Origin of the sequence: Pseudomonas sp. R45(2017) (assembly GCF_002112305.1) — a bacterium.
Classification (GTDB): domain Bacteria; phylum Pseudomonadota; class Gammaproteobacteria; order Pseudomonadales; family Pseudomonadaceae; genus Aquipseudomonas; species Aquipseudomonas paraglycinae.
The window spans coordinates 282,992-337,882 of the sequence record NZ_NEHH01000007.1 but is presented as its reverse complement, the minus strand read 5'-3'; the positions used below and the strand labels follow the sequence as shown (position 1 = coordinate 337,882).

General features: G+C 60.1%; 58 protein-coding genes, 1 tRNA gene and 2 pseudogenes (2 of these 61 only partly in view). 39 read left to right on the top strand and 22 right to left on the bottom strand.

Annotated features, from left to right (window positions below):
* Positions 1–409: the 5' portion of a tripartite tricarboxylate transporter TctB family protein gene (locus tag CAF74_RS18390; protein WP_039772692.1), read on the bottom strand. It extends 50 nt beyond the left edge of the window; 409 of the gene's 459 nt are visible here — the first part of the coding sequence; the start codon lies at positions 407–409; its stop codon lies beyond the left edge, outside the window.
* A gap of 56 nt (positions 410–465) precedes the next feature.
* Positions 466–1,443 carry a tripartite tricarboxylate transporter substrate binding protein gene (locus CAF74_RS18385; RefSeq protein WP_039772690.1) on the bottom strand — a complete coding sequence of 326 codons (978 nt, stop codon included), beginning with the start codon at positions 1,441–1,443 and terminating at the stop codon, positions 466–468.
* Between the two features lie 450 nt (positions 1,444–1,893).
* Here CAF74_RS18385 and CAF74_RS18380 point away from each other — a divergent pair, with 450 nt between their 5' ends.
* Together CAF74_RS18380 and CAF74_RS18375 are read left to right on the top strand one after the other, a co-directional pair.
* Entirely contained in the window at positions 1,894–2,565 is a 672-nt protein-coding gene (locus CAF74_RS18380) for a response regulator (RefSeq protein WP_007957980.1), read from the top strand.
* The gene (locus CAF74_RS18375; RefSeq protein WP_011332897.1) at positions 2,558–3,943 is read left to right on the top strand and encodes a sensor histidine kinase; all 1,386 of its coding nucleotides are present in this window, start codon (positions 2,558–2,560) and stop codon (positions 3,941–3,943) included. The genes CAF74_RS18380 and CAF74_RS18375 overlap by 8 nt, the downstream gene beginning before the upstream one ends.
* Here the strand turns inward: CAF74_RS18375 and CAF74_RS18370 are convergent, their stop codons facing one another.
* Positions 3,944–4,765, bottom strand: coding sequence for an HDOD domain-containing protein (locus CAF74_RS18370; protein ID WP_039772686.1), 822 nt, complete (start codon positions 4,763–4,765; stop codon positions 3,944–3,946). It abuts the gene before it with no gap.
* A 35-nt stretch (positions 4,766–4,800) separates the two neighbouring features.
* Positions 4,801–5,742 carry a folate-binding protein YgfZ gene (locus CAF74_RS18365; protein ID WP_085747225.1) on the bottom strand — a complete coding sequence of 314 codons (942 nt, stop codon included), beginning with the start codon at positions 5,740–5,742 and terminating at the stop codon, positions 4,801–4,803.
* A gap of 149 nt (positions 5,743–5,891) precedes the next feature.
* Here CAF74_RS18365 and CAF74_RS18360 point away from each other — a divergent pair, with 149 nt between their 5' ends.
* Positions 5,892–6,146, top strand: coding sequence for a succinate dehydrogenase assembly factor 2 (locus CAF74_RS18360; RefSeq protein WP_007957989.1), 255 nt, complete (start codon positions 5,892–5,894; stop codon positions 6,144–6,146).
* Positions 6,130–6,582, top strand: coding sequence for a protein YgfX (locus CAF74_RS18355; RefSeq protein WP_085747224.1), 453 nt, complete (start codon positions 6,130–6,132; stop codon positions 6,580–6,582). Before CAF74_RS18360 ends, CAF74_RS18355 begins: the two co-directional genes overlap by 17 nt.
* Here CAF74_RS18355 and nadB read toward each other — a convergent pair.
* Entirely contained in the window at positions 6,551–8,167 is a 1,617-nt protein-coding gene (gene nadB, locus CAF74_RS18350) for an L-aspartate oxidase (protein WP_007957994.1), read from the bottom strand. The two genes, CAF74_RS18355 and nadB, sit on opposite strands and share 32 nt — an antisense overlap.
* Positions 8,168–8,725: 558 nt before the next feature.
* Here nadB and rpoE point away from each other — a divergent pair.
* From rpoE to CAF74_RS18330, 4 genes are all read left to right on the top strand, one after another.
* The gene (rpoE, locus tag CAF74_RS18345) at positions 8,726–9,307 is read left to right on the top strand and encodes an RNA polymerase sigma factor RpoE (RefSeq protein WP_003172477.1); all 582 of its coding nucleotides are present in this window, start codon (positions 8,726–8,728) and stop codon (positions 9,305–9,307) included.
* 31 nt (positions 9,308–9,338) lie between these two features.
* On the top strand, positions 9,339–9,926 hold the full coding sequence (locus CAF74_RS18340) for a sigma-E factor negative regulatory protein (RefSeq protein ID WP_085747223.1): 588 nt from the start codon (positions 9,339–9,341) through the stop codon (positions 9,924–9,926).
* 8 nt (positions 9,927–9,934) lie between these two features.
* On the top strand, positions 9,935–10,897 hold the full coding sequence (locus CAF74_RS18335) for a MucB/RseB C-terminal domain-containing protein (RefSeq protein ID WP_085747222.1): 963 nt from the start codon (positions 9,935–9,937) through the stop codon (positions 10,895–10,897).
* A gap of 206 nt (positions 10,898–11,103) precedes the next feature.
* Entirely contained in the window at positions 11,104–12,552 is a 1,449-nt protein-coding gene (locus tag CAF74_RS18330; RefSeq protein ID WP_085747221.1) for a DegQ family serine endoprotease, read from the top strand.
* Positions 12,553–12,630: 78 nt separating this feature from the next.
* On the opposite strand, the gene CAF74_RS18325 is transcribed toward CAF74_RS18330, so the two are convergent.
* Positions 12,631–14,064: a M48 family metalloprotease gene (locus CAF74_RS18325; RefSeq protein ID WP_011332906.1), complete on the bottom strand. Its 1,434-nt coding sequence runs from the start codon at positions 14,062–14,064 to the stop codon at positions 12,631–12,633.
* A gap of 97 nt (positions 14,065–14,161) precedes the next feature.
* On the opposite strand from CAF74_RS18325, the gene CAF74_RS18320 reads away from it, so the two are divergent.
* Both CAF74_RS18320 and CAF74_RS18315 read left to right on the top strand, forming a co-directional pair.
* Complete coding sequence (locus tag CAF74_RS18320; RefSeq protein WP_007958011.1) at positions 14,162–14,401, top strand: sulfurtransferase TusA family protein; 240 nt, start codon at positions 14,162–14,164, stop codon at positions 14,399–14,401.
* 32 nt (positions 14,402–14,433) lie between these two features.
* The gene (locus CAF74_RS18315) at positions 14,434–15,504 is read left to right on the top strand and encodes an AI-2E family transporter (RefSeq protein WP_007958012.1); all 1,071 of its coding nucleotides are present in this window, start codon (positions 14,434–14,436) and stop codon (positions 15,502–15,504) included.
* Between the two features lie 34 nt (positions 15,505–15,538).
* Here CAF74_RS18315 and CAF74_RS18310 read toward each other — a convergent pair whose 3' ends face one another.
* The gene (locus tag CAF74_RS18310; RefSeq protein WP_064594118.1) at positions 15,539–16,012 is read right to left on the bottom strand and encodes a peroxiredoxin; all 474 of its coding nucleotides are present in this window, start codon (positions 16,010–16,012) and stop codon (positions 15,539–15,541) included.
* A 10-nt stretch (positions 16,013–16,022) separates the two neighbouring features.
* Positions 16,023–16,583: a glycine cleavage system protein R gene (locus CAF74_RS18305; protein WP_007958014.1), complete on the bottom strand. Its 561-nt coding sequence runs from the start codon at positions 16,581–16,583 to the stop codon at positions 16,023–16,025.
* 314 nt (positions 16,584–16,897) lie between these two features.
* On the opposite strand from CAF74_RS18305, the gene dapA reads away from it, so the two are divergent.
* From dapA to CAF74_RS29025, 7 genes and pseudogenes are all read left to right on the top strand, one after another.
* Positions 16,898–17,776: a 4-hydroxy-tetrahydrodipicolinate synthase gene (gene dapA, locus CAF74_RS18295; protein WP_085747220.1), complete on the top strand. Its 879-nt coding sequence runs from the start codon at positions 16,898–16,900 to the stop codon at positions 17,774–17,776.
* Positions 17,777–17,793: 17 nt separating this feature from the next.
* A complete protein-coding gene (gene bamC / locus CAF74_RS18290; RefSeq protein WP_064383102.1) occupies positions 17,794–18,909 on the top strand; it encodes an outer membrane protein assembly factor BamC in 1,116 nt (371 codons plus the stop codon).
* A 4-nt stretch (positions 18,910–18,913) separates the two neighbouring features.
* Positions 18,914–19,672, top strand: coding sequence for an MBL fold metallo-hydrolase (locus CAF74_RS18285; RefSeq protein WP_007958017.1), 759 nt, complete (start codon positions 18,914–18,916; stop codon positions 19,670–19,672).
* Positions 19,673–19,700: 28 nt separating this feature from the next.
* Entirely contained in the window at positions 19,701–20,414 is a 714-nt protein-coding gene (purC, locus tag CAF74_RS18280) for a phosphoribosylaminoimidazolesuccinocarboxamide synthase (protein WP_007958019.1), read from the top strand.
* An 83-nt stretch (positions 20,415–20,497) separates the two neighbouring features.
* Positions 20,498–20,587, top strand: a tRNA-Ser gene (locus CAF74_RS18275).
* A gap of 140 nt (positions 20,588–20,727) precedes the next feature.
* A pseudogene (locus CAF74_RS29030) lies at positions 20,728–21,593 on the top strand (AbiJ-NTD4 domain-containing protein).
* Positions 21,594–21,841: 248 nt separating this feature from the next.
* Positions 21,842–22,870: a hypothetical protein gene (locus CAF74_RS29025; RefSeq protein WP_139832913.1), complete on the top strand. Its 1,029-nt coding sequence runs from the start codon at positions 21,842–21,844 to the stop codon at positions 22,868–22,870.
* Between the two features lie 168 nt (positions 22,871–23,038).
* Here the strand turns inward: CAF74_RS29025 and CAF74_RS18265 are convergent, their stop codons facing one another.
* Complete coding sequence (locus tag CAF74_RS18265; RefSeq protein WP_085747218.1) at positions 23,039–23,323, bottom strand: DUF3077 domain-containing protein; 285 nt, start codon at positions 23,321–23,323, stop codon at positions 23,039–23,041.
* 401 nt (positions 23,324–23,724) lie between these two features.
* Between CAF74_RS18265 and CAF74_RS29430 the strand changes: the two are divergent.
* Positions 23,725–23,913: pseudogene (locus tag CAF74_RS29430) on the top strand (type II toxin-antitoxin system HicB family antitoxin); the annotation flags it as partial.
* A 73-nt stretch (positions 23,914–23,986) separates the two neighbouring features.
* On the opposite strand, the gene CAF74_RS18255 reads toward CAF74_RS29430, so the two are convergent.
* Together CAF74_RS18255 and CAF74_RS18250 are read right to left on the bottom strand one after the other, a co-directional pair.
* The gene (locus CAF74_RS18255; RefSeq protein ID WP_085747217.1) at positions 23,987–24,883 is read right to left on the bottom strand and encodes a DUF2950 domain-containing protein; all 897 of its coding nucleotides are present in this window, start codon (positions 24,881–24,883) and stop codon (positions 23,987–23,989) included.
* A complete protein-coding gene (locus CAF74_RS18250; RefSeq protein ID WP_085747216.1) occupies positions 24,880–26,280 on the bottom strand; it encodes a DUF3300 domain-containing protein in 1,401 nt (466 codons plus the stop codon). The genes CAF74_RS18255 and CAF74_RS18250 overlap by 4 nt, the downstream gene beginning before the upstream one ends.
* Positions 26,281–26,537: 257 nt before the next feature.
* On the opposite strand from CAF74_RS18250, the gene ppk2 reads away from it, so the two are divergent.
* The gene (ppk2, locus tag CAF74_RS18245) at positions 26,538–27,362 is read left to right on the top strand and encodes a polyphosphate kinase 2 (RefSeq protein WP_085747215.1); all 825 of its coding nucleotides are present in this window, start codon (positions 26,538–26,540) and stop codon (positions 27,360–27,362) included.
* Positions 27,363–27,422: 60 nt separating this feature from the next.
* On the opposite strand, the gene CAF74_RS18240 is transcribed toward ppk2, so the two are convergent.
* A complete protein-coding gene (locus tag CAF74_RS18240) occupies positions 27,423–27,614 on the bottom strand; it encodes a DUF1508 domain-containing protein (protein ID WP_007958030.1) in 192 nt (63 codons plus the stop codon).
* A gap of 277 nt (positions 27,615–27,891) precedes the next feature.
* Here CAF74_RS18240 and CAF74_RS18235 point away from each other — a divergent pair, with 277 nt between their 5' ends.
* From CAF74_RS18235 to CAF74_RS18210, 6 genes are all read left to right on the top strand, one after another.
* Positions 27,892–28,860 carry a glycosyltransferase family 2 protein gene (locus CAF74_RS18235; protein WP_085747214.1) on the top strand — a complete coding sequence of 323 codons (969 nt, stop codon included), beginning with the start codon at positions 27,892–27,894 and terminating at the stop codon, positions 28,858–28,860.
* A 3-nt stretch (positions 28,861–28,863) separates the two neighbouring features.
* The gene (locus CAF74_RS18230; protein ID WP_085747213.1) at positions 28,864–29,574 is read left to right on the top strand and encodes a bifunctional 2-polyprenyl-6-hydroxyphenol methylase/3-demethylubiquinol 3-O-methyltransferase UbiG; all 711 of its coding nucleotides are present in this window, start codon (positions 28,864–28,866) and stop codon (positions 29,572–29,574) included.
* A complete protein-coding gene (locus CAF74_RS18225; protein ID WP_085747212.1) occupies positions 29,571–29,957 on the top strand; it encodes a GtrA family protein in 387 nt (128 codons plus the stop codon). Before CAF74_RS18230 ends, CAF74_RS18225 begins: the two co-directional genes overlap by 4 nt.
* Positions 29,954–32,050, top strand: a complete 2,097-nt coding sequence (locus tag CAF74_RS18220; protein ID WP_085747211.1) for a DUF6311 domain-containing protein — start codon at positions 29,954–29,956, stop codon at positions 32,048–32,050. The genes CAF74_RS18225 and CAF74_RS18220 overlap by 4 nt, the downstream gene beginning before the upstream one ends.
* Positions 32,051–32,123: 73 nt before the next feature.
* Entirely contained in the window at positions 32,124–33,050 is a 927-nt protein-coding gene (locus tag CAF74_RS18215) for a LysR substrate-binding domain-containing protein (RefSeq protein ID WP_045121852.1), read from the top strand.
* 57 nt (positions 33,051–33,107) lie between these two features.
* Positions 33,108–33,473 (top strand): 5-carboxymethyl-2-hydroxymuconate Delta-isomerase, encoded by a 366-nt coding sequence (locus CAF74_RS18210; RefSeq protein ID WP_085683117.1) that lies wholly within the window; start codon positions 33,108–33,110, stop codon positions 33,471–33,473.
* Positions 33,474–33,476: 3 nt separating this feature from the next.
* Here the strand turns inward: CAF74_RS18210 and CAF74_RS18205 are convergent, their stop codons facing one another.
* Entirely contained in the window at positions 33,477–34,412 is a 936-nt protein-coding gene (locus CAF74_RS18205; RefSeq protein ID WP_085747210.1) for a LysR family transcriptional regulator, read from the bottom strand.
* 209 nt (positions 34,413–34,621) lie between these two features.
* Entirely contained in the window at positions 34,622–35,806 is a 1,185-nt protein-coding gene (locus CAF74_RS18200) for a cyanate transporter (RefSeq protein WP_085747209.1), read from the bottom strand.
* Between the two features lie 297 nt (positions 35,807–36,103).
* On the opposite strand from CAF74_RS18200, the gene CAF74_RS18195 reads away from it, so the two are divergent.
* The 4 genes from CAF74_RS18195 to CAF74_RS18180 all read left to right on the top strand — a co-directional run bounded on the left by CAF74_RS18195 (position 36,104) and on the right by CAF74_RS18180 (position 40,346).
* Positions 36,104–37,753: a phosphoethanolamine transferase gene (locus CAF74_RS18195; protein WP_085747208.1), complete on the top strand. Its 1,650-nt coding sequence runs from the start codon at positions 36,104–36,106 to the stop codon at positions 37,751–37,753.
* Between the two features lie 130 nt (positions 37,754–37,883).
* A complete protein-coding gene (gene rnd, locus CAF74_RS18190) occupies positions 37,884–39,017 on the top strand; it encodes a ribonuclease D (protein ID WP_007958043.1) in 1,134 nt (377 codons plus the stop codon).
* Positions 39,014–39,307 carry a YcgL domain-containing protein gene (locus tag CAF74_RS18185; protein ID WP_039772642.1) on the top strand — a complete coding sequence of 98 codons (294 nt, stop codon included), beginning with the start codon at positions 39,014–39,016 and terminating at the stop codon, positions 39,305–39,307. Before rnd ends, CAF74_RS18185 begins: the two co-directional genes overlap by 4 nt.
* A gap of 106 nt (positions 39,308–39,413) precedes the next feature.
* Positions 39,414–40,346: a D-2-hydroxyacid dehydrogenase gene (locus CAF74_RS18180; protein WP_007958054.1), complete on the top strand. Its 933-nt coding sequence runs from the start codon at positions 39,414–39,416 to the stop codon at positions 40,344–40,346.
* A gap of 128 nt (positions 40,347–40,474) precedes the next feature.
* Here CAF74_RS18180 and CAF74_RS18175 read toward each other — a convergent pair whose 3' ends face one another.
* Entirely contained in the window at positions 40,475–41,068 is a 594-nt protein-coding gene (locus tag CAF74_RS18175) for a nitroreductase family protein (protein WP_085747207.1), read from the bottom strand.
* 280 nt (positions 41,069–41,348) lie between these two features.
* Between CAF74_RS18175 and CAF74_RS18170 the strand changes: the two genes are divergently transcribed.
* On the top strand, positions 41,349–41,798 hold the full coding sequence (locus CAF74_RS18170; RefSeq protein ID WP_064594159.1) for a YcgN family cysteine cluster protein: 450 nt from the start codon (positions 41,349–41,351) through the stop codon (positions 41,796–41,798).
* A 20-nt stretch (positions 41,799–41,818) separates the two neighbouring features.
* Complete coding sequence (locus CAF74_RS18165) at positions 41,819–43,048, top strand: hypothetical protein (RefSeq protein WP_085747206.1); 1,230 nt, start codon at positions 41,819–41,821, stop codon at positions 43,046–43,048.
* A 57-nt stretch (positions 43,049–43,105) separates the two neighbouring features.
* On the opposite strand, the gene CAF74_RS18160 is transcribed toward CAF74_RS18165, so the two are convergent.
* The 4 genes from CAF74_RS18160 to CAF74_RS18145 all read right to left on the bottom strand — a co-directional run bounded on the left by CAF74_RS18160 (position 43,106) and on the right by CAF74_RS18145 (position 45,264).
* Complete coding sequence (locus tag CAF74_RS18160; protein WP_085747205.1) at positions 43,106–43,483, bottom strand: DUF2892 domain-containing protein; 378 nt, start codon at positions 43,481–43,483, stop codon at positions 43,106–43,108.
* A gap of 81 nt (positions 43,484–43,564) precedes the next feature.
* Positions 43,565–44,035, bottom strand: coding sequence for an RNA methyltransferase (locus CAF74_RS18155; RefSeq protein ID WP_007958066.1), 471 nt, complete (start codon positions 44,033–44,035; stop codon positions 43,565–43,567).
* A gap of 121 nt (positions 44,036–44,156) precedes the next feature.
* Positions 44,157–44,528, bottom strand: coding sequence for a YajD family HNH nuclease (locus CAF74_RS18150; RefSeq protein ID WP_007944009.1), 372 nt, complete (start codon positions 44,526–44,528; stop codon positions 44,157–44,159).
* 49 nt (positions 44,529–44,577) lie between these two features.
* Positions 44,578–45,264, bottom strand: a complete 687-nt coding sequence (locus CAF74_RS18145) for a hypothetical protein (protein WP_085747204.1) — start codon at positions 45,262–45,264, stop codon at positions 44,578–44,580.
* Between the two features lie 79 nt (positions 45,265–45,343).
* Between CAF74_RS18145 and CAF74_RS18140 the strand changes: the two genes are divergently transcribed.
* On the top strand, positions 45,344–45,628 hold the full coding sequence (locus tag CAF74_RS18140; protein WP_085747203.1) for a hypothetical protein: 285 nt from the start codon (positions 45,344–45,346) through the stop codon (positions 45,626–45,628).
* Here CAF74_RS18140 and CAF74_RS18135 read toward each other — a convergent pair.
* Together CAF74_RS18135 and CAF74_RS18130 are read right to left on the bottom strand one after the other, a co-directional pair.
* A complete protein-coding gene (locus CAF74_RS18135; RefSeq protein WP_007956482.1) occupies positions 45,625–46,098 on the bottom strand; it encodes a cyclic nucleotide-binding domain-containing protein in 474 nt (157 codons plus the stop codon). The two genes, CAF74_RS18140 and CAF74_RS18135, sit on opposite strands and share 4 nt — an antisense overlap.
* Before the next feature lie 219 nt (positions 46,099–46,317).
* Positions 46,318–48,372, bottom strand: a complete 2,055-nt coding sequence (locus tag CAF74_RS18130; RefSeq protein WP_085747202.1) for a S9 family peptidase — start codon at positions 48,370–48,372, stop codon at positions 46,318–46,320.
* A gap of 99 nt (positions 48,373–48,471) precedes the next feature.
* Here CAF74_RS18130 and CAF74_RS18125 point away from each other — a divergent pair, with 99 nt between their 5' ends.
* The 3 genes from CAF74_RS18125 to CAF74_RS18115 are packed head-to-tail and all read left to right on the top strand — an operon-like array spanning position 48,472 to position 50,321.
* Positions 48,472–48,972, top strand: a complete 501-nt coding sequence (locus CAF74_RS18125) for a hypothetical protein (RefSeq protein ID WP_007956485.1) — start codon at positions 48,472–48,474, stop codon at positions 48,970–48,972.
* 16 nt (positions 48,973–48,988) lie between these two features.
* Entirely contained in the window at positions 48,989–49,765 is a 777-nt protein-coding gene (locus CAF74_RS18120; RefSeq protein WP_007956486.1) for a class II glutamine amidotransferase, read from the top strand.
* A gap of 13 nt (positions 49,766–49,778) precedes the next feature.
* Positions 49,779–50,321 (top strand): DUF2937 family protein, encoded by a 543-nt coding sequence (locus CAF74_RS18115; protein WP_007956487.1) that lies wholly within the window; start codon positions 49,779–49,781, stop codon positions 50,319–50,321.
* Between the two features lie 34 nt (positions 50,322–50,355).
* Here the strand turns inward: CAF74_RS18115 and CAF74_RS18110 are convergent, their stop codons facing one another.
* Positions 50,356–51,267: a LysR family transcriptional regulator gene (locus tag CAF74_RS18110; RefSeq protein ID WP_085747201.1), complete on the bottom strand. Its 912-nt coding sequence runs from the start codon at positions 51,265–51,267 to the stop codon at positions 50,356–50,358.
* 146 nt (positions 51,268–51,413) lie between these two features.
* Between CAF74_RS18110 and CAF74_RS18105 the strand changes: the two genes are divergently transcribed.
* The 4 genes in view from CAF74_RS18105 to CAF74_RS18090 are tightly spaced (at most 60 nt apart) and all read left to right on the top strand, a layout consistent with a single transcriptional unit that may run on beyond the window.
* Positions 51,414–52,700, top strand: coding sequence for an MFS transporter (locus CAF74_RS18105; RefSeq protein ID WP_085747200.1), 1,287 nt, complete (start codon positions 51,414–51,416; stop codon positions 52,698–52,700).
* A 60-nt stretch (positions 52,701–52,760) separates the two neighbouring features.
* Positions 52,761–53,513 carry a 5-oxoprolinase subunit PxpA gene (locus CAF74_RS18100; protein ID WP_085747199.1) on the top strand — a complete coding sequence of 251 codons (753 nt, stop codon included), beginning with the start codon at positions 52,761–52,763 and terminating at the stop codon, positions 53,511–53,513.
* Positions 53,510–54,214 carry a 5-oxoprolinase subunit PxpB gene (gene pxpB / locus CAF74_RS18095; protein ID WP_085747198.1) on the top strand — a complete coding sequence of 235 codons (705 nt, stop codon included), beginning with the start codon at positions 53,510–53,512 and terminating at the stop codon, positions 54,212–54,214. The genes CAF74_RS18100 and pxpB overlap by 4 nt, the downstream gene beginning before the upstream one ends.
* Positions 54,211–54,891 carry the 5' portion of a biotin-dependent carboxyltransferase family protein gene (locus tag CAF74_RS18090; protein WP_085747197.1) on the top strand. 237 nt of this gene lie beyond the right edge of the window, so 681 of the gene's 918 nt are visible here — the first part of the coding sequence; its start codon is at positions 54,211–54,213; its stop codon lies beyond the right edge, outside the window. The genes pxpB and CAF74_RS18090 overlap by 4 nt, the downstream gene beginning before the upstream one ends.

The following is a 54,891-nucleotide window of genomic DNA, read 5'->3' as shown; positions in this document are numbered from 1 at the left end:
CGCGGTCGAACAACACGTACAAACCAATCGCCATCAGCGTCGTGACAATGACGCTGGGCACCCAGCGCCCGCCGTACAGGCGCGCCATCGGAATGCCGATCAGAATGCTGCTGAGGATGAAGCCCAGCGGTTCGAACAAACCGGCGAACACCAGCAGCAGGGCGACGCAGATCGCGATCTTGGTCAGGGTTTCGCGATCCAGCGGCGGTTCGTCCTCGCTGTGTTTGATCGGCGCCGGGCGGAACACCATGTACAGCAGCGCCAGGCCCATCAGGCCGAGCATCAGCAATGGAAACGCCCGAGGGCCCACCGGTTCGTAGGAAAAAGCCGCCTGATACGGCCACGCCATCAGTGCCAGGCCGGCACAGGCCAGCAACAGCACCGAGGCAAAAATGCGTTGAATAAGCATGAGGGAACTCCTGCCATGGCCCCGGCGAGAGGGCCATGGACGCTAGACAGAGACGATCACTGAATCAGGCCGAACTCTTTGGCCAGCACCTTGTAGTCCGCCACCTGTTTCTTGACGTAGGTGTCCAGCTCGGGACCGGTCATGGCGAACGGGAACAGTTCACGCTGATCGCGCAGCTTGGCGAAGTCGTCGGAGGCCAGCAGTTTGTCGAAGGAGTCTTTCCACCAGGCGTAGTCTTCATCGCTGACTTTCGGCCCGAGGTAGAAACCGCGCACCACCGGCCAGACGATGTCGTAGCCTTGTTCGCGCGCGGTAGGAATGTCCTTCATTTCCGGCTCGTCCAGGCGTTTCTCGGCAAACACGGCCAGCAGGCGCATGTCACCGCTCTGGATATGCGGCATGGAGTCGGAAATGTCGGTACTACCGACCTGGATATGACCGCCAAGCAGGGCGGTGGCGATCTCGCCGCCCCCTTCGAGGGCGACGTAGCGCAGGTCGCGCGGGTTGATCCCGGCGGCTTTGGCGATCAGCGCAGTCTGCATCCAGTCCTGGCTGCCGACGGTACCGCCGGAGCCAATGACCACGGAACTCGGATCTTTCTTCAGCGCCTGCACGAGATCATCGAGGGTTTTGTAGGGCGAATCGCTTTTCACCGCGATGGCGCCGTAGCTGGTGCCGACCGCTGCCAGCCAGCGCACGTTGGTTTCATCGAACCGACCGAACTTGCCCTGAGCCAGGTTGAGCAGCGAGCCGCTGGACCACGCCACCAGCGTGCCGGCATCGGCGGGACGCTGCGCCACGACGGCGTTGTACGCCACCGCGCCGACACCGCCGGGCATGTAGGTCACGCGCATCGGTTTGGTCAGCAGTTTTTCGTTGACCAGCGCGCTTTGCGCCAGTTTGCAGGTCAGGTCGAAACCGCCGCCGGGGGAGGCGGGGGCGATGCATTCCGGACGTTTAGGTTCGGCCATCAGTTGGCCGGCGAACAGCACGCAACCGGCGGCGAGAGCGAAACGGCGCAGGGATCGGTTCATGAGTGTCTCCACGGGAGTTGTTGTTTTTGGGGATGTTTCAGGTGCGGCGGTTTCGCGCGCGCAGGCTAACAGGCTCAGACCCGGATGGGTTGAACGCCGCGCAGCCGACGATGGCGCTGACAAGCGAAAACGGGGAAATTCGAGAGGAAGAATGAAACGGGTCAACCTGAAGCTGTGTGGACAGCATGGTGCAGTACCTCGTTATTGTTCTTATTGGCGAAAACGCATCGAGGCGTTTTTCGAGAGCTACGTTTTGAAGCTACGGTGCAAGTACAGGCAAAACGGCGAAGGTCGGCAGTTGGGACCTTCGGTGAAACGACTCTAACGGCCCAACCTTTCGCTAACCTTTCAGTATTCTTTCGCGTGTTTTCGGGCTTCACAGTGGCGGTTGCGGCTGTAAACTCCGCCGCAAAGAATGGCGTCGGCCATCCCTGAATGAGGTAGAGATCCATGCGTGTCCTGCTCGTCGAAGACCATTTGCCGCTGGCCGAAAGCGTCGCCCAGGCGCTCAAGAGCACCGGTCTGACCGTGGACGTCTTGCACGATGGCGTGGCTGCCGATCTGGCCCTGGGCAGCGAGGAATACGCGGTGGCGATCCTCGATGTCGGCCTGCCGCGCATGGACGGTTTTGAAGTGCTGGCGCGCCTGCGGGCCCGGGGCAAGAACCTGCCGGTGCTGATGCTGACGGCTCGCAGCGACGTCAAGGATCGGGTTCATGGGCTCAATCTTGGGGCCGACGATTATCTGGCCAAACCGTTCGAACTCACCGAACTCGAAGCGCGGGTCAAGGCGTTGCTGCGCCGAAGTGTTTTGGGCGGCGAACGCCAGCAGCGTTGCGGTGTGCTGGCCTATGACCTCGACACTCGGCGCTTCACCCTCGGCGATGAATTGCTGACGCTGACCTCTCGCGAACAGGCCGTGCTTGAAGCGCTGATTGCCCGTCCGGGTCGGGTGATGAGCAAGGAGCAACTGGCTGCGCAGGTGTTCGGTCTCGACGAAGAGGCCAGCCCGGATGCCATCGAAATCTACGTGCACCGCCTGCGCAAGAAACTCGACGGCCATTCAGTGGCCATCGTGACTTTCCGCGGTCTGGGTTATCTGCTGGAAAGCCGCGATGCATAAGCCCAGCAGCCTGCGCTGGCGGTTGCTGTGGAACCTCGCGCTGTTGCTGGTGGTGTTGATGCTCGCCAGCGGATTGAGCGCGTACTGGAATGGTCGCGAAGCTGCCGACACCGCCTACGACCGCACGCTGCTGGCGTCGGCTCGGACCATCGCCGCCGGTCTGTCGCAGCGCGATGGCAGTCTCAGTGCCGACGTGCCTTATGTGGCGCTGGATACCTTTGCCTACGACAGTGCGGGGCGCATCTATTACCAGGTCAACGACATCAACCAGAAGTTGATTTCCGGCTACGAAAACCTGCCGGGCCCGCCGCCGGGCACCCCGAGAACCGACAGCTATCCCGCCCTCGCGCGCTTTTACGACGCGAAATATCAGGGGCAGAACGTACGTGTGGTGAGTCTGCTCAAGGCAGTGAGCGAGCCGAACATGAACGGCATGGCGGAAATCCGCGTCGCCGAAACCGACGAGGCGCGTGTCAGCATGGCTCGTAGTCTGGCGGCCGACACCTTGCTGCGGCTCGGGATGCTGGCGATTGGCGCGTTGTTGCTGGTGTGGTTTGCGGTGAGTGCGGCGCTGCGGCCGATCGAGCGTTTGCGCACGGCAGTGGAAGAGCGTCAGCCCGATGACCTGCGGCCGTTGCCGCTGGTCGAGGTGCAACACGAGTTGTGGCCGCTGGTGCGGGCGCTCAATCACTTTACCGAACGCCTGCGCGGGCAATTCGAGCGGCAGGCGCAATTCATCGCCGATGCGGCCCATGAACTGCGCACGCCACTGGCGGCGCTCAAGGCGCGACTTGAACTGGGCTTGCGCTCAAACGAGCCGCAGACCTGGCGCGACACGCTGGAGTCCTCGGCGCAAAGCACGGATCGCCTGACCCATCTGGCCAACCAGTTGTTGTCGCTGGCGCGGGTGGAAAACGGCGCCCGGGCGATCGCCGAGGGCGGGGCGCAGTTGCTCGATCTGAGTCAGTTGGCGCGGGAACTGGGCATGGCCATGGCACCGCTGGCTCATGCTCGCGGCGTTGCCTTGGCGCTGGAAGCGGACGAGCCGGTCTGGCTGCGTGGCGAACCGACATTGCTCAACGAGTTGCTGAGCAATCTGGTGGACAACGCGCTGGCGCACACGCCGCCGGGCGGCAACGTGATTCTGCGGGTCACGGCGCCGGCGGTGCTGGAGGTTGAAGACGATGGGCCGGGCATTCCGCTGGAAGAGCGGGATCGGGTGTTCGAACGTTTTTACCGGCGCAACCAGCAGGTGGCCGGTTCCGGGCTGGGGTTGGCGATTGTCGGGGAAATCTGCCGCGCGCATCTGGCGCAGATCAGTCTGCACGATGGCGAGCAGGCAGGTTTGAAAGTGCGGGTGAGTTTTGTCGCCGGTTGATCAGTAGAACATCGACCGCGATTCTTCCAGATCGGCGCACAGCGCCTTGTTTTCCGGATCGATGCCAAGCTTGCGGAATGCCGGCACGCTGAACGGATCGATGCGGGCCAGCGGATGGTCGGTGTCCTTGTGGCAATACAGGCTGGCCACTTGCACGATGTCGACGTAATCGATCTGCTGCGATTCGCGCTTGAGGTCCTGATACAGCCCCGGCAGCTCCACCAGACGCTCCGGAAACTCCCAGACCCGCAGCAGCTTGTCGCCGAGCAACGGATGAATGTGGTCGATCACATGGTTGAGGCTGACCGGATCGGACAGCAATTCGTAGTGGTCTTCGGCATAGGTCAGGATCGGCAGCACGCCGATCTGATGAACCAGTCCACCGAGCGCGGCCTGATCGGGCTTGAGCTGGGTGTAACGGCGGCACAGGGCGTAGCTGACGCCGGCGATTTCCAGACTCTTGCGCCAGACTTCGCGCATCTTCTGTTCGACCACATCCGAGCGGGCGTGGAAGATCTGCTCCATCACCAGGCCGATCGCCAGGTTGCTGCTGTAATTGACGCCAAGCCGGGTGATGGCGGTGTGCAGGTCGGTAACTTCCTGGGTCGCGCGCAGCAGCGGGCTGTTGACCACTTTGATCAGGCGCGCCGACAGCGCCGTGTCGCGGCCGATCACTTTGCTCAGGTCGCTGACGCTGATGTCCGGATCTTCAGCGGCCTTGCGAATCTGCAAGGCCACTTCCGGTAACGTTGGCAGAACCAGGTCATCGTTATCGATGGCCTCAACCAAATCCTGTTGGACCTTATCCGCCAGCTCACTCATGTCGTTTCTCTAGGATGTTGCAACAAATGCTGCGATCAGCGCTGGATTTCGCGGTCGCGATCCAGTTCGTAAGGCAGGTCGAGCAAGTGCAGCGCCGGACCTTCGGCCGTGCCCAGATGCAAATCGCCTGCGTCGGCAGCTTCGGCCTGCAACACCGCCAGCAGTTCAATATTCTTTTCGGCACGGGCGGCCAGCACCACTTCGCCGATGGAGCTGCCGTGGCTCGGGGCGAACAGCGGGGTGCCCGGCTCCGGCAATTCACTGGCGTCCAGTTGCACGCGGTACAGGCGACGCTTGAGCTTGCCCAGATACTGCATGCGCGCGACGATTTCCTGGCCGGTGTAGCAGCCTTTCTTGAAGCTCACGCCGCCGACGGCTTGCAGGTTGAGCATCTGCGGGATGAACAGCTCGCGGGTGCTCGGCATGACCTGACCGATGCCGGCGCGGATCTGGCCCAGCAGCCACTGATTGAGTTCGCCTTCGATCAATTGTGCGGACAGCTTGCCTTTGATGCCGTCGGCCTGATCGGCAGGCACCCAGAGTTCGGCACGGTTCGGGGAGACGCGAATCGCGATCAGCCCTTCGTGGCGAGCCACGCTGTCGGTATTCGCCGGCAGTTCCAGACCCAGGCTGCTCAGGGCAGCATCGCCATGATCCAGACCGAAGCGCACCCAGGAGGCGCTTTCGTCGGTCAGTTTCGATTTGGAGAACACCGCGTACTTTTTCAGATCCGCCAGTTGCGGCTCCAGCAGCTCGCCGGCCATCGCCAGCAGTACGCCATCGCCTTCAAGCACGATGCGGAAACTCGACTGCATCCGGCCTTTCTGCGTGCAACGGGCACCAAGGCTGGCCTGGGTATCACTCAGGTAATTGATGTTGCAGGTCAGCTGGCCTTGCAGGAATTTGCCGGCATCCGCGCCGCGAACCGCGAGAACGCCTTCATGAGAGAGGGTGCAGAAAAAAGCAGAATCGGCCATGGGTCATCGCAGGGTAAATAGACTGGGGCACATCATAAGGGGGCGGTGTTGAAATGGGTAGTTGATAAAGGATCGGTGGTGCCCGACCAAAGCCGACTGTTCGGCCCGCTTCGGGCCTGTATACTTGCGGCCTATTTGAGGAGGGCTCCATGGTCGAACAAGTTGAACTGAATCGCCTCTTTTGGCACAGCCGTCGCGGCATGCTTGAGCTTGACGTGTTGCTGGTGCCGTTCGTGAAAGAGGTCTACGCCAATCTGAACGAGGTGGATCGCGCGCTGTATGTCCGCCTGCTCGAGTGCGAGGATCAGGACATGTTCGGCTGGTTCATGGAGCGCAGCGAATCGGAAGATCCCGAACTGCAACGCATGGTTCGCATGATTCTGGATCGTGTCCAGCCCAAGTAACACGTTTGAATGCCGCTGGCATGCCTCACGGCAGTTGCTGGCGGCGTATCTTCTGGCCCAGGCATTCGCGCTGGGTTCTCTGTTTCTGTTATCGATTCCATTCTGGGTCGGGTCGCTCGGGGTTTTCGCGTGTCTCGCCCATGCTGCCTGGGTGTTGCCGCGGCACATCCTGCTGAGTCATCCCAAGGCATTCTGCGGATTGCGCCGGGACGCCGATGGCTGGCAACTGTGGAACCGGGCCGATAGCTGGCAAGCGGTGCAATTGCGCCCGGACAGTCTGGCGCTGCCACTGATCGTGGTGCTGCGCTTTCGATTGCGCGGTGAGTGGCGGGTCAGGTCGATCTGCGTGCCCCGGGATTCGCAGGCGGCGGATCTGCACCGACGCCTGCGGGTACGCCTCAAGTTCAGCCGACGTAGGTGGGCGGCACCAGAATAGTGTCGAGTGCTTCGGGCAGCAGGTCCGGGTAGTCGAGGGTGTAATGCAGACCACGGCTTTCCTTGCGCTCCATGGCCGAGCGGATCATCAGTTCCGCTACCTGCGCCAGGTTGCGCAGCTCGATCAGGTCACGGCTGACTTTATAGTTGCTGTAGAACTCGTCGATTTCGTCCAGCAGCAAACGCACGCGATGCTGGGCCCGTTGCAGGCGCTTGTTGGTGCGCACGATGCCCACGTAGTCCCACATGAAGCGCCGCAATTCGTCCCAGTTGTGGGCGATTATCACGTCTTCATCGGAGTCGGTCACCTGGCTGGCATCCCAGGCGGGCAGGGCGCGCGGGATCGCGACGTCGGGCAGTTGCTCGAGAATGTCCGCCGCCGCCGATCGGGCGTAGACGAAGCATTCGAGCAGCGAGTTGCTGGCCATGCGGTTGGCGCCGTGCAGGCCGGTGAAGCTGGTTTCGCCGATGGCGTACAAACCGGGCACGTCGGTGCGGCCCTGTTGATCGACCATCACGCCGCCGCAGGTGTAATGCGCCGCCGGCACGACCGGGATCGGTTGCTTGGTGATGTCGATGCCGAATCCGAGGCAGCGCTCGTAGACGGTCGGGAAGTGCGATTTGATGAAGGCTTCGGGTTTGTGGCTGATATCGAGGTAGACGCAGTCGACACCCAGACGCTTCATTTCGTGGTCGATGGCGCGGGCGACGATGTCCCGTGGCGCCAGTTCTGCACGTGAGTCGAAGCGCTGCATGAAGCGTTCGCCGTTCGGCAGCTTCAAATGGGCGCCTTCACCGCGCAGGGCTTCGGTTACCAGAAAGCTCTTGGCTTGCGGGTGATAGAGGCAGGTGGGGTGGAACTGGTTGAACTCCAGGTTCGCAACCCGGCAGCCCGAACGCCACGCCATGGCGATGCCATCACCGCAGGCACCGTCGGGGTTGCTTGTATAGAGATAGACTTTGGCAGCGCCGCCGGACGCCAGGATCACGAAGCGTGCCCCGAAGGTATCGACTTCCCCGGTTTTGCGGTTGAGCACGTAGGCGCCCAGGCAGCGTTCGCCTTCCAGCCCCAGCCGACGCTCGGTGATCAGATCGACCGCTACCCGCTGTTCGAGCAATTCGATGTTCGGGCGTTCTTTGGCCTGGGCCAGCAGGGTTGTGAAGATCGCAGCGCCAGTGGCATCGGCGGCGTGGATAATCCGTCGATGGCTGTGGCCGCCTTCGCGGGTGAGGTGGAATTCAAAGCCGCCATCTTCTGTGCCGGACTGTTCGTCACGAGTGAAGGGCACGCCCTGGTCGATCAGCCACTGGATCGCTTCCTTGCTGTGCTCGACGGTGAAACGCACGGCGTCTTCATGGCACAGGCCGCCGCCGGCATTCAGGGTGTCATCGACGTGGGATTCGACGGTGTCGGTATCATCCAGCACGGCCGCGACGCCACCCTGGGCCCAATAGGTCGAGCCGTTGGCGAGGTCGCCTTTGCTCAGTACGGCGATGCGCAAGTGACCGGGCAGGGTCAGCGCGAGACTCAAACCGGCAGCGCCGCTGCCAATCACCAGAACATCGTGTTGAAACTGTTGGCTCATTTCAGGATTCCGCTCAAAGCGACCCGGGTCGGGGTTGGCGCAGGACAGGCGGATGGGCGAGTCGAGACAGCCACACAGCCCACTAGTATATAGAGGGGTGGGGCGGCACAATAGCCGGGCCGATATGGCATTGTGAAACTACCGTGACGGAGAAATACCGACGCTTTGTCGGATGTTTTTTTCAGCGGTTTTGGGAAAAAGCGACTGTATCGCAGATGAAACACGCTTTTTCCGCTCACGGTTGCACAATGTCGGCGCGGCACGTCTATAAATATTTGGAACTTTTGCCAATGGCCCAAGATCAATAGACAGTTGCCCGAAACAAGGGACAGTGTCGGCTTCAATGCGGAACCTGCGGTTGGGTTCTTGCCGGCGAGCCGATGACAAGATTATTCGCGCAGCCGGTTCATCCCGCGCTGCGTTTTTCGTGCGTGCCAAATCAGAGCCCGCAGGAAACTTGCTTGGAGGGGGAGAACTTTTGCGAAAAGCCCGAGTCTATGTTTGCAAGTCCGGTCGTTTGGTCATGCAAGCCTCCTCTGAGTTTATCGAGGAGTGTTCATGCTAACCCAGGAAGAGGATCAGCAGCTGGTCGAACGCGTTCAGCGTGGCGACAAGCGAGCTTTCGATCTGTTGGTGCTGAAGTATCAGCACAAAATTCTCGGGTTGATCGTGCGTTTTGTGCACGACACCCATGAAGCCCAGGACGTCGCACAAGAAGCCTTTATCAAGGCGTATCGAGCGCTTGGAAATTTCCGCGGCGACAGTGCGTTTTATACGTGGCTGTACCGCATCGCCATTAACACGGCGAAGAACTATCTGGTTTCACGCGGCCGTCGGCCGCCGGATAGCGATGTAAGTTCCGAGGATGCAGAGTTCTACGATGGCGATCACGGCCTGAAAGATCTCGAGTCTCCTGAACGTGCATTGCTGCGGGATGAGATCGAAGGCACCGTCCATCGAACCATTCAGCAGCTGCCAGAGGATTTGCGCACGGCGTTAACTTTGCGCGAATTCGATGGTCTGAGTTACGAGGACATCGCGAGCGTCATGCAATGTCCGGTTGGTACCGTGCGCTCCCGGATTTTCCGCGCCCGGGAGGCCATCGATAAAGCCCTGCAACCGTTGTTGCAGGAAAACTAAAGACAGCGGCGACAGCCAAGAGAGGAACGCCATGAGTCGTGAAGCCCTGCAGGAATCGCTGTCCGCAGTGATGGATAACGAAGCGGACGAACTGGAATTGCGTCGAGTGCTCAATGCACTGGACGACGTTGAAACCCGTGAAACCTGGGCTCGTTACCAGATCGCTCGGGCAGCCATGCACAAGGATCTGTTGCTTCCACGTCTGGATCTCGCTGCGGCGGTTTCAGCTGCGCTGGAAGACGAAGCGACCCCTGCCAAAGTGACACGCGGCCCATGGCGCAGCCTCGGTCGTCTGGCTGTAGCCGCTTCGGTGACCGTTGCTGTACTGGCAGGTGTTCGTCTGTACAACCAGGACGAAATCGCCGGCGTCGAACTCGCTCAGCAATCCAATCAGCCAGTGCTGGCTACCCCTCAGGTCAAAGGCCCGGCGGTATTGGCAGGCTATAATGAGAGTTCGGAAGCTACTGGCCCAATGGCCAATGGCGTACTGCAAGGTCAGCCAGGCTGGCACGATCAGCGTCTGCCAGGTTACCTGCGTCAACATGCTCAACAGGCTGCCTTGAAAGGCACCGAGAGCGCGCTGCCATATGCACGTGCAGCAAGCCTGGAAAACCGTTAAGGGGGATCATGCGCGCCATACCTCTACTTTCGCTTCTGCTCAGCGGCTGGTTCATTGTTCCAGCCCACGCCGACGAGGCTCAGGATTGGTTGACCCGCCTGGGCCAGGCCGAGCAGCAGCAAAGCTTTCACGGCACATTCGTTTACGAGCGTAACGGTAGCTTTTCTACCCACAACATCTGGCATCGCGTCCAGAATGGCCAGGTCCGAGAGCGTTTGCTTCAGCTCGACGGTTCGGCTCAGGAAGTCGTGCGCATTGATGGACATACTCAATGCGTCAGCGGCACTCTGATTGCGGGGCTTGGGGATTCTCCCAGTTCCGCCGCTCGCCCTCTCGATCCTCAAAAGCTGAAGAACTGGTATGAGCTTGCCGTCATTGGCAAGTCGCGCGTGGCCGGGCGTGAAGCGGTGATCGTATCGCTGACGCCACGAGATCAGCACCGCTACGGTTTCGAACTGCATCTGGACAAGGAAACAGGCCTGCCGCTCAAGTCGCTGCTGTTGAACGACAAGGGGCAGTTGCTTGAGAGATTCCAGTTTACGCGGCTGGATACCTCTGAAGTCCCATCCGATAAAGACCTGCAAGCCAACTCCGATTGCAAGACAGTCACGCTCGACAGCGACAAGGCGTCTGCGGTCAAGACCGCACAGGTCTGGCGTTCCGACTGGCTGCCTCCTGGCTTTGAACTCACCAGCAGTTCCTCGCACAAGGATCCGGAAACCAAGACCCAGGTCAACAGCCTGATGTATGACGATGGTCTTGCCCGCTTCTCCGTCTTTCTCGAGCCGCTGAACGGCGCAACCGTCACCGATACCCGGACTCAACTGGGCCCGACCGTTGCCGTATCCCGCCGTCTGACAACGCCTCAAGGCGAAATGATGGTGACGGTGGTTGGCGAGATTCCAATCGGGACCGCCGAACGGATTGCCCTGTCGATGCGCAATGATGGCGCTGCAACCAGCAAGCAGTGAGCTGATTCCAGCTATCTCCACTTCGTCGTCGAGACGTGAAATGTTTGCTGAGCATTTTCATTTGCAAAACACCCGAAAATTTTTTATAGGTCAGAGCCTCTCGGCTCTGGCCTTGTTTGTTGTTCCCGGAACAAAAATGCCGGCCTGTGGTTTCCGGTGTTCCTTGCTCCATATCGCTTAACCCTGCTCGTCGTAACGGGAGCTGTATGTCGATACCAAGCTTGAAGTCTTATCTCTCCATTTTCGCCACTGTGCTGGTGCTCGGTCAGGCTGTTCCTGCAGTCCAGGCGGCTGAAGCGGCCAGTCCGGCCAACCTGCCTGATTTCACCCAACTGGTCGAACAGGCCTCGCCTGCGGTGGTGAACATCAGTACCACGCAAAAGCTGCCGGATCGCAAAGTGAACCAGCAAATGCCTGACCTGGAAGGCTTGCCACCGATGCTGCGCGAGTTCTTCGAGCGGGGCATGCCGCCGCAACAGCGTTCTCCGCGTGGTGATCGTCAGCGCGAAGCGCAATCGTTGGGTTCGGGCTTCATCATTTCGCCAGATGGCTACATCCTGACCAACAACCACGTGATCGCCGATGCCGATGAAATTCTCGTTCGTCTGGCTGATCGCAGTGAAATGAAGGCCAAGTTGATCGGCACCGACCCACGCTCCGACGTGGCGCTGCTGAAAATCGAAGGCAAGGATCTGCCAGTGCTGAAACTCGGCAAATCCCAAGACCTGAAAGCCGGTCAATGGGTGGTCGCAATCGGTTCGCCATTCGGCTTTGACCACACCGTGACCCAAGGCATCGTCAGTGCCGTCGGCCGCAGTCTGCCGAACGAAAACTACGTGCCATTCATCCAGACCGACGTGCCGATCAACCCGGGTAACTCCGGTGGCCCACTGTTCAACCTGAACGGTGAAGTGGTTGGGATCAACTCGCAGATCTATACCCGTTCCGGTGGCTTCATGGGCGTGTCGTTCGCCATTCCGATCGACGTGGCCATGGACGTTTCAAATCAGCTGAAAAGCGGCGGCAAAGTCAGCCGTGGCTGGTTGGGCGTCGTCATCCAGGAAGTGAACAAGGATCTGGCCGAGTCGTTCGGTCTGGATAAACCGGCCGGTGCGCTGGTTGCACAGATTCAGGATGATGGCCCGGCTGCCAAGGGCGGCCTGCAAGTGGGTGACGTGATCCTGAGCATGAACGGTCAACCGATCGTCATGTCCGCTGACCTGCCACATCTGGTGGGTGCTTTGAAGGCTGGCGCCAAAGCCAATCTCGAAGTGATTCGCGACGGCAAGCGCAAGAATGTCGAGCTGACTGTCGGCGCCATTCCGGATGAAGACAAGGAACTGGATGCCCTGCCGAAATCCGGTGCCGAGACCAACAGCAATCGTCTGGGTGTATCGGTTGCCGAGCTGAGCGCCGAGCAGAAGAAAACCTACGACCTGAAGGGCGGTGTGGTGATCAAGGAAGTGCAGGACGGTCCTGCGGCCCTGATCGGTCTGCAACCGGGCGACATCATCACGCACTTGAACAACCAGGCAATTGGTTCTTCGAAGGAGTTTGCCGAGATCGCCAAGGCGCTGCCGAAGAACCGTTCGGTGTCGATGCGCGTTCTGCGTCAGGGCCGTGCCAGCTTCATCACCTTCAAACTGGCTGAATGATCCAGTTATCAAAGAAGTAAAAAAAACCGCCTCGAAAGAGGCGGTTTTTTTGTGTCCGGAATTTGTCGCGGCGCGGGCTTAACCCATCATGTCCTTGACCATGCGCTCCTGCTCCATCAGTTCGCGCTGGCGGGCATCGATGCGTGAGGACAGCGGGAAGTTGCTGCCTGCCTTGCGCTTGGCGAAGTCCAGTTGCTGGATGGCCTGGCGGTAATCGCCGACCAGCGCGAAATATTCGGCACGGGCCTGATGCAGGCCAATGATGTTGCCGGACAGTCCGCGTGTTTCTGCAACCTGATACCAGACGTCCGGATCGTCCGGACGCGATTTCAACAAACCTTCCAGCGCCTTCTCCGCATCGGCGGTTCGGTTCTGTTTCAGCAGCAGATCGACGCGCACCTGATTCAGCGGGTAATTGCCGGGGTACTGACTGAGCATCCGGTCGACCCGTGACTGGGCATCGGCCAACTTATTGTTGGTGATGTCCAGATCGACCTGCGCCAGGTTGTAGATGATCTCGTTCGGCGATTTCTCCAGCAGTTGCTTGAGATTCTCCCGTGCTTCGTTCAACTGACCGCCCTTGATCTGGGCGATCGCCAGACCATAGCGAGCCACGTCGTTTTTAGGGTTCTCATCCAGTTGCGCGCGGAAGCGCTTGGCACCAAGGCCCGGTGTTTCTTCGTAGGTCAACTGCACCCGCGCGCGGATCAGTTGGTAGCGCTTGCTGTCTTCGATGCCGCCGGGTTTAGCCTGTTCGGCGCGGTTACGGGTGTCGGCGATCCGCGATTCGGTGACCGGGTGAGTCAGCAGGAATTCCGGTGGCTTGGCGTCGAAACGATACTGGCGCATCAAACGCTCGAACATGGTCGGCATCGAGCGCGGATCGTAGCCTGCCTTCTCCAGATTGAGGATGCCGATGCGGTCGGCTTCCTGCTCGTTCTGGCGCGAGAAGCGCCGTTGCTCCTGGATCGCCGCCGCCTGAGTGCCGGCAATCGCTGCAATGCCGGCATCGCCTGCGCCTGCCGCAGCGATCACGATGCCGGCCAGCAGCGCCGCCATCATCGGCACCTGCATCCGCTGCGAAGCCTCGACGCCTCGGGCGAAGTGGCGTTGGGACAAGTGAGCCAGTTCGTGAGCCAGTACCGAGGCATATTCGCCCTCGGTCTGCGCATTGAGGAACAAACCGCCGTTGACCCCGACAATCCCGCCCGGCGCCGCAAAGGCGTTGAGCTGCGGGCTGTTGATCAGGATGAATTCCAGGCGTCGGTCATTGACCTGGCTGGTTTCCACCAGCTTATAGACGCTGGACTCAACGTAGTCCTTGAGCTGTGGATCGTTGAGCTGCGAAACCTGGCTGCGCAGCAAGGCCAGCCAGGCGCGACCCAGTTGATATTCCTGTTGTGGCGAGACGATGGCAGAGCTGGCGTCACCGAGTGACGGCAGGTCGTCGGCGAAGCCCGGTGAGGCGAGCAGGCAAGCGAGCGTCAGCAGGGTAGGGCGCAGAAATGTCATGCACAAAGCCTTAGTCGACAAAGACCTTACTGTAGCCGGACACCGGGCCTGCGACCAGATATTCTAGGCAGCCTGACCACCTGATCCGGAGTGACGCATGACCGACGCTGTAGCCCATGACTGTGAACTGGACGCCAGTGGCCTGAATTGTCCGTTGCCGTTGCTCAAGGCCAAGATGGAGCTGAACAAGCTGCCCAGTGGCGCGGTACTCAAGGTGATTGCCACGGATGCCGGCTCGCAGCGCGACTTTCGCACCTTTGCCAAGTTGGCCGGTCATACGCTGCTGCGTGAAGAAGACGAGGCGGGTGTCTACCGTTACTGGCTGAAAAAAGCCTGAAACCGATCGCGTAAATGACCTAAGGAATATTGATGTTCAAAGTGTTGCGCGACTGGATTCAGCGCTACTTCTCCGATGAGGAAGCGGTGGTGCTGGCGGTTTTGCTGTTTCTCGCCTTCACCGCTGTACTGACGCTGGGCGGAATGCTCGCGCCGGTGCTGGCCGGAATGGTGCTGGCGTACCTGATGCAGGGGCTGGTGGTTACGCTCGAACGCTTACGTGTGCCCGGCGGCGCGGCGGTCGGTCTGGTGTTTGCGCTGTTCATGGGTGTGCTGATGGTGTTCATCGTCGTGGTGCTGCCGTTGCTCTGGCATCAGTTGATCACCCTGTTCAACGAGCTGCCGGGCATGCTCGCCAAGTGGCAATCGCTGCTGCTGTTGCTGCCGGAGCGCTATCCGCATCTGGTCTCCGACGAGCAGGTGTTGCAAGCGATCGAAGCGGCGCGAGGCGAGATCGGAAAGTTCGGCCAGTGGGCGCTGACGTTCTCGTTGTCGAGCCTGCCGCTGCTGGTGAACATCATGATCTACCTGGTGCTGGTGCCAATCCTGGTGTTCTTCTTCCTCAAGGATCGGGCAATGATCGGCGAGTGGGTGCGCGGCTATTTGCCGCGTGAGCGGGCGCTGATCACCCGGGTCGCCGAGGAAATGAACCGGCAGATCGCCAACTACATTCGCGGCAAGGTCATCGAAATCGTGATCTGTGGCGGCGTGACCTATATCGCTTTCGTCGCACTGGGTCTCAACTACGCGGCGCTGCTGGCCCTGTTGGTCGGCGTATCGGTGGTGGTGCCGTATGTCGGGGCGGTGGTGGTGACCGTACCGGTGCTGCTGATTGCGCTGTTCCAGTGGGGCTGGAGTGATCAGTTCATCTATCTGATGGCGGTCTACGGCATCATTCAGACCCTGGACGGCAACGTGCTGGTGCCGTTGCTGTTTTCCGAAGCGGTCAACCTGCACCCGGTGGCAATCATCTGCGCGGTGCTGTTGTTCGGCGGGTTGTGGGGATTCTGGGGAGTGTTCTTCGCGATTCCGCTGGCAACGCTGTTCAAGGCTGTGCTTGATGCCTGGCCGCGCAAGGAGCCGGTGGTGGCGCCGCTGCTTTGAGAATGAATCGGCGCCCGGAAGGGCGCCGACAACATCAGGCCTTGTTCAGCGCCTGAGCAGCAGCCAGCACTGCATCGACATGTCCTGGCACCTTCACGCCGCGCCATTCCTGACGCAGTACACCGTTCTTGTCGATCAGGAAGGTGCTGCGATCAACGCCCAGGTATTCCTTGCCGTAGAGTTTTTTCAGCTTGATCACGTCGAACAGCTGGCAGACGGCTTCGTCCTTGTCGCTGATCAGCTCGAACGGAAACTCCTGCTTGCACTTGAAGTTCTCGTGGGACTTCAGGCTGTCGCGGGAAATCCCGAAGATTTCCGTGTTGGCAGCCTTGAATGCTGCGTATTGATCGCGAAACCCCTGGCCTTCGGTCGTGCAGCCCGGGGTGCTGTCCTTCGGGTAGAAGTAGATCACCACTTGCTTGCCCTTGAGGGCCGACAGGCTGACAGTCTGCCCGCTGGTGGCAGGTGCTTCGAAATCCGTAACCGGTTGGTCGATGACAACGGCCATGAAAGCTTCCTTACATTGGGTTCTGTGGGCGCCACGGTTCGATCAGTGCATCCAGGTTCATGGCGTCGGCGAAATCCAGGAACTGGTCGCGCAGCCAGCTGATCTGGGTGCCGGCGGGCAGGGTCACGGTGAACGTGGCGTTGAGCATGGTGCCGCCGGTCTGCGGTGCCTGATAGGTATCGCACGTCAGGTTTTCCAGCTCGACGTTGTGATCCATGAAGAACTGGCACAGCTCGTTGATGATGTCCGGTCGGTACGCCGAAGACACGTAAGCCACGTACGGCAGGGCTTGCGGACGGTTTTCCAGGGCGGCGCTGCGCACCACGTTGACGGTGAACGCATGACGCTTGGCCAGCACCGGCAGGCTGCCTTCAAGGCGAGCCAGGGCGTCCCAGCTGCCGGAGACTTCGAGCACCAGCGCGCTGCACTCGCCGTGGCGGGTCAGGCGCGAGGTGACCACCGCGCAGCGGTTTTCATGGCTGGCGCGGCACAGGACGTTGGTCAGCTCCATGGGATTGGCGCCGAGGGCACTGATGACAAGGAATTGTTCGCGAACTGTGGGGGTGGACATGCAGCATTCCTAAAGCGATGAGCGGTCGGTAGGGAGAGAGGCGTTGATTGCCGGGGCAATGACTGTCCGGAAGGCCCGATTCGGGTGGCGTTACGGCTCCATGAACAAGGAAGCGTACGGCAACGACACTGGAACGGGGCCCGGGAGGCCGAAACGGGAGACTGGAACCCGGCGTACAAGCTGATCAGTACCGATCAAAGTCTGAAGGGTAGCGAAAAGCGGCGCCAAGGGGAATGGCGGCACAGTACTTCGCTTGTGCAAGCATCTTGGCGCCAGTACCATTACCGCTCTCTTTTTCCGGCAGGAGCGGTTTCATGATTGCGGGCAGTATGGTGGCACTGGTCACACCCATGGATGCACAAGGGCGTCTTGACTGGGACAGCCTCAGCAAACTCGTGGACTTCCATCTCAAGAACGGCACCCATGCCATTGTCGCGGTCGGCACCACCGGCGAGTCGGCAACCCTTGATGTAGAAGAACACATCGCCGTCATCAAAGCCGTGGTCAAACAGGTTGCCGGTCGCATTCCGGTGATCGCCGGTACCGGCGCCAACTCGACCCGCGAAGCTGTCGAGCTGACCCGCAATGCCAAGGAAGCCGGCGCCGATGCCTGCCTGCTGGTAGTCCCGTACTACAACAAGCCGACCCAGGAAGGCCTGTACCAGCACTTCAAGCACATCGCCGAAGCGGTCGACATCCCGCAGATTCTCTACAACGTTCCTGGCCGCACCTCCTGCGACATGCAGGCCGAGACCGTGATCCGCCTGTCCACCGTGCCGAACATCATCGGCATCAAGGAAGCGACCGGCGACCTGAAACGCGCCAAGGCGATCATCGACGGCGTGAGCAAGGACTTCATCGTGCTGTCCGGCGATGATCCGACCGCAGTCGAGCTGATTCTGCTGGGCGGCAAGGGCAACATCTCCGTCACCGCCAACGTCGCCCCGCGCGAAATGGCCGACCTGTGCGAGGCCGCGCTCAAGGGCGACGCCGAGACCGCACGGGCCATCAACGAAAAACTGATGCCGCTGCACAAGGACCTGTTCATCGAAGCCAACCCGATTCCGGTGAAGTGGGCTTTGGTCGAAATGGGCCTGATGCACGAAGGCATCCGCCTGCCGCTGACCTGGCTGAGCACACCTTGTCATGAAACGTTGCGCTCGGCCCTGCGCCAGTGCAGCGTCCTGGTTTAATTGAGGAAGTACAACGCATGAAGCGAATGGCCGGACTTTCCGCACTTGCCTTGATTATCTCCAGCACCAGTGGCTGCGGATGGGTCTGGGGCCCGGAAGGTTATTTCCGTGACCGTGGTAGCGATTACCTGGAAGCGCAACAGACTGCACCGATGCAACTGCCACCGGATGTCAGCACCTCCAAGCGCCTGGATCCGCTGCTGCCGATCCCGCGCAACGTGGCCGACGACACCGCCAAGGGTGAATACATCGTTCCGCGCCCTCAACCGCTGTCGACCGTTGCCGACGCCAGCGACTACTCGCTGCAGAAGAGCGGTGATTCGCGTTGGGTCATGGCCCAGCACCCACCGGCCGAAGTCTGGCCAGTGGCGGTGCAGTACTTCCAGGACAACGGTTTCCGTCTGGATGAACAGCGCCCGCAAACCGGTGAATTCACCACTACCTGGCAGCATTCCGACGAACTGTCCGCCGCCATGGCCAAGCGCCTGAGCGCCGCCGGCGTCAGCACCGACAGCGAAACCCGCGTGCGGGTGCGCATCGAGCCAGGCGTGCAGCGCAACACCAGTGAAGTATATGTGGTCAGCGCCGAGCGTCCTGCCGGCAGCACCGCCAATGTCGATTTCACCAACCGTTCGGTCAACACTGGCCTGGACGCTGCACTGGTCGACGACATGCTCGCAAGCATGAGCCGTACCTCCGAGAAGGGTGGTTCGGTGTCGATGCTGGCTTCGCGTGATTTCGATACCCCGAGCCGTGTCAGCCTGAGTGAAGACGGCAGCGGCAACCCGGTACTGAACGTCGGTACGGACCTGGATCGTGCCTGGTCGAGCGTCGGTCGTGCGCTGGAACAGGGCGAATGGCGCGTTGAAGACATCAACCGCAGCCTGGGTCTCTACTACATCAACTTGTCCGAAAAGGCCGAGAAGAAAGACGAGAAGCCTGGTTTCTTCAGCAGCCTGTTCGGCAGCGCGCCGACCAAGGAAGAAGTTGAAGCTCGCGCCGAGCGTTATCAGGTTCGCCTGAGCAAGGTCGGCGAGAACGTTCAGGTGACCGTCGAGAAAAACATCAACACCGTTGCGCCGGCCGATGTGGCTCGCAAAGTGTTGAGCGTGATTCAGGACAACCTGGGCTGATCCAATGCGTTTTGCCGTTCTCGGCAGCGGTAGCCAAGGGAACGGCACGCTGATCGCCAGTGCTGATACGTATGTGCTGGTGGATTGTGGTTTTTCCCTGCGGGAAACCGAAAAACGCCTGTTGCGCCTGGGTGTGAACCCGGCGCAACTGAGCGCGATACTCGTAACCCACGAACATGCCGACCACGTGCATGGCGTGGGTTTGCTGTCTCGGCGCTACAATCTGCCTGTCTACCTCAGTCGCGGCACACTGCGCGGGATGCGCAAACCGATTGAACCTGCCGGTTTCGTGACCGGTGGCGAGCAACTGCAGATCGGTGCTCTGAACATCGGGGTCATTGCCGTGGCCCATGATGCGCAGGAACCGACCCAGTACGTATTCAGTGACGGTGAGCGGCGCTTCGGCCTGCTGACTGACCTGGGCTCTTACTGCGAGCGGGTGCTGGACGGTTATCGGGACCTCGATGCGTTGATGATCGAGTCCAACCATTGTCGCGACATGCTGGCCCGTGGTCATTACCCGTACTTTCTCAAGCAGCGGGTGGGCGGCGAGCTGGGACATTTGAACAACCATCAGGCGGCATTCCTGGTGGCGGAGTTGGGCTGGCAAGGCCTGCAACACCTGGTCCTGGCCCATCTGAGCAGCAAGAACAACCTGCCGCAGCTGGCCCGGCAATGTTTTGTCGACACCCTCGGGTGCGACCCGGACTGGCTGCAACTGGCCGATCAAGATTCAGGGCTCGACTGGCGCCACATCGCCTAGCCCATCTACTTAGCAAGCGGAGCCCATCATGGAAAAACGTGAAGAACTCTACCGCGGCAAAGCCAAATCGGTTTACAAGACCGACGACGCTGACCGCTTGATCCTGCTGTTTCGCAACGACACTTCGGCGTTCGACGGCAAGCGCATCGAGCAGCTCGACCGCAAAGGCATGGTGAACAACAAGTTCAACGCCTTCATCATGCAGAAACTCGAAGCGGCCGGCATTCCGACCCAGTTCGACAAGCTGCTGGCCGACAACGAAGTGCTGGTGAAAAAACTCGACATGATCCCGGTCGAGTGCGTCGTGCGTAACTACGCCGCCGGCAGCCTGGTCAAGCGTCTGGGCGTCGAGGAGGGCATGAAGCTCAACCCGTACACCTTCGAACTGTTCCTGAAGGACGACGCCAAGGGCGACCCGTTCATCAACGAATCCCACGTCGTGGCATTCGGCTGGGGCACCGCCGAGCAACTGGCGCGCATGAAAGAACTGTCGCTCAAGGTCAACGAAGTCCTGAGCAAACTGTTCGACGACGCCGGCCTGCTGCTGGTGGACTTCAAACTTGAATTCGGCGTGTTCAGCGACGGCTCCATCGTCCTGGGCGACGAGTTCAGCCCGGACGGCTGCCGTCTGTGGGACAAGGACACCAAGAAGAAGATGGACAAGGACCGCTTCCGCCAGGGCCTCGGTGACGTCATCGAAGCCTACGAAGAAGTCGCCAACCGTCTGGGCGTACCGCTTTAATCGACGCAAGCATCTGATAGCACGGAGAAATTTTCGAAAGAGGGTTTGCTTTCGGTAAAAGTGTTGTTATGATGCGCGCCGTTGGAGAGATGCCAGAGTGGCCGAATGGGACGGATTCGAAATCCGTTGTACCTTCACCGGTACCTAGGGTTCGAATCCCTATCTCTCCGCCATACATAGAAAAAGCCCCGTAGCTGAGAAGCTGCGGGGCTTTTTTGTTTGCGCTGAAAAAATGAATGATATGTGCAAGCCAAGGCCTCGTGATCTGTCATGGCTATTTGGTTGCGGTGGTCGTTACTACTGGTGAAAGACGATGGTGGAGGTGCCAATGAGTTTTTCACAGCGCATGGGGTTGGAGCCTACGACACGAGCGATTCAAGTAGATGACATAGACGATAGGTTGCGCGGGGCGCTTTGGAATGTGCTCACGCTCTCGTTCTGGGAGCATTACCAAGACGGCTATAATTCGGGTAAGTTGCGTTATTCGAATTTCGGAGATTTCGCCAAGCTTTACGCATTCCACCATGACATCAGCATCGATAGGCTTCCTGAATACTGGTTTCAGTTAATTGAACGATTCGTGCGCGTTTTGAGAAACTCCCGTGGAATAAAGTCTATGATTTTTTAGAATACATGGCCGAAAATGGACCTGAACCTCAAAGAGGATCCCGAAAATGGCGCGATGCCTTCATCAGGTTCACCAACTCTGTATTAGAGAATCATAGTTCAGGGTATAGATTTCTTGAGGGGAAGATAGCTCCTATTACATCTAGCGACGAACTGGTAGAGATTGAGAATGCTATCTTAAGTTCGCAGCCTTATGCTGGTGTGAAGCAGCATATTCAAACTGCCCTAGGGCTGCTTACCAATAGAGATGCTCCTGATTATCGGAACTCGATCAAGGAAAGCATAAGCGCCGTAGAATCTCTCGCGCGGCATATAACCGGGGATCAGAAGGCGACACTTGGTGAAGCCTTGAAAGTCTTAGAAAGCAAACATCATCTTGAACCTACCGTAAAACAGGCTTTCTTGAAACTTTACGGTTATACAAGTGACGGGAACGGAATTCGCCACTCGCTGATGAGGGATGATGCTACGCCAACGAAAGCCGATGCGCGTTTCATGCTGATTTGCTGCTCGGCGTTCGTAAATTTTGTGATCGATAGCTGCTTAGGATAGTCAGGAGGGGATAGCCATGTTTGAGTGTTTCTTAATGCTGTGATGTTGTACTACTACGGCGGTGTTGGGTGCGACGGCATATGAATAATAGGAAAAGCATATTTGTTTGTGTTTTAGAGGTGAAGTGATTAGGTTGGGGTGTATCGTTTGAAAGGCGTTCCTATTATTAATTAAGGAGTGTTGTTTTGGAATGGTGTCAAGTTTTGCGTGAGTTACATCTGCATGGGGGTGGGCGGATTCTTAATGGGATGGATCCTAAAGCAACACTTAGGCCTAACACAGTTCTTGGGAAACAAGCGGTCATAAAGATAAAGGACTTTAGGACGTTATACTCCGATGCTGAAGGTTTGGGGTTAAGTATCGTCGGTTGTGACTTCTTTCAGAGTGAGCATGAAGCTAAGGGTTACAGTCCACCCGAGTGGCGCTCCAGAAATATTATCTCAGGTTCGCGGTGGTTATGTGCAGAGCAAGGGCATGAGTGGTCCTTTATAGCGAATTCAGCTTTCGTTCAGAAGCGTGGTTTGCTATGCGACATTGCCTCCCGGGTGTCTCATCAAATTCGAGCATGTGAGTGGCGCCTTCGACAATTGTCAGAAGCTTACTGTGATCAACTATTTGGAAGGCTTCAAACCAGTTCTTTTAAGGAAGGCGAAAGGTTTCTTGATGGATATACTTCGCTCTGTTATTTAGCGCTGCAATCGTTTCTTGTGGATGCATGTGTCCTTAGAGACTATCTGTCAGAGTTTTATGTAGAAGCGATTGTTAGGGTTGAAGATCCGGCTTTGAATAAGATTTCTACATTAAGCGGTCTTTTGAAAATGTGGAAAGCGAAGCCACCAAAAGATAGCGCGGGAAAAGAGATGTATGAGTCCGCAAAAGCTGGTCAATGGCTTTTTGAGCTTGGGGCATATAGAGACTTGGTGGTTCATGTAGCACCGTTAGCAAACGCAGGGCGAACACTCATGGCCTCGACACGGATCATTCAGTTGCGTGGTGGACAAGAATTGCCAGCAATTAAACTTCCACTGCCGCCGAAACCGGCAGATCTGAAAAGAGATCGTGTGACAGGTGACTACTTTGATGATCCTGAAATGAATTTTGCTCGTTTGCGGAATGTGATTGAAGATGTTAGTTCGTGCCGCGACGCTCTCGAATATGCGCATTTATCCATGCAGCAGCTTGCTGCTATGTGTAGTTCCGTTGCGAAAGTTTCTCCCATAAAACCGCAGATGCCTATGATTATTCCAACAGATTTGAAAGTAAATCCATCGTGCTGAGAGCGTCAGTGAGGCGGGTAGTCAGAAATGGGGACGTATTTATTTTCGTTCGAGGAGCTTGGATTCGATTCCGTTTTCCTCTGTATGCATCGAAAAAGCTCCGTGTCTAAACAGCAGCGGGGCTTTTTCGTTTTTGCTCGAAAATGGGCCGTGACGTAATCGTTATTTTTATGTGTTCAGTGTTTTGGCGGGCCTCGGCGAAAGCGCCCTCACCACATCATCAACAACCGCCTTACCCATCTCCGTCAAGAAATGCGCAGCCCAGGCATATCGGTCGGTTTCTCTAATGAACGCAGCATCCTCTGCAAGTGCTTTGGCAAGGGCCAGCAAGTCAGAAGCTTGAGCCAACGCCTGGCTGACAGGCACTCCGGCGCTGACATGAAACAACGGAATATCGGAGCAATAGAGGAAGGGCGTAGCCCCAGCGGTTTTTTCTTCAGGTGCATCATGCATGTGTAACTCCTTGACTGTGAGGAGCTGCCACTTTCGTTTCCAAGCGAATGGGTGGCAGCTGTGCGCAGGTTGGAAACCGGGAGTCAAGGAGACCGGCACGCCCGAGGGCGTCCCACGCACAGCCGCCATAAAGCAAATTTACGGGCGTAAGAATTCGCCAGCATTTGTCAGGGGCGCTGTTGCGTGACTCGTCGGGTTTCCAAGCCCGGCCGCTGAATAGGCAGCGACGTCTTGAGAATATCCCGCCGAAAGAAAGGCCAACAAGGCAGCAGCCGGCCGTTATGCACAGCTACAGCCCATTCACACGCAACTCGCGGATTCTGCCTACAAGCTCGTTTTGAGTCACCTGATTATTCTTGTCGGCGTGATGCTCAAGCCCGAGAACGACAAGGAAATACCCGATGACCGTGATGAGCTACAACGGCTTCACCGCCCGCATTGGGTACAGCGACGAGGACGGTCTTTTTGTTGGTCATATCGAAGGAATAAAAGATGTCGTCGGTTTTCACGGTGAGTCGATCAACGAACTCCGCAAGGTATTTGAAGAAGCCGTCACAGACTATCTTGAAACCTGCGCCCGACTCGGGCGAATAAACAAAAGCCCCGTAGATGAAAATCTACGGGGCTTTTTCATTTCCGATCCAACGCAATTCGAGACAGCTACTACTTCTGCCCCAAATCCACCACCTCCCAACTATCATCCGGATCAAACCGCTTCATCGCTTTCGCCACCTTCTCCCCATCCGGCCCGAGATCCTTCTGAAACACCTGGCCCTCATGGCTGATCATGAAGCTCATCACCCCGGTGTCGGCATACTTCGCTGGCCACGCGATCAAGGCGAACCCGCGACTCATTTTGTCTCCAATCAGATAGCTGTAAGCGCCGCCCGGGGCGGACGGGCCTTGGGCGTCGAGGATGCGGAAGTGGTAGCCGTGCCAGTCTTCATCGTTGATGGCCTGGCCGAAGGCGGGGCCGAGGGGGCTGATCTGGTTGGTGTCGTCTTCTGGCCAATAGAGGCCGTCGTGTTTGCCGGGGGAGCTGAAGATTTTCTGTGCGTATTCGAGGGCGCCGTCGCCGTCGCGGTCTTCCGAGGCGTAGTCCATTTGCGCGTCGTGATAGGCCAGCGCCGATTGCACCGCCGCCAGTTCGTTACGGCCGATGCGGCGGGCGCGGATTTCGGCCTTTGCGGCGTTCATGTCGAAGCGCCAGCCGGTTTTGTCTTTGATGAGCGGGATGGGCAGCGTCCAGTGATCGGGCCCGACGGAGAGCACGGCCTTGCTGTCGCCGGTCTTTTCCAGCGTGTGCTGTTCGCGGTATTGCTGCAGGAAGGCATCGACATCGCTGCGCTGCACGCCTTCACGGGGAATGAAGCTGTGCCATTCCTCGCCCAGCAGTTCGGTCAGGCGTTTTTGGTCGGCGTGTTGCGTACCGAGGGCTTCGACGAAGGCGTCAGCGGCTTTTTCCGGGGTTGGAAATACTTGCTGGGCCGAGACGAAGGTCGAGAATGCGAGGCCGGCAGCGAGGGTCAGGCAGCTCCTGACCAGAGAATGAATGTTCATCGGCGGCCACCTCCTCTCTGGCGCATGCCTCCGCCGGACGGCCGGCTGATCTGATGTCCGGCGGCGCGGGAGGTGTTGGGACGTTGCGCAGAAATCTGGCTGGCCCGGCCGCGATCAGCCTGGACGCGGGTCTGCGACGGGGAGCGCGCGCCAGCGAAAGCGTTGTTCCGCGCACTACCCGCTGCAGGTCGGGCCTGGGACGCACGGTTGTCACGTTGATTAACGCCCGGCTGGCGCGCCTCCCGCGTGTTGGCTTGAGCGCGGTCGGCGGCTCTGGGTCTGTCCGCACCGCCCTGCATCCGGTTGCCGGCATTGGCAGATTGCGCTTCGCGGACTTGATTGCGGGCTTCCCGATTGCTGGTGGCGGGGCGTTCAAAACCGGCTTTGTCCATCGAACTGCGCGCCCGTTCCCGAGCCTGCGCCCGCTGCGCGTTGTCGCCGCGATAGGCGTCACGCTGAGCCGCACCGTCCAGCTGCCGGCCATACCGGGCGCGGCTGCGGTTGTCACGATAGGGCACGCCATCGCGATGCACGGTGTTGTGCTGCCACTTGTTCTGGTTGTTGGTGATGCGGTTATTGCCGTTGATATTGTTGTAACGGTTCACATCGATGTCGATGTCGTTATTGCCCCAGTCGCAGTCGCCCCACAACGACGCGACGACCGCCACGCCCGTACCGAAAGCCAATCCTGCCACCAGTGCCTGACCCGGGTAGTAAGCGGGCGGCGGCGGGTAATACACCGGCGGCGAGGCCGGATAAGGCCAGGTGCCGTAAGTGGTCGTCGGGTTATAGGTCGGGACGTAGACCACCTGCGGATCGGCAGGCTGAATGATGATGGTCGTGTTGTCGGCCGGTTTGGTTGTCCCGGCAGAGATGGGCGGCGTTACGTTCTGCACGGTCACATTCTGATATTGATTGCTCTGCAGATTGCCCGCCGCCTGGGCCTGACGTCGCAAACGCTGAACGCCGGCCATGAGTTCGTCAGGCTGAGCCAGAAAGGCATCCCCCAGACGTTGCACCCAGACCGGATCCTGCCCCAGTGTCGCCAAAACCTGCGGAAACGCCACCAACGCCTGCACGCTCGGGTCCCACGTCTGACTGGCCACTTGCTTGACCGCGTCATCGCCCTTGGCTTCCGGATGCGCCTTGGACCAGGTCACGGCTTCGGCGACTTCTCCCGGATAGGTGGTGGCCATCAGCACTTGAGCGAGCAGTGGATCGGGATACAGCGCAATCGACGCGAGCATCTGGTCGAGCTGCTCCGTGGTAAACACGGCATCTTTGGTCGCAGCGCTGGCAGCCGCCGGGGCCGCAGGCGCATCGGCGGCCTGCAACAAGAGCGGTGCAGCGCTCAAGGCGAGCAGGAGCGACGCGGCACGCAAGAGCGAACTGTGCATGACCTCTTCCCCACATCCAAATGGCAGGTTTGCATCCAGCGAGACATCCACGGCCAACATCGGACGCTGCGCCGTGAAGGAGGATGGTTGGCGATTGGCGTTCCGTCAAAAACTGCACAGGCTTTTTCGAAATAAGCACGTTGTCTGTGACTTACTGCACGTTTGCTTGCGTTTTGCGATAAATGACTAAACTTTCCGGTTCCAGGTCATGCATTGCCAACGAGCCTGGCTGTCGTTCCAACCCGAGAGGTCTGGTCATGGCAAAGGGAAAGAAGAAAGACTCGCCCCGAGAAAAAACTGACGAACATACAAAACTGTCGAATAAGGACTACCTTGCGGAACTGCGCCGCCTGCATGTCGAACTGGTAAAAATGCAGGAATGGGTCAAGGCCGAAGGCATCAAGATCTGCATCATTTTCGAAGGGCGTGACGGTGCAGGCAAGGGCGGCACCATCAAGGCGCTCACCGAACGAGTCAGCCCGCGGGTCTTTCGCGTCATCGCGTTGCCGGCCCCGACCGATCGAGAGAAGAGCCAGATGTATATGCAGCGTTATCTGCCACATTTGCCGGCGGCCGGCGAAGTGGTGATCTTCGACCGCAGTTGGTACAACCGCGCCGGCGTCGAACGGGTTATGGGCTTTTGCACGGACAAACAGGTCGACAAGTTTCTCAAGACCGTGCCGCTGGTGGAGCGCGCAGTTGTCGGTTCGGGGGTGATCCTGCTCAAGTACTGGCTGAATGTCAGCCAGGAAGAACAGACCCGGCGCCTGGAGGCGCGCATTGTCGACGGACGCAAGATCTGGAAACTGTCGCCGATGGACCTCAAGTCCTACAGCCGCTGGTATGACTACTCCCGGGCACGGGACGACATGATCGAAGCGACCGACACCGATTACGCACCGTGGCTGGTGGCCAACTCGAACGACAAGCGTCGGGCGCGGCTCAATATCATCTCTGACCTGCTCAGTCGCATTCCCTACAAAGAAGTGCCGCGAGAGAAGGTGACTTTGCCCAAGCGGCAGAAACCGGGGGGATACAAGGAGTCGGATTATCCGTTCCGGAACATTCCTGAGAGATTCTGAAGCAACTTCAGAAGTCGCCGAAGCTGCCAACACAGGCAGCTCCGGCGACTTGGACAGTCCTCAGATCTCCTTGACCGGGGTCTCTCCCTGCACACCCTTGATCAACTCGATCACATGCAGACAATCCGCCTTGTTCACATACGATTCGCCACTGGCGACCGTCTCGTGGTTGCCTGCCCGTAGCCGCCAGCGCCATTGGCCCTTGCCGGTGCTCGGGGTGCCCTTGGATTGCCTGTAAATCTCGAAATACATTCAGTTCGCTCCATGCGATTTATGTGCGACAACCTGTGTGACGCCTCGACGCAAGCCTAGCGGAGCGCGTTTTTTTGGCTATCGGGGATTTGTTTCCAATCGTTCGTGAATGTTTCTGGAAGGCGCGGGCCAGAGCGCAGGGATCGCCCTCCGGATTGGCCGGAACGCCGTCGTTTCACCCTTGCATGACATTTCGGGCTGCTGCTTAATACGGTGCGGCTCATGGCGTCGAACAGCGTTCGGCGACCGACAATCACTATAAAAAAAGAGCAGTACATTGACCCACTCGAATGGAACGCAGCACGCGGGCCCGGTGAAGTTGTCGCTGGTGGTTCCCGTGTTCAACGAAGAGGACAGCCTCGACGGCTTCCTCCTGCGCATTCGTCACGTATTCGAGCAAGAGGCGCTAATCAACCTGGAACTGGTGTTCGTCAACGACGGCAGTTCCGATACGACGCTGGAGCGTCTCCTGAACTGCCAGCAGAGCGATTCACGCATCCGCATCGTTGATCTGAGCCGCAATTTCGGCAAGGAAGCGGCGCTGTCCGCCGGTTTGCAGATCGTCACCGGGCAGATCGTGGTGCCGATCGATGTCGATCTGCAGGACCCTCCCGAGGTGATCTTGCAGATGATCGAGCGTTGGCGAGAAGGCTTCGAAGTGGTGCTGGGGCATCGTCTCAGCCGGCGCAACGACACTTGGGCCAAGCAGACCTCCGCCAACTGGTTCTATCGCCTGCACAACCGGATTGCCGATCAGCCGTTGCCGGAGAATGTCGGCGATTTTCGCTTGATGGATCGCTGTGTGGTCGATGCATTGCTGACCTTGCCGGAATCGCGGCGTTTCATGAAGGGCCTGTTCGCCTGGGTCGGTTTCCGCACCACGCAAGTCGAATACGAGCGCCCGGAGCGGGCGGCGGGGCAGACCAAGTTCAATGGCTGGCGACTGTGGAATTTTGCGCTGGAAGGCATCACCAGTTTCAGCACCGAACCGCTGCGGATCTGGACATATCTGGGAGCGATGGTGTCGCTGGTGTCGTTCGCCTTTGCCATGTTCATCGTGGTGCGCACGCTACTGTACGGTGTCGATCTGCCGGGTTATGCGTCGCTGATGGTGGCCGTGACATTCCTCGGTGGCCTGCAACTGATCGGCATTGGCGTACTCGGTGAATACCTGGGGCGCACTTACATTGAAGCCAAGCGCCGACCGGTCTTTCTGGTGCGCCGCGTTTACGATCCCAAGGACTGACCGATGGACCTCAAGGAAACCGACATCCTCGGCGACAGCATCGGCGAGCATTGGTATTACTGCTCCAAAGCGGCTGCGACCCGGCGCTTGCTGGGTGAAGCGCCGATCAAGCGAATCCTCGATGTCGGTGCCGGTTCAGGCTTCTTTTCCCACCATTTATTGACCCACACGGCGGCGCGCGAAGCGTGGTGCGTGGACATCAGTTACCCGGCCGACTCGAGCGCCACCACTGCCAGCAAACCCGTGCATTACCGTCGCTCGATCGACAGCGTGGACGCTGATCTGGTGTTACTGATGGATGTGCTGGAACACGTCGATGACGACCTCGGCCTGCTCAAGTCCTACGTCGACAAAGTGCCGTCCGGCGGCCGTTTTTTGATGACCGTGCCGGCGTTCCAGTTCATGTGGAGCGGGCATGATGATTTTCTCGAACACAAACGTCGCTATACCCTGGGGCAATTCGAGGCTCTGGCGGGTAAGGCCGGATTGGCGGTAGAGCGGGGCGCTTATTACTTCGGAGCGGTGTTCCCGATTGCGCTGGCGTCGCGCCTGATACCCGGCGGCGCTCGGGGTTCGGCACCGCGTTCGCAGCTGAAAAAACATCATCCGCTGGTCAATACGCTGCTGAAAACCCTGTGCAGTCTCGAGCTGCCGTTGATGGGCATGAATCGCCTCGCCGGTTTGAGCGTGTTCGTGCTGGCGCGCAAACCGTGACGGCCGCCGAAAAGTCCCCGTTGATCCAGCGCGGTCTGCGTTTCGCCGTGACCGGTCTGTTCGTCACCGCGCTGCATGCGCTGGTGGCGGTGCTGTTCATCAATTTCGTCAGCCACCAGCCGCCTCTGGCGAACGGCGTGGCCTTTATCGTGGCGACGGTGGTGTCCTATGTGATCAACACCACCTGGAGTTTTTCTGCCCGACTGCACGGCAAAACCCTGCTGCGTTTCATGCTGGTTTCGGCGGGCGGCTTTCTGTTGGCGATGTTTGTGGCCTGGGCGGCGCAGATGGCCGGGCTGCACTATCTCGCCGGAATCGTTGCCGTGGCGCTGACGATTCCGGCATTCACCTTTGTACTGCACAACTTCTGGACATATCGATGACGGATTCACGGGAGCACCCGGCACTTTCCCTGCTGCCATTGTTCTTGGGTGTTCTGGTGTTTTTTCTGGTGGTCGGACCGCAAGCGCTGAACCCGCAAAACATTGGCTGGCTGGAGCAGGGCGATCCGGCCACGCATTATCTGGGCTGGGCGTTTTTCCGGCATGCGCCCTGGACATTTCCGCTCGGGCTCAATCCGTCTTACGGCCTGGAACTGGGCAGCGCAATCATTTTTTCCGACTCCAACCCACTGCTGGCGCTGTTGTTCAAGCCGTTCAGTGGCTGGTTGCCGGAGACCTTCCAGTATTTTGGTTTGTGGCTGCTGACCTGTTGTGTCCTGCAAGCCTGGTTTGGCTGGAAACTGCTGGGGCTGATGACGCCCCATCCCGTGATTCGCCTCCTGGGCGCAGGGTTGCTGGCGTTCTCGCCGGTGATGTTTTTTCGCCTGGTGGGGCACCTTTCCCTGGCGGGGCATTTCCTGATTCTGGCGGCGCTGTACCTGGCGTTGCTGACGGATCTGCAACGTCGTCGCCTGGCGTGGGGCACGTTGCTGGCGGTGACGGCCTGGGTGCACGCCTACCTGCTGGCCATGGTTGCGCTGATCTGGCTGGCGGACCTGCTGGGCAAGACATTCAGTCGGTCATTGACCCGGGGGCAAGGGCTGATCGAGGGCGGTGTGCTTTTCGCCTTGGTGAGTGTGTGCTGCTGGCAGGCCGGTTACTTCAGCATTGCCGATGGCGCGGCAGCCAGTGGTTTTGGTTTGTACCGGATGAATCTGCTGTCGCCCGCCGATCCGGCAGGCTGGTCACGTCTCCTTCCCGGTCTGCCGAAAGAGGAGGGGGATTACGAAGGTTTCAACTACTTCGGCCTGGGTGTTCTGTTGCTGGTGCCGCCGGCTTTTTTTGCCGGGCTGCGAAACCGGCGACTCTTGAAGGATGAATTGCGAGCTCGTCCATGGCTGCTGGTAGCCATGCTCGGTTTATGGCTGTTTGCGCTGTCGAACCGAATAGGCATAGGCTCGTTGACGTTCGAGTATCCGCTACCCGATCGAATCATCGCCCTGGCCAGTATTTTTCGCGCCTCGGGTCGGATGTTCTGGCCGGTGTTGTATGCCTGCGTCCTGACCATGATTTTTCTGGTGGTACGCGGTTACCGGCCACGCATCGCCATCGGTTTGCTTGCGGTCGCGCTGTTGATCCAGGTGGCCGACACCCACGGCGGCTGGATGGGCATCAGGCAGGGGAAAATGCTGACCCCGTCATCGTACTGGACCAGTCCGATGACTGATCCCTTCTGGGCCAGTGCTGCTGAGCGTTACGCCAATGTGCGCAGCCTGATGCCGCAGAATCAGAGCGATCGCTGGCAGATGATCGCCGGTTTCGCAGCGACCCACGGGATGAAAACCGATGCGGTGTATCTGGGACGCATGAGCACTTCGGCGCTGGCGCAAGCACAGCAGAAAGCACGCGCGATGCTCGATTCGGGGCAATACGACGCTGACTCTTTGTACCTGCTGGACGACGATGCTCTGGTCGATGCCGCACGGAGTATCAACAGTGAAACCGATCTGCTGACGCGCGTGGACGGGGTGGCGGTGCTGGCGCCGGGCTGGAAGCGCTGCAGTGAGTGCCTGCAGGTGCCCGATGAAGGGCGGCAGATTTTGCTCACGCCCCTCACTCGTCCAGGGCAAACACTGACCTTCAATTATCGCAATCGACAACTGGCCAGCGGCTGGTCGAAGCCGGAAAACTGGGGGACTTGGACAGAAGGGCGACAGGCGAAAATCCAATTGCGGGTGCAGCCGCCGGCGCGTTCGATCGTGATCGACGCGCTGGCGTTCATCTCGCCCGGGCACCCCGGCCAGCGATTGATCGTCAGCCTGAATGGCCAACAGGTACTGGATACCCGCTTGATGCAGTTTCAAGGCAATCGCCTGGAAATCCCGATCAGCGCCGCGCTCAGCCAGCGCCTCGGGAACGATGACCGGCTCGATATCGAATTGCACTTGCCGGATGCCGTCAGCCCCCGACAGTTGGGTATCAACGACGATTCGCGGATCATGGGCCTGGGGCTGAAGACGTTGACGGTGCAATGACACGTCGTTTCGATGGACGCCGCCCCCGCGGCCTTTCTACACTGCCGCAATCTGGGGATCGGGGGGGCAATGGATGAACCGCAATGAACTACGCAAGGCCGACATCAACCTGATGGTGGTGTTCGAGACCTTGATGCTCGAACGCAACGTGACCCGGGCCGCCGAGAAGCTGTTTCTCGGCCAGCCGACCATCAGCTCGGCGCTCAACCGACTGCGCACCATGCTTAACGATCCGTTGTTCATCCGCGTCGGCCATCGCATGGAGCCGACCGCCCGCGCCGAAGACATTTATCGCCACCTGAAACCCGCGCTCGACTCGCTGTCGGTGGCGCTCAGCCTGACCCGGGATTTCGATCCCGCCGTCAGCACCATGACCTTTCGTATCGGTCTGTCGGATGACGTCGAATTCGGTCTTTTACCGCCGCTGTTGCGCGCCTTGCGCCAGGAAGCACCGAGCGTGGTATTCGTGGTGCAACACGTCGATTACTGGCGGATTCCCGATCTTCTGGCGGCGGGCGACATCACCGTCGGCATCAGCCAGACCCGCGGCTTGCCGGCCAATGCCAAGCGCAAGCTATTGCGACACATCCAACCGAGCATCCTGCGTGCCGACAAGTCCGACACGCCGCTGACCCTCGATGAATATTGCGCACGACCCCACGTGCTGGTTTCCCACACTGCCAATGTCAGTGGCTACGCCGATGAATGGCTGGCGGACATCGGTCGTACCCGTCAGGTGGTGTTGTCGGTGCCGCAGTACAGTTCGTTGCCGGCGCTGCTGGCCGGCACCGATCTGATCGCCAGCCTGCCGGACTACACCGCCGACGCCATGGCCGCTTCCGGGTTCTTGTTCAAGGAGCCGTTTCCGTTCAAGACCCCGACCCTCGACCTGTCGATGGTCTGGCTCAGCCACGTCGACAGCGACCCGGCCGAGCGCTGGTTGCGTTCGCGGCTGGAGCAGTTCATGAGTGAGCGTCCGGTGATGTCGTCGCTGGCGTGAGTCAGGCGTTGCTGTGTTATATGTACGACCTTTCCGCCGAACCACTGGAGCACCGAGATGCCACACCTGCACCTGGAATACACCGCCAACCTGCCGCAACTGAACGCCGATGTGGCGTTGATCCGGCTCAATAACACGCTGGTGGGTTCCGGTCAGTTCGCGGCGGAATTCGATATCAAGAGCCGTGCGCTCAAGGTTGAAACCTTCAAGGTCGGCACCGCCATGAACGAGCGCGCCTTTGTCGCGGTGAGGCTGGCGCTGCTCAGCGGTCGTTCCCCGGAGATCAAGAAACAACTCTCGCAAAACCTGTTGGCGGTGCTGCAGGACCTGTGCGAATGGCCGGTCGGTGTCGAAGTGCAGTTGAGCGTGGAACTGCTCGATATCGACCGCGAGTCCTACAGCAAAGTCGCCATCGGCGTGTAGGACTCAGGCTGCCTCCAGCTCCGCGCAGGTCTTGATGACCTGCTCGCGCAGCCAGAGGTTGGCACTGTCCTGATCGACGTTGTGGCACCACTGCATGTCGAGGGTGAACCCAGGCAGGCCGTTCGGTGCCTCGCAGTGATTGAACACCGCGTCGTTGGTCAGCAAACGCTGAATGCGCCGGGGCAGGGTCAGGATGAAATCGGTGCCGGTGATCATCTTCAACGCTGCGCTGTAACTGTTGGAGCGGGCGACGATCTGGCGTTTCTGCGCCTGCCGCGCCAGCCAGCCATCGACCATGTTGGTGGTCGACGTCCACGGCGTCGGGAACACATGCCGGCGTTCGGTGAAGGCTTGCAGGCTCAGGCGCGGCTCCAGCGGCGTGGCGCGTTTGTCGAAGACGCAGACCAGGTCATCTTCCAGCAACATCCTTGATTTCAGGTCGGCGTGGCTGCGATGGAAGTGCGGGCCGAAACAGATCACCAGATCGAGGCTGCCGTCGCGCAATTCTTCGACCGGCACGTCGGTTTCGAACTTGTGCATGTTGACCATCACCGGCAAGTCATCGAAGTCAAAGCGCTTCAACATCCGTGGCAGGATCAGTTGCTCGAAGTATTCCGGGGCGCAGATGTTGAAGGTCACCGGTTGCGCCATCGGGTCGAAGGTCGGAGCGCCGGCGTGGCAGAGGTTGATGCTTTCGAGGATTTTCTGCACATGGCCGTACATGCTGCTGGCCTTGTAGGTCGGGCGCATGCCCGTGCGGGTGTTGACGAACAATTCGTCTTCGAAGCTGGTGCGCAGTTTTTTCAGGCAGTAACTGACGGTGGACTGGCTGACGAACAGCGCCTCCGACACGTCGGTGACGCTGCTTTGCTCATACACGGCGACAAACACCATGAGATCCTGCATGTCGAGCTTTCTAAGCAAGTTACTGTTCAGCATCCGTTCTGTCTCGCTGTGCTCCTTGCGCCGAATCCGCGCAAACGTGTGCGCATGATCGTAACGGAACGATGGTGCCAGGAGAAAGCCCTGTAGGACTTTTCACGGTCAGTTGTGGGACAGAAAGTTTTAGTAACACGACGTACACCATCAAACCCGGAAAAGGTGGCCAGAAGCCTTTATCCAGACGGGTCGGCCTGCCATTCGCCCGATCAGCCCATGTACCGGGCGTAATGCCGTGGGTTGAAACGCAGCACCATCAGCAGCATGAGCGCCATCACTGCTGTCAGGGACCACCAGGCCCACTCGAAGCTGCCCAGTCGATCTCGAACGATGCCGGCCATGAGTGGCGAGAACCCGGCAATCAGGTAGCCGATCCCTTGTACGAATGCGGTCAATCCGCCGGCACGTTGTGGTTCGTCGAGGTGATCGAGGGACACGATCAGGCTCATCGGGAACAGCCCGCCGATGCCGAGTCCGAGCAGGCAGGGCCACAACAGGCTCAGATGCTGCGGGCTGAGAATCAGGCCAAGGAATCCGGCGATGATCAGGCCGAGCAGGGCGCCAAGCACCAGACGTCGGTCACGGCTGCGATTGGCAATGGCCGGCACCACCAGCCCGGAAATCACCTCCATGGCCGTCAGAAAACCCAGCATCAGGCCGGCGTTTTGTTCGCTCCAGCCCTTTTCCACGTAGTACGGCGCCAGCCAGGCGAGCACGCAGGTGTAGGACGCGGTGCCGAGACCGAAGAAGATCGCGAGCAGCCAGGCGCGGGAATTGGTGAAGAAGGATTCTTTTCTGATAACAGATCGGGTGACGTCCGGTGACGTAGTTCGGGTTGCCCACCACACAGGAATGGCGAGCAATGCCAAAACCGCCCAGACCGCCAGCCCCACCCGCCAGTTGCCGGTCTGCGTCAGCACCCACGGTGCGAACGAAGCGGCCAGCGCCGCGCCGCCCATGATCGAGGTGACGTAAAGGCCCATGCACAGCGCCACATTGTCGGGAAACCGCGATTTGATCAGCGCGGGCATCAAGGCCTGGATCAGTGCAATGCCGATCCCGGCCAGCACGGCGCTGGCGATCAATCCGCCCGCCGAGTCGAGAAACAACCGCGACAGCGTTGCCACGCCAATGATCAGCAACGACAGCAGCACCGTGCGTTGTTCACCAAGGCGCTGGCTGACCGCCATGCCGAAAAACATCGCCAGCCCCATCGCCATCACCGGCAGCAGGGTCAGCAACGCTGCGAGACTGAAACTCAGCGCCATATCGCCGCGAATGGCCGAGAGCAAGGGCCCGACCGCCGCCATCGACGGGCGCAGGTTGAGGGCGACCAGGATAATGCCGAGCATCAGCCAGACAGCGGGGCGGGCAGTGGCGCGAACGTTTTCCATCTTCAGACCTTTGAACCAGAGACGGTCGATTAGGCGGGCAGGCGAGCGGGGCGGCAAATCAGAAAGTCAGGGTCGCTATCGAGAAATTCGATACGGTCCCTCGTCGCCAGCGACTGAACCACAGCTGAACCATTCTCAAATACTCCAAAAGTTTCATGGTTATTTCATGGGCCAACTAATCGTTGGCTTCTTTTTCACAAAAAATTGATGGTTGCCTGCTTAAAGTTTGTGTTGTCTGAGTCAATGAAATTTTCACAATTGACGACGGCACTTCTTTCAAGGAAATAGCCCCTCGCCATGTTCAAGTTAAAAGCCGTGCGCCCGGAATGGGTGACGTTGTTTGCCAGCGCCTTTCTTTTGACCGGATTCAATTTCGTTCTCTGGCAGCACCTGTTCGATATCACCGCTGCGGACGGCAAAGGCATTGCCATGCGCATTGCGTTCTGGGTGATGATCTTCGCGGCGTATAACATCGTTCTGACGTTGCTGGCGTTTCGACCCGTGTTGAAACCCGTGTTGACGTTGTTGTTTATGGTCAGCGCTGGCGTGGCTTATTTCATGAGCCAATACGGTGTAATGATCGATGCCGGCATGTTTCGCAACTTTGCCGAAACCAATGCCACTGAAGTGCGCGATCTGCTGTCTTTGAAGTTGCTGGCTTATATCGTTTTTCTGGGTGTCTTGCCGTCCTGGTTGTTGTGGAAAGTTCCAGTCAACTATCGTCGCTGGCATCGCGAGTTATTAAGCAAAGTTGTGGTGAGTGTCGCGTCGGTCGCGGTCATTGGCGGCGTTGCGCTGGCCAATTATCAAGGGCTGTCGTCGCTGTTTCGCAATCACCACGAAATTCGCTTGATGCTGGTGCCGAGCAACTACATCGGCGCTTCGGCCGGTTATCTGCGTGAACAGGTGGCTTCGGCGCAGCAACCGTTCGTCACGATCGGCGAAGACGCCCAGCGCAACGCCGCCGTGCAGAACCATCCGCGCAAATCCCTGACGGTGCTGGTGGTGGGGGAGAGTGCCCGGGCGGAAAACTTCGGGATCCTCGGTTATGGCCGCGACACCACGCCAAAACTGGACAAGGAAGCCGGCCTGATCGCTTTCACCGACGTGCATTCCTGCGGCACGGAAACCGCCGTGTCGGTGCCGTGCATGTTCTCCAACATGGGCCGCAAGGATTACGACGCCAGCAAGGCGAAGAATGAGGAAGGGCTGCTGGACGTGCTCAAACGTGCCGGGATCGACGTGGTCTGGCGCGACAACCAGTCCGGCTGCAAGGGCACCTGCGATCGCGTCACCCTGCAGGATGTCAGCAATCTGAAAGACCCGGCACTGTGCGCCAACAGCGAATGCCGCGACGAAATCCTGTTGCAGGGCCTGCAAAGCTTTATCGATCACCTCGACAAGGACACCGTGCTGGTCCTGCACCAGATGGGCAGCCACGGCCCGGAATACTTCAAGCGCTATCCGAAGGAATACGAGCGCTTCACCCCGGTGTGTGAAAGCAACGCGCTGAACAATTGCAGCCGCGAAAGCATCGTCAACGGCTACGACAACACGCTGGTGTACACCGACCATGTGCTGTCGAGCCTGATCGATGTGCTGCGCAGCAATCAGGACAAGGTCGATACCGCCATGCTGTACCTGTCCGATCACGGCGAATCCCTGGGCGAGTACAACCTGTTCCTCCACGGCACGCCGTACATGCTGGCACCGGAGCAGCAGAAACACGTGGCGATGCTGGCCTGGTTCTCCGACAGCTATCAGAAGTCCTACTCGGTCGACACCCATTGCCTGCAAATGAGCCGCGACAAGCCATTGAGTCAGGACAACCTGTTTCACTCGATGCTCGGTCTGCTGGAAGTGCAGAGCAAGGTCTACCAGCCGGATCTGGACATGTTTGCCGGCTGCCGGGGCGCGGTGATCGACGGGGTGCTGGCCAAGGACTGAGCCGGCAGACTCACTCTGTAAGACTATTCTTTCCCTCGGGCAGGAGATTTCATCAAGCTCTTGCCCTGTAAAGGCGCGGAAAGCGCCGGTGGCGATATATACTGCGCGCCATTCTTGAAGGGAGAGCCGTGTGGCCATCGATATTCACTGGATTCGCGACAACGATAGCCTCGCGCAGTTTTGCGCCGAGTGGCAGCAGCTGCCGTTCGTTGCCCTCGACACCGAATTCATGCGGGTCGACACCTTCTACCCGATTGCCGGCCTGTTGCAGGTCGGCGACGGCAAACGCGCCTACCTGATCGACCCGCTGACCATAAACGCCTGGCAACCCTTGGCCGCGCTGCTGGAAAACCCTGCGGTGCTCAAAGTCCTGCACGCCTGCAGCGAAGACCTCGAAGTCCTGCTGCGCCTGACCGGCAGCCTGCCGGCGCCGCTGTTCGATACCCAACTGGCCGCTGCCTACCTGAACCTCGGGTTCTCGATGGGTTATTCGCGTCTGGTGCAGGAAGTGCTCGGCATCGAACTGCCGAAGGGCGAAACCCGTTCCGACTGGTTGCAGCGTCCGTTATCCGACACGCAAATCAGCTATGCCGCTGAAGACGCCGTGCATCTGGCGGAGGTTTTCGTACAACTGCGTCCGAAACTGTCCGACGACAAATTCGCCTGGGTGCTGGAGGACGGCGCCGAACTGGTCGCCAACCTGCGCCGCGAGACCGATCCGTACGAGGTGTATCGTGAGGCCAAACTGGCGTGGAAACTGTCCCGCGCCCAACTGGCCGTGCTGCGTGAGCTGTGTGCCTGGCGTGAACGCGAAGCCCGCGCCCGCGACTTGCCGCGCAACCGCATCGTCCGTGAACACTCGCTGTGGCCGCTGGCCCGGACCCAACCGGACAACCTCAGCGCGCTGGGCAAGATCGAAGACATGCACCCGCGTACCGTGCGTCAGGACGGCGAGTTTCTGCTTGATCTGATCAAGCGCTCTGGCAGTGTGGGGCCTGATCAATGGCCGCCAGCCGTGCCGGAGCCGTTGCCGATCGAAGCCGCCGCGCTGATCAAACAGCTGCGGGCGCTCGGTCAGGCCGAAGCTGAACGTCTGGGCATCGCGCCGGAACTGATGCTGCGCAAGAAAACCCTCGAAGCACTGGTCAAAAGCGGCTTCCCCGAGGGCCCTTACCAATTGCCTGATTCGCTGCGTGGCTGGCGCCGCGAGTTGATGGGCCAGAAGCTGCTCGACAGCCTGGCCACCGCCGGAGAACAGCCTTGAAACGTATTTGTTCCATTTATCAAAGTTCGAAGAAAAGCGGCATGTACCTGTACGTGCTCAAGAGCGATGCGCTGGAGCGTGTGCCGGAAGGCCTGATGGCGGCGTTCGGCAAGGCCAGGCATTCCTTCGATCTGGTGCTGACCCCCGAGCGCAAGCTGGCCAGCGAAGACATTGCCGTGGTCCTGGAAAACCTCGAAAAGCAGGGCTATCACCTGCAAATGCCACCGGCCGAGGAAGAGTACATCGAGCACTTGCCCGAAGAGTTGCTGCGACGCAACGACCCGGTCTGATCCGCGAGGCCCTGTCCTGGGCCTCTTGTAACCCCTGGAACGGTTTTTACGGCGACGGCTGCCACGAAGTTGGCGGCCGCCTGCACGGTTTGCGAAAGGTTTGAAGATGCGCGTTCTGATTGCTGAACACGACCACGCGATATACGCCCGACTGCTGCGTCAGGCGGCTCCGGAGCTTGAAGTGCTGACCAGCGGCGACTCCGCCGAACTGGCCCGCCAGGCCGTCGATTGCCCGGTGTGGCTGGGCCAGCCGGATCTGCTGGCGACCCTGTTGCGTCAGGGCCACCAGCCACAATGGCTGCAATCGACCTGGGCCGGCATCACACCGCTGCTGGCCGACGGCCTGCGCCGGGATTACCGCCTGACCCGGGCGGTCGGCATTTTCGGTCAGGTGATGGCCGAGTACGTGCTGACCTACATGCTCGGTCACGAGCGCGAAGTGCTGGCGCGGCTGGTCAGCCAGGTCGAGCGCAAGTGGGACAACCGCACCGGCCAGAGTCTGGTCGGGCGCAAGGTGTTGATCGTCGGCACCGGTGACATCGGCCAGAGCGTGGCGCAGTTCCTGCTGCCATTCGGCGTCGAGTTGTACGGCATCGCCAGCAGTGCCCGCGAGCAGGCGCCGTTTGTCGAAGTCGGTTCGATGGCGGACTTGCCGCGGCTGGTGGGCGAAGCGGATTACGTGGTCAACCTGCTGCCCAACACCGAGCACACCCACGATATCTACGACGCGGCGCTGTTCAAGCAATTCAAACCGACCGGTTTGTTCATCAACGCCGGGCGCGGTGTGGCGGTGGTCGATGCGGATCTGGTCGAAGCGTTGAAGGAAGGCCATCTGGCCGGCGCGGTGATCGACGTTTGCCGTCAGGAACCGCTGCCGCAACGGCATCCGTTCTGGACCGCATGGGGCTTGCTGCTGACCGGGCACAGCTCGGCGCCGACATCGCCACCGATGATGGTGCAGTTGTTTCTGGATAACTTGCGGGCGTATCAGGCGGGAGAGGCGTTGCGCGGGGAAGTGGATTTCGCACGCGGTTACTGAGCTCTTCAAGATCGTTCCCACGCTCCGCGTGGGAATGCCTCTATGGACGCTCTGCGTCCGCTTTGGGACGCAGAGCGTCCCCGGCTGCATTCCCACGCAGAGCGTGGGAACGATCATGTGGTGAAGCTTTAAAGGGTGAAATCGCCTTCAGCCGCCAGTTCGCTCAGCGGGCGACGCGGGCTCGGCGTTTCCCGTGCTTGCAGGTAATCCGCCAGGGTTGCCTTGTCACCCAGCTTGCCCACCGCAATGGCGGCATGCAGCGCATAACCTTGCGGAATGTTCAGCTCCTTGCGGGTCAGCTCCTGATCAAAACCGGCCATGCCGTGGGTGTGCCAGCCGCTCAGGCTCGCTTGCAGCGCCAGATGGCCCCACGCGGAACCGGTGTCGAAGGTGTGCCACAGCGCAGGCGTTTCTTCGGTCGCGCCCGGTGCGGTGAAGGTGGTTTTCGAAATCACGATCACCAGCGCCGACGCGTGCTGGGCCCAGCTGCGGTTGAACTCATTGAGCAGGCCCAGGTAACGCTCCCAGTTCGGCGTATCGCGACGGGCGTAGAGAAAACGCCACGGCTGCGAGTTGTACGCCGACGGCGCCCAGCGCGCGGCTTCGAAGAAGCTCAGCAGGGTTTCCTCGGAAATCGCTTCGCCGGTGAAGGCGCGGGGCGACCAGCGATCGGTGAACTGCGGGTGAATGGCGTATTCGGCAACGCGAGGGTTGGCACTCATCGAAAGATTCCTTGCTACGTTTGAGGACAGGTTGGAAGCGAAACCCGGCGAGATCAGTTGGGCTGAACGATGGGGTTGTGGCGCAAGCCAGCAGTTCACCGGATGCAACGTGGTCGAGCGTTAATGGCATCCGGCAAAGGCCTGGTGAGACCGGCAAAGCTACTTGGCCGCGCAAAAACTGACAAGCCCCCGCACAACCGGCAGTCGCCAGCGCTTGGCCCACGGGGCCTTGGGCACTAGACTGGCGGCCTTTTCACCACCTGATGTTGATGCTTGAGCCATGGCCGCCAAAGTCGAACCGTTCTGGATACGCAAAACCCTCGATCAACTCGATCACGAGGAATGGGAATCGCTGTGCGACGGTTGTGGCCTGTGCTGCCTGCAGAAGCTCGAGGATGAAGAAGACAACAGCGTCTATTACACGCGCATCGCCTGCAAACTGCTGGACCTGAAAACCTGTCAGTGCAGCGATTACCCGAACCGCATGCAGTTTGTCCCGGACTGCATCCAGCTCACCCCGGGCCAGGCTGAAGAATTCAAATGGCTGCCGCCGACCTGCGGTTATCGGTTGGTCAGCGAAGGCAAGGATCTGCCGTTGTGGCATCACTTGGTCTGCGGTGATCGCGACGCGGTGCACCACGAACGGATTTCCCAGTCCGGGCGCATGCTCGCCGAAGGCAGCGTGCCGGAAGACGACTGGGAAGATCACCTGATTTTCCGCGCAGGTTAACGATTGACCAAGGAGCAGGTATGGCGACGGAATTGCGCCGGGCGCTGATCGTCACGTTGCTGGCGCTGAGTGCGCCGGCGTGGGCGGCCAAGAAAGTCGATCTGGATTATCAGGTACGCCTGCTGCCGCAGAGCGATCAGGCCGAAGTGCGCCTGACCCTCGCCAAAGGCGAAGCGGTGCGCAGTCTGGATTTCGATCTGGGCGATGGCAGCCATTACAGCGACTTCAAGGCCGACGGCCAATGGCAACTGACGCCGGGCCAACACGCACGCGGCGTATGGCGCCCGACGGCGGACAAGGCCAGCCTGACCTACCGCGTGCGCATCAGCCACGGCCGCAAGAACGGCAGCTTCGACACGCGCATGACCCCGACCTGGGCGCTGATGCGCGGTGATGAACTGGTACCGCCGGCCAAGCTCGACCAACAGGACGGCATCGAGCTTGTCGCGCGCCTGCACTTCGAATTGCCCGACGGCTGGAAAAGCGTCGAAACCGCCTGGCCGCGTATCGGCAAGAACAAATTCCGCATCGACAATCCGTCACGCCTGTTCGACCGCCCGACCGGCTGGATGCTCGCCGGCCACCTTGGCAGCCGCCGCACCCGACTGGGGGAAACCGAAGTCACCGTGGCCTCGCCGCAAGGGCAGGGCATGCGCCGGATGGACGTGCTGACGCTGCTGACGTTCGTCTGGCCGCAGGTGCAAGCGGTGTTTCCGCGCCACCCGAGCAAACTGCTGATCGTCGGCGCCAATGACCCGATGTGGCGCGGCAGCCTGGCGGCGCGGGAGTCGATCTACCTCAACACGCGCTTGCCGCTGGTCAGCGAAAGCGGCAGCAGTGTTTTGGTGCGCGAGTTGGCGCAGGTGTTCGGACGGATCAACGACGAACAGCGCAGCGACTGGATCAGCGAGGGTTTTGCCGAGTATTACGCCATCGAACTGGTACGCCGTGCCGGGGGCATGAGCGACGAGCGTTATCAGGCGTTGCAGGCGAAACTGGTCAAGGACAGCCAGAAAGTCACGACCCTGCGCGGCGAGCAGATCAGCCCGGCGCAGCTGTCGAAAGCGGTGCTGTTGTTACAGGAGCTGGACGGCGAGATTCGCCTGAAGACCCGCAACAAGCGCTCGCTGGATGACGTGCTGCGCGGGGCGATGCACCTGGGGACGGTGGATACCAAAGAGTTCGTGCAACTCGCCGAAAGCATTCTCGGCGAGTCGTCCAAAGTCCTTGATACCGGGTTACTGCAGTAATACCGCCATCGCTGGCTTGCCAGCGATGAGGCCATTAGCCTCAAGGCAAATCCAGAATCAAACCCCGGTTTTCGGCGATTTCACCGAGTCGTTGCCGGTCACGGTGGCAGTTTTGGTTGCCGCTTCGGCATTGGCCTTGAGCTTGCTCAGTTCTTCACCGGCCCGCTCGATCTTCGCCCGCACGTTGTTCATGTCCTGGCGGCTTTTCTCCAGCAGGCTTTTCACCGAACTGTGGCCGGTGATGCCGCGGGCCATGGCCACGCCGCCAATCGCCACCTGAATCAGCCCGAATACACCGCCACGGCGCAGGCCCTTGCCGACCATGATCACGCCGCCGGCCAGCGAGCCGATGCGCTCCCAGCCTTCGACGTTCTGCTCGGAACGGCTCTGGAACGGGGTGGATTCGATACGTTCGACGCGTTTGAGCTCGGTCATGATCTTTCTCCAGGCAATGAGTAATCGATAAACAAGCTGACTGCGCAGGCGGTCAGCTCGTTCCATTGGATGTGTGGCGTTTCAGCGGAATTTCGGCCCGGAGCGGGTGTTCAGGCCTTTGGCCATGCGGTCGTAGAGCACGACGTTGACCGTGGCGGCGAGGTTCATGCAGCCGGTGGTCGGGATGTACACGACGTCTTCGCACCAGTCGCGGATCTCTTGATCCAGCGAACCGTCTTCGGGGCCGAAGATGTACAGGGCGCGATCCGGATGGGTGTATTCCGGCAGCGGGCGGGCGCCGTCGACCAGTTCCACGGCGACCGGGACGCAGTTGAGCGGCAGGATCTTTTTCAGGTCGTCGATGCCGATCAGCGGGATGTCGTAGTGCACGCGCTTTGTGTCGGTGACGAAGTCGGCGGCGCGCTCATAGCGCTTGCCGGTGTAGAACACGGTCGATACGCCGTAGCAGCCTGCGGCGCGCATCACCGAACCGACGTTTTCCGGTGATTTGGGGTTATACAAACCAATGCAGCTGTACCGTTTGTCTGCCACGAGCGGGGTGCCTTCGGGAAAAAGAGGGCGATTATACGGGGATTGGGGGAGGGCGGGCAGATTCAGGATCTGCGGTGCCGATCGTTCCCACGCTCTGCGTGGGAACGATCGGAGTGGTGGCTCAGTCTTCTTTTTTCATCAGCCCGGCCAGTGCAGCAAACGGGTTGTGCGTAGCCTTGGCGATTTTCGGCGTGCTCAGCGAGCCTTCGCCGAAGTACTGCTGATCGGTGTAGCGCGAGTGTTCGTTGTCGTGGCAGTACAGACACAGCAGTTCCCAGTTGGAACCGTCCTGCGGGTTGTTGTCGTGGTTGTGGTCGCGGTGATGCACGGTCAGCTCGCTCAGGCGCTTGCCGGAAAACTCACGGGCACAGCGGCCGCACACGTGCGGGTACATCTTCAGGGCCTTGTCGCGGTAGCCCATTTCCTTGTCGCGCTGGTTGTCGGCGAGGATGCGATCCAGCTTCGAAGTGTTGGTCGGGGTGGACGAACTCATGGGTTCACCTTTGTAGAAAGACTAATGACGGTTATGAGGCAAGTTTAGCTCAGCCCTTGAGCTTCTCGGCAATCCAGATCGTGTGGCGCGTGCCCTTGTTGCCGTGGGCGAAGACCTGGACTTCCTCGGCCTTGAAACCGGCCTTCTTCAATTTGTCGGAAAACTGCCGGTCGGCGCTGGCCGACCACACCGCGAGCACGCCTTTGGGCCGCATCGCCTTGGCGCACGCGGCAAGGCCTGCGGCGGAATACAGCCAGCTGTTGGCTTTTTGGGTCAGGCCTTCGGGGCCGTTGTCGACGTCGAGCATGATCGCGTCGAAGCCGTTCGGCTCGCTTTGCAGCACCTTGGCCACGTCTTCCTGACGGATCACCGTGCGCGGATCGAGCAGCGGGCGCCCGGATTTTTCACCGAGCGGGCCGCGGTTCCACTCGATCACGCCGGGCACCAGCTCGGCGACCACCACTTCGGCGCTCTTGCCCAGATGCTTGAGCGCGGAGGCGAGGGTGAAGCCCATGCCCAGGCCGCCGATCAACACCCGCGAGTTCGGCCGGCCGGCGACCTTGCGGCACGGAATCTCGGCCAGCGCGTCTTCGGAACCGTGCATGCGGGTGTTCATCAATTGGCCGCCGTCGCCGCCCTGGATCTTGATGACGAAGTCCTCGCCATACTCGAACAGGCACAGGGCGCCACCGTTGTCAGGGATCGGCGTGGTGTCGAGCAGAACGAAACGTTTCATGGAAATCTCTACAGGGGGGAAGGCAAGCCGGCGCGTTGGGAGTAGCCTGAAGGCAGACTTCAGGCCAACGGAGCCCTTGATGAAGCGCACCATTCTAACGGTCATTACCCTGGCCGCGCTCTCGATAACTGCCGTACAGGCGCAACAGACGATTCCCGTCAGCCCGACACCGCAACCGGGTTCGCCCGGTACGGCGACGCCAACCCCGTATCCGCAGATCAGCCCGGTGTCGATTCCCAAGGCCGGCCCCGGCAGTGGCGGCCCGCCGCTGGTGCCGATCGAAATGCCCAGCCCGCCGACCAAGGATCAGCCATTGCCGGGCCTGGAACAGAGCGACAGCAAACCCAAATCCCCGGGAGGCTAGATCTGCTGGGCGGCGAGCTGGCCGTCGGCCATGCGCAGACGTTTGGACAGGGAGACAGCGAGGGCGCGGATGATCTTGGCGGCGATCTTCGGTGCGTCGTTGAGCATTTTTTCCAGTGAATCCTTGCCGAGGTTGAGCAACTGACAGTTGCTCGCTGCGACGCAAGTCGCCGAGCGGCGTTCGCCGTCGAGCACGGCCATTTCACCGAACGCGCGGCCGCTGCGCAGGGTGGCCATGGTCACGACCTGGCCGTCGCCGCCGGTTTTCTGCACGGCCACCTGGCCGGTGTGGATGATGCACATGAAACTGCCGGCATCACCTTCGCGAAAGATCGCTTCGCCTTCAGCCACGGTGCTGATGCTGAAGTAGCCCGAAGCGGCGGCAAAATCCGCCAGCTGCAATTGATCGAACAGGCCGCAGTCCATCAGCCAGTCGCGGATTTCGTTGTTCAGTAGAGTGGGTTCTGACATGTCGTGCGGTCTTTTTTTGTTTTCACTGTTTCAAGGCGTTGCACAGAACTCCTGTGGGAGCGAGCCTGCTCGCGATGGCGGAGTGTCAGCCAACATCAACATGACTGACAGATTGCTATCGTCGGATCGCCGCCCGGAGCAAGCTCGCTCCCATAGGGGATTGATGTGCTATCGGCCTATCGGGTCTGGAATTAAGACCCAAGTGACCGGCGGAGTTCCTCAGGCAATGCCCAGAACCTTGAAAACAAATGCATATTCGAGCGCTACGTCACGTAATCCCTGATAACGCCCGCTCATGCCGCCGTGGCCGGCGCCCAGTTCGGTCTTGAGCAGCAATGGATTGTCATCGGTCTTGGTCGCGCGCAATTTCGCCACCCACTTGGCCGCTTCCCAATATTGCACGCGACTGTCGTTGTAGCCGGCGATCACCAGTGTTGCGGGATACGCCTGCGCGGTGACGTTTTCGTACGGCGCATAGGCCTTGATCCGCTCGTAGACCTCCGGCTCTTCGGGATTGCCCCACTCGTCGTATTCGGTGACGGTCAGCGGCAGGTCCGGGTCGAGCATGGTGTTGAGCACGTCGACGAACGGCACTTCGGCAATCGCCACGCCGAACAGATCCGGACGCTGGTTGAGCACCGCGCCGATCAGCAGGCCACCGGCGCTGCCGCCGCTGATCGCCAGTTGTGGCGCGGTGGTGATGCCATTGAGGATCAGGAATTCGGCGCAGGCAATGAAGTCGCTGAAGGTGTTGTGCTTGTGCTCCTGTTTGCCGGCGCGGTACCAGGCTTCGCCCAGCTCACCGCCGCCGCGCACGTGGGCGATGGCGAACGCCATGCCGCGATCCAGCAGGCTCAGGCGGGCGTGGGAGAACCACGGGTCGAGGCTCGAACCGTAGGCGCCGTAACCGTACAGGTACAGCGGCACCGCTTTGCCGACCATTTCCCGTTTCATCACCAGACTGATCGGCACCTGGGTGCCGTCCGGTGCGGTCGCCCACAGGCGTTGACTGACGTAGGCGTCGGCGTCGAACGGGCCGAGCACCGGGGTTTCTTTGAGGACGGTCTGTTCGCCGGTGGCGAGGATCAGTTGCCGAACCTGAGCCGGACGATTCAGCGCTTCATAGCGCAGGCGGATGCGGTCGCTTTCGAATTCAAGGCTGTTTTGCACGTAGAGGCTGTAGGCCGCGTCCGGTAGTCGCACGCGATAAGGCACCAGACCGTGTGGGCGAACTTCGATGATCGGCAGCCCACCTTCGCGCAGGCTCAGGGTCAGGGCTTCGGCGTTGAGGGTCACGCCATCGAGCATCACCGAATCGCTGTGCGGAATCAGGTTCTGCCAGTCGGCTTCGCTCGGTGCGATGCCGGTGTCTGGCGCCTGATACAGGGCGAAGTTGATGCCGTCGCGGTTGGTGCGGATGAACCAGGTCCATTCGCCATCGAGCTTGCCGTGGTCGACGTCGTATTCGTGATCCTCGACCCGTGGCGCCAGGCAGGTGAACGGCTGCTGCGGCTGATTGGCGTCCAGTGCCCAGACTTCGCTGGTGGTCTTGCTGCCCAGGGACAACAGCAATTGCTGCTCGGAGCTGGCGCGGTAGCAATGCAGGAAGAAACGCCCGTCTGGCTCGTGGAACACCTCTTCGGCGGCAGTGCCGTCCAGGCGATAGCGGAACAGCTTGTGCGGACGATGGGTGTCGTCGAGTACACCGAAGAACAGGGTCAGGCTGTCATTGGCCCAGGTCATGCTGCCGTCGCAGTCCTGGAATTCCAGTTCGCTGACGCGTTCGCTGGATAACTCCTTCACGAACAACGTGTAAATCTCGTCGCCCGAGGCATCGACGCTGTAGGCCAGGCGCTGGTGATCCGGGCTGATGCTGAACGCGCCGAGGGAGAAAAAGCCGCCGTTGGCCAGGGCGTTCGGGTCGAGCAGCAGTTGTTCGCGGCTTTCGTCGAGGGTCAGGCTGTCGTCGGCCGGGCGCGGGCAGCGGTAGTGGCGGGCGTATTCGTCACCCGCTGTGGTGCGGGTGTAATACAGGTACGGGCCCCATGGCGACGGCAGGGACAGGTCGGTTTCGAGGATCCGGCCCTTGATCTCTTCGAACAGGTTTTCGCGCAGTTCGGCCTGATCGGCGGTCTGCGCCTGCTGATAGTCGTTTTCAGCCTTGAGGTAGTCGAGCACCGCGTCGGTGTCGCGTTCCTGCAGCCAGGCGTACGGGTCGTGGCCGGCGGCCTTGTGGGCAATCGGGGCGCTGCTGACGTTGGCGGATACGGGCATGGAAAGCTCTCGGACATGACAAATAAGGGCCGCACGGACGGCGGGGAAGCCTGACGTGCGAAAAGTCGTTACTATAAGCGCCTCTTTGCCTGCCTTGCCATGGACACCATGACCGAGAACGACTATCTGATCGCCTGGGGCCTTTACGCCTTTGCCGCCGTGGGCTGCCTGCTGGTGTGGATGCGCATGACCCGCTGGATGTGGCGCTGGCTGCGCGAGCCGCTGCGTGTATTGATGGCGGTGTTGCTGTTCAGCCCGACCATCATTGACCCGGTGAAGGAAAAATTCGCCCCGGCCATCGCCATCACCGCGCTGGATCTGGCGTTCAAGGTCGGCAACAACGCCTGGCGCGCGATTTCCGAATTGCTCATGTACGCCATGATCGCGTTCGGCCTGTACCTGATTTTCGTGCTGATCCGCCTGCCGATCGAGCGCGCCTCCAAGGCCCGCAAGGAACAGGCTGAAGCCGCCCGCGCAGCGGCCCGTGCCGATGACGAGCGTGACGCCGATCAACCGTTCGGCGGTGCCGGCGATGACCGCTACGGTCGCCCGCCGGTGCCGAGCAATCCGCAGCGCATGCGGGTCGAGCCGCGTCTGTAATCACGAGAGTCCGCACATGTGTGAATTACTGGGCATGAGTGCCAACGTGCCGACCGACATCGTGTTCAGCTTCACCGGGCTGATGCAGCGCGGTGGTCGCACCGGTCCGCACCGCGACGGCTGGGGCATCGGTTTTTATGAAGGGCGCGGCTTGCGCCTGTTCCAGGACCCGGCGGCCAGCAGCGAGTCGGAAGTCGCCAATCTGGTGCAGCGCTATCCGATCAAGAGCGAAGTGGTCATCGGTCATATCCGCCAGGCCAACGTCGGCAAGGTCTGCCTGTCCAACACCCACCCGTTCGTCCGCGAACTGTGGGGGCGCAACTGGTGCTTTGCGCACAACGGCCAGCTCGCCGACTTCTCGCCGATCAAAAGTTTCTACCGCCCGGTCGGCGATACCGACAGCGAAGCGGCGTTCTGCGATTTGCTCAACCGTGTACGTGCAGCGTTTCCGGAACCGGTCGATATAGAAGTGCTGCTGCCGGATCTGGTCGCAGCCTGCGCCGAATATCGCAGCAAAGGCGTGTTCAACTGCCTGCTCAGCGACGGCGACTGGCTGTTCTGCTATTGCTCGACCAAACTGGCGCAGATCACCCGACGCGCACCGTTTGGCCCGGCGCGGCTCAAGGACGTTGATGTGATCGTCGATTTCCAGGCCGAAACCACGCCCAATGACGTGGTCACGGTGATTGCCACCGAACCTTTGACTGAAAACGAAACCTGGACCCGCTACGAACCGGGCCAATGGAGCCTGTGGCGACGCGGCGAATGCGTCAGCCAAGGCACGACCGAATAAGGATTGCACCCCCATGTTGCTCAGTTATCTACGGCTGGTGTTGTTTGCGGCGGGCCTGTTGATCGGTGTCCAGGTGCCGGGCTTCATCAACGATTACGCCAAGCGGGTCGAAGCGCACCTGATCGAGGCGCAGACCGGTCTGCGCGGCTTCCAGGGTACCGCCGAGCAGTTTTTCAAGGGTGATATCCAGGCGCTGGTCGCCCATTACCGTGCCAGCGAAGATCCGGTGTTTCGCAGTGATGCCGACAGCCTGAGCACCTTGCTCAACCGTCAGCTGGCGCTGGACAAGCAATTCCAGGCGATGCAAGGCCCGTGGTACATCCGCTTCCTGCAAGTGGTGCTGGCCGCCGACCCGGACATCCGCAAGGAAACCTGGAATGGCTACAGCTACCAGATCCTGCTGACGCCGGAAGCGATGATCTGGGGGATGAGCGGCGCGCTGCTGCTGTCGTTCGGTCTTGAATGCCTGTTCCGTCTGATCGACTGGGTGGTGCTGGGCGGCAAGCGCCTGCGCCAGAGCCGGCCGATCGAAGACCGGGATGTGCGCGGGTTGTAAGCTCCGATGCATCGTTCCCACGCAGTGGGAACGATCAACTCAGAACGATGTAATCCTTGCCCACCTTGCGCGCATACCCCTCAAGCACCTGCTGACACAGCATCACAATCTCCTCGACCCATTCCACACCGACCCGCCATGACACCACGACTTGCAGGTTCGGTGGACGCTGTTCGATGTCGAGCAAAGTCAATTCCCCCCGCGCCAGTTCCTCGGCCACCAGCACCGGCGGCAACGCGCCAATGCCGAAGCCGTCGCGCAACAGCCGGGTGATCGCCGACACCGAATTCACACAATTCAACCTTGGCGCCAGCACGCCCTGGGCCTGCATCAGCGCCAGGATGTCCTGGTGCGGCCGGGAGTTTTTCGAGTAGGTGATGATCCGTTCCTGCGCCAGGTCGGCGAGGCTTTGATAGTCGCGGTTGTAGATCGAGTTGCTGGCGACAATCCAGCCGATGGGGTGGCTGGCCAGCTCCAGGCTGCGCACGCTTTCCTGGCGCACCAGGTCGGTTTGCAGGATCAGATCGAGAAAGCCTTTTTGCAGCTGATCGCAGAGGTTCAGCGAGGTATCCGCCACCAGCTCGATTTCCACCCGTGGATACAGATCGGTCATTTGCGCCACCAACGGGCTGAGCCAGGTGTGAATCACCGTGTCCATCACTCCGATGCGCACTCGGCCGACCTTGCTCGATCGGGTCTCGATCGACTGCTTCAGCGCCTGCATCGTGTCGAGCATCTGCTCGGCATAGTCCAGCACTTTCAAACCTTCGGGCGTCAGGCTGACGCCGCGTGAATCACGCAGGAACAGCTTCACCCCGAGCTCACCTTCGAGCACCGCGATCCGGCTGGAGATCGAGGCCTGGGTGGTGAACAGCTTGTCGGCGGTCAGGCGAAAACTTTTCAGCCGGGCGACCCAGACGAAGGTTTCGAGAAACTTCAGGTTCATGGCAACAAATTTTTCTTATGTCTTGGGCGGGTTTTTATTCGTTGGACGCGACCGGGTGACGCACTCAAGAATCGACGCATCCGGTTCCCACGATAGGCGTCGTCGGAGCTTCGAACAAGACCAATAAAAGCCTGCGGAGACATGCCATGAGTGCGCCCGACACCCTCGACCTCCCCAAGACTGCGGCCCGTCCCGGCCCGTTCGACTGGTATCGCAACATCAATCAGCAGGAGCGCCGGACCTTCTGGAGCTGCAAGATCGGCTACGGCCTGGACGGCATGGACACCCAGATGCTCAGCTTCGTGGTGCCGACCCTGATCGCGATGTGGGGCATCACCACCGGCGAAGCCGGCCTGATTCATACCAGCACCCTGATCGCGTCGGCCATCGGCGGTTGGGTGGCGGGAATTCTCTCCGACCGCATCGGCCGCGTGCGCACCCTGCAACTGACGGTGCTGTGGTTTGCATTCTTCACTTTCCTTTGCGGCTTCGCCCAGAACTACGAACAGCTGTTGATCGCCCGCACCTTGATGGGCTTCGGTTTCGGCGGTGAATGGACCGCCGGTGCGGTGCTGATCGGTGAAGTGATCCGGGCCAAGGACCGCGGCAAGGCGGTGGGCATGGTGCAATCCGGCTGGGCCTTGGGTTGGGGCCTGACAGCGATTCTGTATGCGCTGCTGTTCTCGGTGCTGCCACCGGAAGACGCCTGGCGCGCACTGTTCATCCTTGGCATCGTGCCGGCGGTGTTCGTGATTTTCGTCCGCCGTCTGGTGAAAGATCCGGAGATTTACCGCGAAGCCAAGGCCAGACAAACCCCGCAAAGCCCTTCGAAGTTCTACGAGATCTTCGCCCCCGGCATGCTCTTCACCACGATCCGCGCCTCGTTGCTGACCACCGGCGCCCTCGGCGGTTACTACGCGATCACCTCTTGGCTGCCGACGTTTCTGAAGAACGAACGCGGCTTGAGCGTACTCGGCACCGGCGGCTATCTGGCGATGGTGATCATCGGTTCCTACGTCGGTTATGTGATCAGCGCCTATTTGACCGACCTGTTGGGCCGCAAGAAGAACTTCATCCTGTTCGCGGTCGGCTCGTTCACCATCGTTCTGCTCTACACCCAATTGCCGGTCAGCAACGGCGTGATGTTGTGGCTGGGCTTCCCGCTGGGCTTCTTTGCGTCGGGGATTTTCAGTGGCATGGGCGCGTTTCTCACCGAACTGTTTCCAACCCGGATTCGCGGCTCGGGGCAGGGCTTCTGCTACAACATTGGCCGGGCGCTGGCGGCATTGTTCCCGCTGCTGATCGGGCTGCTCAGCCAGAAAGTGCCGCTGAGCGTAGGCATCGGTGCCTTTGCGGCGGTGTCCTACGGGGTGGTGATCCTCGCGGCGTTGAGCCTGCCGGAAACCCGTGGCAAACAACTGGACGCGCAGTAACTGATAACCTGCGACAACGCCCTACGATAAAAAAAGACAAAAGCTACAGGAGTGTTCACCGTGAGCCGCCTGCTATTGAACTGTGACATCGGCGAGAGCTTCGGCAGCTGGACCATGGGTCTGGACGCGGAAGTCATGCCCTTCATCGATTGCGCCAACATTGCCTGCGGTTTTCACGCCGGCGACCCGAGCATCATGCGCAAGACCGTCAGCCTGGCCCTGAGCCACGGTGTGCAGATCGGCGCGCATCCGGCCTATCAGGATCTTGTGGGGTTCGGCCGACGTTCCATGGCTTACACCGCCCAGGAACTGCAAGACATCCTGCATTACCAGATCGGCGCCCTCGACGGCATTTGCCGTGCCCAGGGTGGCAAAGTCAGTTACGTCAAACCCCACGGCGCGATGTACAACGACATGATGGCCAACCCGGCGCAGTTGCGGGCGGTGATTCAGGCCGTCGCGGCTTACGATCGCAGCTTGCCACTGATGCTGATGGCCACCCGCGACAATACGGCCGCGCAACAGCTTGGCGACGAATACGGCGTGACCCTGTGGTTCGAAGCCTTCGCCGACCGCGCCTATGACAGCGCTGGCAGACTGGTTTCGCGACAACTGCCGGGCGCGGTGCATCACGATTCCGAAACCATCATCGCGCAAGCGCTGACCATCGCTCGTGGCGACAACCTCACCGCCAGCGACGGCAGCGCGCTGCACCTGCAAGCCAACACGCTGTGCGTGCACGGTGACAACGCCAGTTCAGTGGCCGCCGTGCAGCGCATTCGTCAGGCCCTGAACGAGCAGAGCGCGCCATGAATCCGCGGGTGGAAGTGGTGGCGCTGGATTGCCTGATGCTGCGCCTGTTCGATGAAATCGCCGAAGCCAACATGCCGTGGATGCTCGCCGCCAGTGAGCGGTTGCGCACGGTGTTCGGCGCACATCTGATCGATCTGGTGCCGTCGTACACCACGTTGATGGTGCATTACGACCTGACCGAATTGAATCCGGGTCAGGCCCGGGAACTGATCGCCGAAGCGCTGATCGACCTGTCGCCAAATGCGCGAACCGGTGGCCAGTGTCATGTGTTGCCGGTGTGGTACGACCTGAGCGTCGGCCCGGAATTGAGCCTGCTGTCGCAACGCAGCGGTTTGGCGGTGGAAGAAGTGATCCGCCTCCACAGCGCTCGCGAGTATCAGGTGTTCGCGCTGGGATTCGCACCGGGGTTTGCCTTCATGGGGCTGGTGGAAGAAGTCCTGGCAGCACCGCGTCTGAATACCCCACGCAAGAAAGTCGCCGCCGGCAGCGTCGGCATCGCCGAGCGGCAGACAGCGGCGTATCCGGTGGTGTCTCCCGGTGGCTGGAATCTGATCGGTCGCACGCCGGCAAAACTGTTCGACCGTGAACGCGATGGCTACAGCCTCATGCAGCCCGGCGATACCGTGCGTTTCGAAGCGGTGAGCCATGCCGAATTCATCCGTCTGGGCGGTGACGACACGCCTCTGGAGGCCCTGGCATGAGCCGACTGACGATTGAAGCGAGCACGCCGTTGTGCCTGTTGCAGGATGCCGGACGGTTTGGCGTACGCCATCTGGGCGTGACCCAGGGCGGTGCGGCGGACTGGCGGTCGATGGCCTGGGCCAACTGGCTGCTGGGCAATGGCCTGGACTTGCCGGTGATCGAAATCACCCTCGGCGGGTTTACGGTGGTGGCTGAAGAAGATTGCTTGCTGGCATTGGCCGGCGCCGATCTTGGCGCGCAGATCGACGGTGAAGCGCTGGCGCCGTGGCGCAGTTTCAAACTGCGCAAAGGGCAGACCTTGAAGTTCACCCAGCCGTTGCTCGGGGCGCGGGCCTATCTGGCGGCGCCCGGCGGTTTCAGTGCGCCGAAAGTGCTGGGCAGCAGTGCCACGGTGGTACGTGAGGAACTCGGCGGTCTCGATGGTTTTGGCTTGCCATTGGCCAAGGGCGCTTCGCTGAGTTATCAGGGCGAAACCCTGTTGGTGCGTGAGGTTCCGGCGGAGCATCGACCGGACCTGCGCGTCGACGCGCCGCTCGATCTGGTGCTGGGCGCGCAGATCGGTCAGTTCAGCGGGCAGAGTTTGTTCGATGCCTTCAACCGTGCGTGGACGCTGGACAGTCGTGCGGACCGAATGGGCATTCGGTTGCTGGGGACGGCGTTGCAGTATCAGGGCAAA

Coding starts and splice junctions, on each gene's coding strand:
- CAF74_RS18315 (WP_007958012.1), top strand. CDS start 14,434: ATGTTCAAAGTGTTGCGCGACTGGATTCAGCGCTACTTCTCCGATGAG.
- CAF74_RS18380 (WP_007957980.1), top strand. CDS start 1,894: ATGCGTGTCCTGCTCGTCGAAGACCATTTGCCGCTGGCCGAAAGCGTC.
- CAF74_RS18175 (WP_085747207.1), bottom strand. CDS start 41,068: ATGAGTGCCAACCCTCGCGTTGCCGAATACGCCATTCACCCGCAGTTC.
- CAF74_RS18375 (WP_011332897.1), top strand. CDS start 2,558: ATGCATAAGCCCAGCAGCCTGCGCTGGCGGTTGCTGTGGAACCTCGCG.
- CAF74_RS18265 (WP_085747218.1), bottom strand. CDS start 23,323: ATGCATGATGCACCTGAAGAAAAAACCGCTGGGGCTACGCCCTTCCTC.
- CAF74_RS18120 (WP_007956486.1), top strand. CDS start 48,989: ATGTGTGAATTACTGGGCATGAGTGCCAACGTGCCGACCGACATCGTG.
- CAF74_RS18330 (WP_085747221.1), top strand. CDS start 11,104: ATGTCGATACCAAGCTTGAAGTCTTATCTCTCCATTTTCGCCACTGTG.
- CAF74_RS18320 (WP_007958011.1), top strand. CDS start 14,162: ATGACCGACGCTGTAGCCCATGACTGTGAACTGGACGCCAGTGGCCTG.
- CAF74_RS18335 (WP_085747222.1), top strand. CDS start 9,935: ATGCGCGCCATACCTCTACTTTCGCTTCTGCTCAGCGGCTGGTTCATT.
- CAF74_RS18305 (WP_007958014.1), bottom strand. CDS start 16,583: ATGTCCACCCCCACAGTTCGCGAACAATTCCTTGTCATCAGTGCCCTC.
- CAF74_RS18360 (WP_007957989.1), top strand. CDS start 5,892: ATGGTCGAACAAGTTGAACTGAATCGCCTCTTTTGGCACAGCCGTCGC.
- bamC (WP_064383102.1), top strand. CDS start 17,794: ATGAAGCGAATGGCCGGACTTTCCGCACTTGCCTTGATTATCTCCAGC.
- CAF74_RS18325 (WP_011332906.1), bottom strand. CDS start 14,064: ATGACATTTCTGCGCCCTACCCTGCTGACGCTCGCTTGCCTGCTCGCC.
- CAF74_RS18145 (WP_085747204.1), bottom strand. CDS start 45,264: ATGAAACGTTTCGTTCTGCTCGACACCACGCCGATCCCTGACAACGGT.
- pxpB (WP_085747198.1), top strand. CDS start 53,510: ATGAATCCGCGGGTGGAAGTGGTGGCGCTGGATTGCCTGATGCTGCGC.
- CAF74_RS18220 (WP_085747211.1), top strand. CDS start 29,954: ATGACGGATTCACGGGAGCACCCGGCACTTTCCCTGCTGCCATTGTTC.
- CAF74_RS18205 (WP_085747210.1), bottom strand. CDS start 34,412: ATGCTGAACAGTAACTTGCTTAGAAAGCTCGACATGCAGGATCTCATG.
- CAF74_RS18340 (WP_085747223.1), top strand. CDS start 9,339: ATGAGTCGTGAAGCCCTGCAGGAATCGCTGTCCGCAGTGATGGATAAC.
- dapA (WP_085747220.1), top strand. CDS start 16,898: ATGATTGCGGGCAGTATGGTGGCACTGGTCACACCCATGGATGCACAA.
- CAF74_RS18385 (WP_039772690.1), bottom strand. CDS start 1,443: ATGAACCGATCCCTGCGCCGTTTCGCTCTCGCCGCCGGTTGCGTGCTG.
- ppk2 (WP_085747215.1), top strand. CDS start 26,538: ATGGCAAAGGGAAAGAAGAAAGACTCGCCCCGAGAAAAAACTGACGAA.
- CAF74_RS18230 (WP_085747213.1), top strand. CDS start 28,864: ATGGACCTCAAGGAAACCGACATCCTCGGCGACAGCATCGGCGAGCAT.
- CAF74_RS18125 (WP_007956485.1), top strand. CDS start 48,472: ATGGACACCATGACCGAGAACGACTATCTGATCGCCTGGGGCCTTTAC.
- CAF74_RS18170 (WP_064594159.1), top strand. CDS start 41,349: ATGGCCGCCAAAGTCGAACCGTTCTGGATACGCAAAACCCTCGATCAA.
- CAF74_RS18135 (WP_007956482.1), bottom strand. CDS start 46,098: ATGTCAGAACCCACTCTACTGAACAACGAAATCCGCGACTGGCTGATG.
- CAF74_RS18285 (WP_007958017.1), top strand. CDS start 18,914: ATGCGTTTTGCCGTTCTCGGCAGCGGTAGCCAAGGGAACGGCACGCTG.
- CAF74_RS18180 (WP_007958054.1), top strand. CDS start 39,414: ATGCGCGTTCTGATTGCTGAACACGACCACGCGATATACGCCCGACTG.
- CAF74_RS18110 (WP_085747201.1), bottom strand. CDS start 51,267: ATGAACCTGAAGTTTCTCGAAACCTTCGTCTGGGTCGCCCGGCTGAAA.
- CAF74_RS18115 (WP_007956487.1), top strand. CDS start 49,779: ATGTTGCTCAGTTATCTACGGCTGGTGTTGTTTGCGGCGGGCCTGTTG.
- CAF74_RS18160 (WP_085747205.1), bottom strand. CDS start 43,483: ATGACCGAGCTCAAACGCGTCGAACGTATCGAATCCACCCCGTTCCAG.
- CAF74_RS18165 (WP_085747206.1), top strand. CDS start 41,819: ATGGCGACGGAATTGCGCCGGGCGCTGATCGTCACGTTGCTGGCGCTG.
- purC (WP_007958019.1), top strand. CDS start 19,701: ATGGAAAAACGTGAAGAACTCTACCGCGGCAAAGCCAAATCGGTTTAC.
- rpoE (WP_003172477.1), top strand. CDS start 8,726: ATGCTAACCCAGGAAGAGGATCAGCAGCTGGTCGAACGCGTTCAGCGT.
- CAF74_RS18105 (WP_085747200.1), top strand. CDS start 51,414: ATGAGTGCGCCCGACACCCTCGACCTCCCCAAGACTGCGGCCCGTCCC.
- CAF74_RS18150 (WP_007944009.1), bottom strand. CDS start 44,528: ATGAGTTCGTCCACCCCGACCAACACTTCGAAGCTGGATCGCATCCTC.
- CAF74_RS18200 (WP_085747209.1), bottom strand. CDS start 35,806: ATGGAAAACGTTCGCGCCACTGCCCGCCCCGCTGTCTGGCTGATGCTC.
- CAF74_RS18130 (WP_085747202.1), bottom strand. CDS start 48,372: ATGCCCGTATCCGCCAACGTCAGCAGCGCCCCGATTGCCCACAAGGCC.
- CAF74_RS18215 (WP_045121852.1), top strand. CDS start 32,124: ATGAACCGCAATGAACTACGCAAGGCCGACATCAACCTGATGGTGGTG.
- CAF74_RS18140 (WP_085747203.1), top strand. CDS start 45,344: ATGAAGCGCACCATTCTAACGGTCATTACCCTGGCCGCGCTCTCGATA.
- CAF74_RS18210 (WP_085683117.1), top strand. CDS start 33,108: ATGCCACACCTGCACCTGGAATACACCGCCAACCTGCCGCAACTGAAC.
- CAF74_RS18240 (WP_007958030.1), bottom strand. CDS start 27,614: ATGTATTTCGAGATTTACAGGCAATCCAAGGGCACCCCGAGCACCGGC.
- nadB (WP_007957994.1), bottom strand. CDS start 8,167: ATGAGCCAACAGTTTCAACACGATGTTCTGGTGATTGGCAGCGGCGCT.
- CAF74_RS18370 (WP_039772686.1), bottom strand. CDS start 4,765: ATGAGTGAGCTGGCGGATAAGGTCCAACAGGATTTGGTTGAGGCCATC.
- CAF74_RS29025 (WP_139832913.1), top strand. CDS start 21,842: ATGGATCCTAAAGCAACACTTAGGCCTAACACAGTTCTTGGGAAACAA.
- CAF74_RS18255 (WP_085747217.1), bottom strand. CDS start 24,883: ATGAACATTCATTCTCTGGTCAGGAGCTGCCTGACCCTCGCTGCCGGC.
- CAF74_RS18310 (WP_064594118.1), bottom strand. CDS start 16,012: ATGGCCGTTGTCATCGACCAACCGGTTACGGATTTCGAAGCACCTGCC.
- CAF74_RS18365 (WP_085747225.1), bottom strand. CDS start 5,742: ATGGCCGATTCTGCTTTTTTCTGCACCCTCTCTCATGAAGGCGTTCTC.
- CAF74_RS18195 (WP_085747208.1), top strand. CDS start 36,104: ATGTTCAAGTTAAAAGCCGTGCGCCCGGAATGGGTGACGTTGTTTGCC.
- CAF74_RS18250 (WP_085747216.1), bottom strand. CDS start 26,280: ATGCACAGTTCGCTCTTGCGTGCCGCGTCGCTCCTGCTCGCCTTGAGC.